51 protein-coding genes (1 of these 51 only partly in view) are annotated in these 57379 nt (G+C 64.2%); 25 read left to right on the forward strand and 26 right to left on the reverse strand.

The features are described from left to right. The first annotated feature begins 161 nt into the window (after positions 1-161). Complete coding sequence (gene oxlT, locus ASD45_RS11395) at positions 162-1421, forward strand: oxalate/formate MFS antiporter (RefSeq protein WP_056912730.1); 1260 nt, start codon at positions 162-164, stop codon at positions 1419-1421. Positions 1422-1497: 76 nt separating this feature from the next. Here the strand turns inward: oxlT and ASD45_RS11400 are convergent, their stop codons facing one another. Together ASD45_RS11400 and ASD45_RS11405 are read right to left on the reverse strand one after the other, a co-directional pair. Continuing rightward, on the reverse strand, positions 1498-2217 hold the full coding sequence (locus ASD45_RS11400) for a phosphatidylserine decarboxylase (protein WP_280136402.1): 720 nt from the start codon (positions 2215-2217) through the stop codon (positions 1498-1500). A gap of 165 nt (positions 2218-2382) precedes the next feature. Continuing rightward, positions 2383-4353, reverse strand: a complete 1971-nt coding sequence (locus tag ASD45_RS11405; protein WP_056911587.1) for an ABC transporter ATP-binding protein/permease — start codon at positions 4351-4353, stop codon at positions 2383-2385. Between the two features lie 133 nt (positions 4354-4486). Here ASD45_RS11405 and ASD45_RS11410 point away from each other — a divergent pair, with 133 nt between their 5' ends. After that, positions 4487-5110 (forward strand): TIGR00730 family Rossman fold protein, encoded by a 624-nt coding sequence (locus ASD45_RS11410; protein WP_056911588.1) that lies wholly within the window; start codon positions 4487-4489, stop codon positions 5108-5110. Position 5111: 1 nt separating this feature from the next. Here ASD45_RS11410 and ASD45_RS11415 read toward each other — a convergent pair whose 3' ends face one another. From ASD45_RS11415 to cysS, 6 genes are all read right to left on the reverse strand, one after another. Beyond that, positions 5112-5489, reverse strand: coding sequence for a VOC family protein (locus tag ASD45_RS11415; RefSeq protein ID WP_056911589.1), 378 nt, complete (start codon positions 5487-5489; stop codon positions 5112-5114). A 44-nt stretch (positions 5490-5533) separates the two neighbouring features. After that, entirely contained in the window at positions 5534-6310 is a 777-nt protein-coding gene (locus tag ASD45_RS11420) for an SDR family oxidoreductase (protein ID WP_244485309.1), read from the reverse strand. Between the two features lie 79 nt (positions 6311-6389). Next, the gene (cimA, locus tag ASD45_RS11425) at positions 6390-7985 is read right to left on the reverse strand and encodes a citramalate synthase (protein ID WP_056911590.1); all 1596 of its coding nucleotides are present in this window, start codon (positions 7983-7985) and stop codon (positions 6390-6392) included. Between the two features lie 129 nt (positions 7986-8114). Beyond that, positions 8115-8627, reverse strand: a complete 513-nt coding sequence (locus tag ASD45_RS11430) for a GNAT family N-acetyltransferase (RefSeq protein ID WP_056912732.1) — start codon at positions 8625-8627, stop codon at positions 8115-8117. Further along, complete coding sequence (locus tag ASD45_RS11435) at positions 8627-9091, reverse strand: GFA family protein (RefSeq protein WP_056911591.1); 465 nt, start codon at positions 9089-9091, stop codon at positions 8627-8629. Before ASD45_RS11435 ends, ASD45_RS11430 begins: the two co-directional genes overlap by 1 nt. Next, entirely contained in the window at positions 9088-10452 is a 1365-nt protein-coding gene (cysS, locus tag ASD45_RS11440) for a cysteine--tRNA ligase (protein ID WP_056911592.1), read from the reverse strand. The genes ASD45_RS11435 and cysS overlap by 4 nt, the downstream gene beginning before the upstream one ends. Positions 10453-10751: 299 nt before the next feature. Here cysS and ASD45_RS11445 point away from each other — a divergent pair, with 299 nt between their 5' ends. Next, the gene (locus ASD45_RS11445) at positions 10752-11063 is read left to right on the forward strand and encodes a hypothetical protein (protein WP_056911593.1); all 312 of its coding nucleotides are present in this window, start codon (positions 10752-10754) and stop codon (positions 11061-11063) included. Positions 11064-11195: 132 nt separating this feature from the next. Further along, complete coding sequence (locus ASD45_RS11450; protein WP_056911594.1) at positions 11196-13412, forward strand: hybrid sensor histidine kinase/response regulator; 2217 nt, start codon at positions 11196-11198, stop codon at positions 13410-13412. Here ASD45_RS11450 and ASD45_RS11455 read toward each other — a convergent pair. Beyond that, on the reverse strand, positions 13409-13852 hold the full coding sequence (locus ASD45_RS11455; protein WP_056911595.1) for a DoxX family protein: 444 nt from the start codon (positions 13850-13852) through the stop codon (positions 13409-13411). The two genes, ASD45_RS11450 and ASD45_RS11455, sit on opposite strands and share 4 nt — an antisense overlap. 179 nt (positions 13853-14031) lie before the next feature. Here ASD45_RS11455 and ASD45_RS11460 point away from each other — a divergent pair, with 179 nt between their 5' ends. From ASD45_RS11460 to ASD45_RS11475, 4 genes are all read left to right on the forward strand, one after another. Beyond that, positions 14032-14553 carry a MarR family transcriptional regulator gene (locus ASD45_RS11460; RefSeq protein ID WP_056911596.1) on the forward strand — a complete coding sequence of 174 codons (522 nt, stop codon included), beginning with the start codon at positions 14032-14034 and terminating at the stop codon, positions 14551-14553. A 44-nt stretch (positions 14554-14597) separates the two neighbouring features. After that, positions 14598-15245 (forward strand): maleylacetoacetate isomerase, encoded by a 648-nt coding sequence (maiA, locus tag ASD45_RS11465; protein ID WP_056911597.1) that lies wholly within the window; start codon positions 14598-14600, stop codon positions 15243-15245. 65 nt (positions 15246-15310) lie between these two features. Further along, positions 15311-16198, forward strand: a complete 888-nt coding sequence (locus ASD45_RS11470; protein ID WP_056911598.1) for a DMT family transporter — start codon at positions 15311-15313, stop codon at positions 16196-16198. Between the two features lie 54 nt (positions 16199-16252). Continuing rightward, positions 16253-17326 (forward strand): DUF2865 domain-containing protein, encoded by a 1074-nt coding sequence (locus ASD45_RS11475; RefSeq protein ID WP_056911599.1) that lies wholly within the window; start codon positions 16253-16255, stop codon positions 17324-17326. A gap of 105 nt (positions 17327-17431) precedes the next feature. On the opposite strand, the gene ASD45_RS11480 is transcribed toward ASD45_RS11475, so the two are convergent. The 5 genes from ASD45_RS11480 to rpiA form a co-directional block, all read right to left on the reverse strand. After that, positions 17432-19174 (reverse strand): NAD+ synthase, encoded by a 1743-nt coding sequence (locus tag ASD45_RS11480; protein WP_056911600.1) that lies wholly within the window; start codon positions 19172-19174, stop codon positions 17432-17434. Between the two features lie 96 nt (positions 19175-19270). Then, a complete protein-coding gene (locus ASD45_RS11485; protein ID WP_056911601.1) occupies positions 19271-20653 on the reverse strand; it encodes a 3-deoxy-7-phosphoheptulonate synthase class II in 1383 nt (460 codons plus the stop codon). Positions 20654-20745: 92 nt separating this feature from the next. Further along, positions 20746-22167: a glutathione-disulfide reductase gene (gor, locus tag ASD45_RS11490; RefSeq protein WP_056911602.1), complete on the reverse strand. Its 1422-nt coding sequence runs from the start codon at positions 22165-22167 to the stop codon at positions 20746-20748. A gap of 54 nt (positions 22168-22221) precedes the next feature. Further along, complete coding sequence (locus ASD45_RS11495; RefSeq protein ID WP_082540789.1) at positions 22222-22731, reverse strand: DUF2059 domain-containing protein; 510 nt, start codon at positions 22729-22731, stop codon at positions 22222-22224. 21 nt (positions 22732-22752) lie between these two features. After that, positions 22753-23454 carry a ribose-5-phosphate isomerase RpiA gene (gene rpiA / locus ASD45_RS11500; RefSeq protein ID WP_056911604.1) on the reverse strand — a complete coding sequence of 234 codons (702 nt, stop codon included), beginning with the start codon at positions 23452-23454 and terminating at the stop codon, positions 22753-22755. A gap of 185 nt (positions 23455-23639) precedes the next feature. Here rpiA and gph point away from each other — a divergent pair, with 185 nt between their 5' ends. From gph to ASD45_RS11525, 5 genes are all read left to right on the forward strand, one after another. Continuing rightward, complete coding sequence (gene gph / locus ASD45_RS11505; protein WP_056911605.1) at positions 23640-24314, forward strand: phosphoglycolate phosphatase; 675 nt, start codon at positions 23640-23642, stop codon at positions 24312-24314. Between the two features lie 144 nt (positions 24315-24458). Further along, positions 24459-24968, forward strand: a complete 510-nt coding sequence (locus ASD45_RS11510; protein ID WP_082540790.1) for a PEGA domain-containing protein — start codon at positions 24459-24461, stop codon at positions 24966-24968. A gap of 197 nt (positions 24969-25165) precedes the next feature. Next, positions 25166-26212, forward strand: a complete 1047-nt coding sequence (moaA, locus tag ASD45_RS11515) for a GTP 3',8-cyclase MoaA (protein WP_056911607.1) — start codon at positions 25166-25168, stop codon at positions 26210-26212. 279 nt (positions 26213-26491) lie between these two features. Then, a complete protein-coding gene (locus ASD45_RS11520) occupies positions 26492-27034 on the forward strand; it encodes a TRAP transporter small permease subunit (protein WP_056912733.1) in 543 nt (180 codons plus the stop codon). A gap of 27 nt (positions 27035-27061) precedes the next feature. Continuing rightward, on the forward strand, positions 27062-28882 hold the full coding sequence (locus ASD45_RS11525; protein WP_056911608.1) for a TRAP transporter large permease subunit: 1821 nt from the start codon (positions 27062-27064) through the stop codon (positions 28880-28882). An 84-nt stretch (positions 28883-28966) separates the two neighbouring features. On the opposite strand, the gene ASD45_RS11530 is transcribed toward ASD45_RS11525, so the two are convergent. The 3 genes from ASD45_RS11530 to ASD45_RS11540 form a co-directional block, all read right to left on the reverse strand. Then, positions 28967-30052, reverse strand: a complete 1086-nt coding sequence (locus ASD45_RS11530; RefSeq protein ID WP_056911609.1) for a TRAP transporter substrate-binding protein — start codon at positions 30050-30052, stop codon at positions 28967-28969. A gap of 241 nt (positions 30053-30293) precedes the next feature. Further along, the gene (locus ASD45_RS11535; RefSeq protein WP_056911610.1) at positions 30294-31379 is read right to left on the reverse strand and encodes a TRAP transporter substrate-binding protein; all 1086 of its coding nucleotides are present in this window, start codon (positions 31377-31379) and stop codon (positions 30294-30296) included. A gap of 211 nt (positions 31380-31590) precedes the next feature. Next, entirely contained in the window at positions 31591-32751 is a 1161-nt protein-coding gene (locus ASD45_RS11540; protein ID WP_056911611.1) for an Mrp/NBP35 family ATP-binding protein, read from the reverse strand. A gap of 230 nt (positions 32752-32981) precedes the next feature. Between ASD45_RS11540 and ASD45_RS11545 the strand changes: the two genes are divergently transcribed. Beyond that, positions 32982-33854 carry an NAD(P)-dependent oxidoreductase gene (locus ASD45_RS11545; protein WP_056911612.1) on the forward strand — a complete coding sequence of 291 codons (873 nt, stop codon included), beginning with the start codon at positions 32982-32984 and terminating at the stop codon, positions 33852-33854. Between the two features lie 555 nt (positions 33855-34409). Continuing rightward, positions 34410-34625 (forward strand): hypothetical protein, encoded by a 216-nt coding sequence (locus ASD45_RS11550; protein WP_156380806.1) that lies wholly within the window; start codon positions 34410-34412, stop codon positions 34623-34625. Between the two features lie 14 nt (positions 34626-34639). Here ASD45_RS11550 and ASD45_RS11555 read toward each other — a convergent pair whose 3' ends face one another. Further along, a complete protein-coding gene (locus ASD45_RS11555; RefSeq protein WP_056911614.1) occupies positions 34640-35383 on the reverse strand; it encodes an MBL fold metallo-hydrolase in 744 nt (247 codons plus the stop codon). A 122-nt stretch (positions 35384-35505) separates the two neighbouring features. Then, on the reverse strand, positions 35506-36117 hold the full coding sequence (locus ASD45_RS11560) for a glutathione S-transferase (protein ID WP_056911615.1): 612 nt from the start codon (positions 36115-36117) through the stop codon (positions 35506-35508). Positions 36118-36301: 184 nt separating this feature from the next. Between ASD45_RS11560 and ASD45_RS11565 the strand changes: the two genes are divergently transcribed. The 3 genes from ASD45_RS11565 (at position 36302) to ASD45_RS11575 (ending at position 38914) form a co-directional block, all read left to right on the forward strand. Further along, the gene (locus ASD45_RS11565) at positions 36302-37894 is read left to right on the forward strand and encodes a HAMP domain-containing sensor histidine kinase (RefSeq protein ID WP_056911616.1); all 1593 of its coding nucleotides are present in this window, start codon (positions 36302-36304) and stop codon (positions 37892-37894) included. Positions 37895-38013: 119 nt separating this feature from the next. Then, positions 38014-38205 (forward strand): DUF1289 domain-containing protein, encoded by a 192-nt coding sequence (locus ASD45_RS11570; protein ID WP_244485311.1) that lies wholly within the window; start codon positions 38014-38016, stop codon positions 38203-38205. A gap of 7 nt (positions 38206-38212) precedes the next feature. Beyond that, positions 38213-38914, forward strand: coding sequence for a TIGR02281 family clan AA aspartic protease (locus ASD45_RS11575; RefSeq protein WP_244485313.1), 702 nt, complete (start codon positions 38213-38215; stop codon positions 38912-38914). Between the two features lie 52 nt (positions 38915-38966). On the opposite strand, the gene ASD45_RS11580 is transcribed toward ASD45_RS11575, so the two are convergent. The 5 genes from ASD45_RS11580 to ASD45_RS11600 all read right to left on the reverse strand — a co-directional run bounded on the left by ASD45_RS11580 (position 38967) and on the right by ASD45_RS11600 (position 44477). Then, positions 38967-39797, reverse strand: coding sequence for a sulfite exporter TauE/SafE family protein (locus ASD45_RS11580; RefSeq protein WP_244485315.1), 831 nt, complete (start codon positions 39795-39797; stop codon positions 38967-38969). Positions 39798-39829: 32 nt separating this feature from the next. Next, positions 39830-40822, reverse strand: coding sequence for a tRNA dihydrouridine(20/20a) synthase DusA (gene dusA / locus ASD45_RS11585; protein WP_056911617.1), 993 nt, complete (start codon positions 40820-40822; stop codon positions 39830-39832). A 163-nt stretch (positions 40823-40985) separates the two neighbouring features. Beyond that, a complete protein-coding gene (locus ASD45_RS11590) occupies positions 40986-41789 on the reverse strand; it encodes a CHASE domain-containing protein (RefSeq protein ID WP_056911618.1) in 804 nt (267 codons plus the stop codon). 561 nt (positions 41790-42350) lie between these two features. Continuing rightward, a complete protein-coding gene (argE, locus tag ASD45_RS11595; RefSeq protein WP_056911619.1) occupies positions 42351-43517 on the reverse strand; it encodes an acetylornithine deacetylase in 1167 nt (388 codons plus the stop codon). A gap of 33 nt (positions 43518-43550) precedes the next feature. Next, entirely contained in the window at positions 43551-44477 is a 927-nt protein-coding gene (locus ASD45_RS11600; RefSeq protein ID WP_162249411.1) for a LysR substrate-binding domain-containing protein, read from the reverse strand. Positions 44478-44615: 138 nt separating this feature from the next. Between ASD45_RS11600 and ASD45_RS11605 the strand changes: the two genes are divergently transcribed. The 7 genes from ASD45_RS11605 to ASD45_RS11635 all read left to right on the forward strand — a co-directional run bounded on the left by ASD45_RS11605 (position 44616) and on the right by ASD45_RS11635 (position 54038). Further along, positions 44616-46226, forward strand: a complete 1611-nt coding sequence (locus tag ASD45_RS11605; protein WP_200949662.1) for an ABC transporter substrate-binding protein — start codon at positions 44616-44618, stop codon at positions 46224-46226. A 70-nt stretch (positions 46227-46296) separates the two neighbouring features. Beyond that, positions 46297-47274, forward strand: a complete 978-nt coding sequence (locus ASD45_RS11610) for an ABC transporter permease (protein WP_056912738.1) — start codon at positions 46297-46299, stop codon at positions 47272-47274. Next, positions 47271-48206 (forward strand): ABC transporter permease, encoded by a 936-nt coding sequence (locus ASD45_RS11615; RefSeq protein WP_056911621.1) that lies wholly within the window; start codon positions 47271-47273, stop codon positions 48204-48206. The genes ASD45_RS11610 and ASD45_RS11615 overlap by 4 nt, the downstream gene beginning before the upstream one ends. Further along, on the forward strand, positions 48203-49231 hold the full coding sequence (locus tag ASD45_RS11620) for an ABC transporter ATP-binding protein (protein WP_056911622.1): 1029 nt from the start codon (positions 48203-48205) through the stop codon (positions 49229-49231). Before ASD45_RS11615 ends, ASD45_RS11620 begins: the two co-directional genes overlap by 4 nt. After that, entirely contained in the window at positions 49228-50226 is a 999-nt protein-coding gene (locus tag ASD45_RS11625; RefSeq protein WP_056911623.1) for an ABC transporter ATP-binding protein, read from the forward strand. Before ASD45_RS11620 ends, ASD45_RS11625 begins: the two co-directional genes overlap by 4 nt. 32 nt (positions 50227-50258) lie before the next feature. Continuing rightward, positions 50259-51692, forward strand: a complete 1434-nt coding sequence (locus ASD45_RS11630; RefSeq protein WP_056911624.1) for a M20 family metallopeptidase — start codon at positions 50259-50261, stop codon at positions 51690-51692. A gap of 642 nt (positions 51693-52334) precedes the next feature. Then, positions 52335-54038 (forward strand): ABC transporter ATP-binding protein/permease, encoded by a 1704-nt coding sequence (locus ASD45_RS11635; RefSeq protein ID WP_244485458.1) that lies wholly within the window; start codon positions 52335-52337, stop codon positions 54036-54038. Between the two features lie 167 nt (positions 54039-54205). Here the strand turns inward: ASD45_RS11635 and ASD45_RS11640 are convergent, their stop codons facing one another. Together ASD45_RS11640 and ASD45_RS11645 are read right to left on the reverse strand one after the other, a co-directional pair. Continuing rightward, positions 54206-55255: a helix-turn-helix domain-containing protein gene (locus ASD45_RS11640; RefSeq protein ID WP_056911626.1), complete on the reverse strand. Its 1050-nt coding sequence runs from the start codon at positions 55253-55255 to the stop codon at positions 54206-54208. Between the two features lie 495 nt (positions 55256-55750). Next, positions 55751-57379 carry the 3' portion of a fused MFS/spermidine synthase gene (locus tag ASD45_RS11645; protein WP_056911627.1) on the reverse strand. It continues 618 nt past the right edge of the window, so only the last 1629 of its 2247 coding nucleotides appear in the window; its start codon lies beyond the right edge, outside the window; it ends in the stop codon at positions 55751-55753.

Here is a 57379-nt window from a genome sequence, read left to right on the forward strand (position 1 = left end):
GGACGGATAGTATATAGTCCCAACATGGGAATCTTGTCAACAGCCTCACTTGCCGCCCTTTCGAGGCACGGCCGACGGGCCCTTAGCCCTTCGTCGCAGCCCGTGCTGGTACGCGATTTGCTTCAAATCCGGCGCCGGTCTGCAAGATGGAGTGTTTCGCCATGTCTGTATCGTCGATGTCCGCACCGGCTACATCGTCCGTATCGACCACCCGCTGGACCCAGCTCGGGCTGGGCCTGATCGCCATGATGTCGATCTCCAGCCCGCAATATGTCTGGACCCTTTTCACCAAGCCGCTGACCGATACGCTGCATGCGCCGCTGTCCGCAATCCAGCTGACGCTGACGATCCTGATCGTGTTGCAGACGTGGCTGTCGCCGGCGCAAGGCTATCTCGTCGACAAGTTCGGTCCCAAGTTGCTGATTGCCTGCGGTTGCCTCCTGTCCGGCCTCGGCTGGGTGACGGCGGCCTATGCCACCAGCCTGACCAGCCTCTATCTCACGTACGGTCTGTTGTGCGGCGCCGGCACCGGCATCGTCTATATCGGCATCGTCGGCCTGATGGTGCGCTGGTTCCCGGACCGTCGCGGCTTCGCCACCGGCATGGTGGCCGCCGGCTACGGCTTCGGCGCCATCGCAACCACTTTCCCGATCGACGCCATGCTCAAGTCGGCCGGCTACCAGCACACGCTCGTCGTGTTCGGCATCATCCTCGGGCTCGTCGGCGCGCTGGCCGCGCTGCTGATGCGCTCGCCGCGCAGCGACGACGTGCTGCCGCCGCCGGCGGTCGCGACATCGCTCCGGGATGTTGCGCCGAAGGACATGCTCAAGACCAAGGTGTTCTGGCTGATGTTCGTCATGATGACCATGATGTCGACCGGCGGCCTCATGGTGATCTCGCAGTTCGCCACCTTCTCGCGCGCCTTCGGCGTCGCCGATTTCATGGTCTGGGGTCTCGCCGCGCTGCCATTGGCGCTGACCGTGGACCGCATCACCAACGGCCTGACGCGGCCGTTCTTCGGCTGGGTCTCCGATCAGATCGGCCGCGAGAACACGATGGCGATCGCCTTCCTGTTCGAAGCCCTCGGCGTCGCCGCGATGGTGTATTTCCGCAGCGACGCGCTGCTGTTCGTCATCCTGTCGGCCGTGGTGTTCTTCGGCTGGGGCGAGATCTTCTCGCTGTTCCCCTCGACGCTGACCGATACCTTCGGCACCAAGAATGCGACGACAAATTACGGCTTCCTCTATATGGCGCAGGGCGTCGGTTCGGTGCTCGGCGCGCCGGTCGCCGCGTATATCGCGGAGAAGACCGGGAGCTGGCTGCCGGTGTTCACGATCATCATCTGCATGGATGTGATCACCGGACTGCTGGCGCTGTTCGTGCTCAAGCCGATGCGCAAGGCTTACACCAGCGCGGCGTAAGGACACACCACACTGTCATTCCGGGACGGCCGCCAGGCCGGACCCGGAATCCAGATACGTTCGCGCTGGTTTATCGTCAGCCGACGCGGAAACCGCGGGTCTCATCCACGGCGCGCATGTCGGCGAGAATGGTCTCGCCGGCGAGCGCGGTCTGTCCGACGGCGACCATCGGCTGCGTGCCTTCCGGCAGATAGACGTCGAGCCGCGAGCCGAAGCGGATCATGCCGAAGCGCTCGCCGGCGCCGACCGGTTGGCCTTCCTTGACGTAGCAGACGATGCGCCGGGCAATCAGGCCGGCGATCTGCACCACCGCAATGCGCGTGCCGCCGGTGGCGATGACCAGCGAATTGCGCTCGTTATCGACCGAGGCCTTGTCGAGATCGGCATTCACGAACTTGCCGGGCTGATACAGGATCTTGTCGACACGGCCGGCAACCGGCGAGCGGTTCACGTGGCAGTCGAACACGCTCATGAATACCGAAATGCGCAGCATCGGCTTCGGCCCGAGGCCGAGTTCATGCGGCGGCGGCGCCGTGGTCACCTGGCTGACGCGCCCGTCGGCCGGCGACACGATCAGGCCGTCCCGCACCGGGGTGACGCGCGGCGGATCGCGGAAGAAATAGATGCACCACAATGTCAGCACGGTGCCGACCCAGCCGAGCGGCGTCCACAGCCAGAACAGGATCAGGCTGACGAAAGCGAAAGCGCCGATGAAGGGGTAGCCTTCCGGCGTGATCGGGACCAGTTGCTTGCGGATCGAGTCGTAAATGGACATGGCGTTCTTACTTGTTCTCAACCGTTGCCGTGGTCGCGATTTACCCTCGTCCCTTGGGGGAGAAGGTGGCGCGCAAAGCGCGCCTCGCCAGCGTCATAGCAAGCCCCATGGCGGCTGCAAGCCCACCGGTCGGGACCGGTCAGTCCGGGAGATCCGCCGGGAACGTCCGGAATGGGCGAAAGCAGCCTACTCCGCCGCGTCCACCACCGCCGGCAGGGGGCTGGCGGCCTGCGCCAGCGCCGGGTCCTCGACCGGCGGCGGATTGCGGTTCGGCATCGCATCCTCGTCGGCGGCGCGGGCGAGCCGCTCGCGGGCCTCCTCGGCCTCGCGCTGCCTGTTCCACATGCTGGCATAGAGCCCGTTCTGCGCCAGCAGGACGTGATGGCTGCCGCGTTCGACGATCTCGCCCTTGTCGAGCACGATGATCTCGTCGGCGCCAACGATGGTCGAGAGCCGGTGGGCGATCACCAATGTGGTGCGGCCCTTCGACACGCGTTCCAGCGCGTCCTGGATTTCCTTTTCGGTGTGGCTGTCGAGCGCCGAGGTGGCTTCATCGAGCACCAGGATCGGCGGGCCTTTCAGGATGGTGCGGGCGATGGCGACGCGCTGCTTCTCGCCGCCGGACAGCTTCAGCCCGCGCTCGCCGACCTCGGCCTCGTAACCCTTCGGCGCCAGACGGATGAAGCCGTCGATCTGCGCGAGCGAAGCGGCCTCCTCCACCTCGGCGTCGCTGGCTTCCCAGCGGCCGTAGCGGATGTTGTAGCGGATGGTGTCGTTGAACAGCACGGTGTCCTGCGGCACCATGCCGATGGCCCTCCGCAGCGACTTCTGCGTCACCTTGGCGATGTCCTGGCCGTCGATGGTGATGGCACCGCCGGACAGATCGTAGAACCGGTACAGCAGCCGCGACAGGGTCGACTTGCCGGCACCCGACGGCCCGACCACGGCGACGGTCTTGCCTGCCGGCACCGTGAAGCTGATGCCCTTGAGGATCGGCCGCGCCGCCTCATAGGCGAACACGACATTGTCGAAGCGGATATCGCCGGCGGTCACAGTGAGCGGCTTGGCGCCCGGCACGTCGATGATTTCCGGCGGCCGGCCGAGGATCGAGAACATGAGCTCGATGTCGGTGATTGCCTGCTTGATCTCGCGATAGACCATGCCCATGAAATTCAGCGGCTGATAGAGCTGGATCATCATGGCGTTGATCAGCACGAAATCGCCGACGGTCTTCGAGCCGCCGCGGATCTCGTAAGCGCACATCACCATCGCGGCGGCGAGGCCGAACGTGAAGATGATGGCCTGACCGGCGTTGAGCACCGCGAGCGAAGTGTAGGCGCTGGTCGAAGCCTTCTCGTAACGCGCCATGGCGCGGTCGTAGCGTTCGGCCTCGCGCTCCTCGGCGGAGAAGTATTTGACGGTCTCGTAATTCAAGAGCGAGTCGATCGCCTTCACGTTGGCGTCGGTGTCGCTGTCGTTCATCTTGCGGCGGATGCCGATGCGCCACTCGGTGGCGAAATAGGTGTACACGAGATAGCAGGTCACCGTGACCAGGATGACGGCGACGTAACGCCAGTCGAACTGCCACATCAGCACGCCGCAGATCAGCGCCAGTTCGATGATGGTCGGCGCCAGTTGCAGGATGACCATGCGCACGATGGTCTCGATGCCGTTGCGGCCGCGCTCGAGCACGCGGGTCAGGCCGCCGGTCTTGCGCTCAAGATGGAAGCGCAGGGACAATTCGTGCATGTGGACGAAGGTGCGGAAGGCGAGCCGCCGCACGGCATGCATCGCCACCTTGGCGAAGACGCCATCGCGTAATTGCGTCGTCACGGCCATGACGATGCGCATGGCGCCGTAGGCCAGCGTCATCACGATCGGGGCGGCGATTGCCCAGGCCAGCCAGTCGTCGGCGCCGACCGGGGCGCTGCCCTTGCCGGCGAGCGCGTCGGTCGCCCATTTGAAGGTGAACGGCGTGACGATGGTGGCGAGCTTGGCGAGCAGCAGCAGAACAGCGGCGCCGAGCACGCGCAGCTTGAGGTCGCGCCGGTCTGACGGCCAGATATAGGGCCAGAGATGGACGATGGTGGCCGTCAGCGCTCCGCGGTCGGCGGACACGGCGGATGGCTGGTCGGCAGGTGTGTGAGCTGCGGTCATTCGGAACCCGGAAGCGGCTGGAGCACTTTCATATAAGTCCAAACTGGCCGCCGATCACCCTTCCCGCCTGTATTTCCTATGGATTTTTCGCCGCCATCTTGACGGTAAGCCGGCCGGTGGGCACATCCAGACCATGAACGCTCCTCAAAAGACCGCCACCATCGGCAAGATCTGCGTCTATTGCGGCTCCGGCCCGGGCACCGACCCGGCTTTCGTCGAGGCCGCCACGGCGCTCGGCACGGCCATGGCCAAGGCCGGTATCGGGCTGGTCTATGGCGGTGGCGACATGGGCATGATGGGCGCGGTGGCCGAGGCCGTGCGTCGCAACGGCGGCGCCGTGACCGGCATCATCCCGGAGTTCCTGCTGAACAAGGAACGCGCCGGCTTCAACGGCGACGGCCTGATCGTCACCCGCGACATGCACGAGCGCAAACGCAAGATGTTCGAGATGGCCGACGCCTTCGTCGCCATGCCCGGCGGCATCGGCACGCTCGAGGAGATCGTCGAGCAGATGACCTGGGCGCAGCTCGGCCGCCACAAGAAGCCGATCCTGCTCGCCAACATCAAGGGCTTCTGGGACCCGCTGTCCGCCCTGCTCAACCACATGAAGGCGCTCGCCTTCATCCGCGACGGCATGGAGTTCGAGATGCTGGTCGCCGACAAGGTGGACGACATCATCCCGCAGCTGCAACGCGCCGCGCAGAGCGTGCCGGCAGCCGCCAAGGACATGCCGGCCGCGGTGGCGGAGAAGCTGTAACCTATTTCGTGAACGTGACCGCCTCGATGCGGTTGCCATCCGGATCGCGGATGAAGGCGGCATAGTAGCCGCCGTCGCCGTCATGCGGCCGCAGGCCGGGCGCGCCGTCGCTTGAGCCGCCGGCTTGGAGCGCCGCGGCGTGGAAGGCATCGACCATCTTGGTCGAGCGGGCACGGAAGCAGATATGCGCGCCGCTGCCGGCTTCGATTGGCGCCATGTCGGCACGCAAATTGATCCAGAACTCCGAATACTGCTTGCCGAAGCCGACGGTCGCGGCGCGGACGTCGATCGCCTTCATGCCGATGGCGCCGAGCACGGCCCCGTAAAAGCGCGTCGATGCGGCTAGATCGCAGACGGCGATGGAGACGTGGTCGATCATGAGGCAATTCTACCCAACGCCGCCACCGCTTCAATATCGGCGCCTCAGGTCCGGTTGATCGAAACGCCGCCGTCGGCCAGCATGGCACTGCCGGTGACGAAACTCGCCGCATCGGATGCAAGGAACAGCGCCGCTTGCGCCTGCTCCTGCGGCGTGGCGACGCGCTTGAGCGCAAAGAGATTACGCACGAACGCCTTGCTTTGCTCATCCGGCGCGAACACGTCTGCCATCTCGGTCTGCGTGCCACCGGGCAACAAGGCGTTGACGCGCAATCCCTGCGGGCCGAATTCGACCGCCAGCGATTTCATCAGACCAATCAATCCTGCCTTACTCGCCGCATAGGCGGCAATACCGGGCATGGCCACCGTATAGCCGACGAAGGAAGCGACGAAGATCAACGAACCGGCGCCGCGCGCCAACATCGCCGGCACCTGGTATTTGGCGGCGAGAAAGCCACTGGTCAGGTTCGTGGCAAGCGTTGCATTCCAGTCGCTGATTGCTATGCCCGGGGTTGCCCCCATCGGCCCCATCGCTGCGGCATTGTTGATGGCAATGTCGAGGCCGCCAAACCGGCGCTCCGCTTCGGCAACCAGCGCCCGTGCGTGATTTTCATCGCCGACATCGCCCGCGAGGGCGACAACATCGGCACCCGTCGCCGCGATGCTTTCCGCCACCGCATCGAGGCGCGATTCACCGCGCGCGGTAATTACAAGCTTTGCGCCCTCGGCCGCAAACAGCTCGGCAATTGCGCGGCCGATGCCTGCGCTGGCCCCGGTTACGATCGCTACTTTATCGGACAATACGCCGCGCGGCATGGTCATGCTTGATCTCCCTTATTTGAGACAAGCATTTCGGCCGTCACGCGATCCTCAGCCCACCCGATTTCTGCGCACGCCGCGGCTAAACCGGCGCGCCGGACTTCACCAGCTTGTAGATGATAGAGTCCATCAGCGCCTGGAACGAGGCGTCGATGATGTTCGGCGACACGCCGATCGTGGTCCAGTGCTCGCCGTTCTCGTCCGCGCTCTCGATCAGAACGCGGGTCACGGCCTCGGTGCCGCCATTGAGGATACGCACGCGATAGTCGGTGAGCTTGAGGCCCTTGATGTAGTCCTGATACTTGCCGAGATCCTTGCGCAGCGCGTGGTCGAGCGCGTTCACCGGACCATTGCCTTCCGCCGCGGAGATCAGGCTCTCGTTGCCGACCTTGACCTTGACCACCGCCATAGTGACGGTGACGCGCTGACCGAGCGCGTTGTCGCGCTGCTCGACATTGACGTCGAACTGCGACACGTCGAAATAATCCGGCACGGTGCCGAGGGTGCGCCGCGCCAACAGTTCGAACGAAGCGTCGGCGGCGTCATAGGCATAGCCGATCGCCTCACGCTCCTTGACGATCTCGAGCAGGCGCCCGATGCGGCGGTCGTCCTTGTCGACCTTGAGGCCGATGCGATCGAGCTCGGCGAGCACGTTGGACTTGCCGGCCTGCTCCGACACCAGCACCTTGCGCTTGTTGCCGACCGCGTCCGGGTTGACGTGCTCGTAGGTCTCCGGTGCCTTCATGATCGCCGAGGCATGAATGCCGGCCTTGGTGGCGAAGGCGTTCTCGCCGACATAAGGCGCGTAGCGGAATGACGGCCGGTTGAGCCGCTCGTCGAGCGCGCGCGACACCTTGCCCAGCGTCTTGAGCGCCGCGTCGGTGACGCCGATGTCGAATTTGTCGGCGAACTCCGCCTTCAGCTTCAGCGTCGGGATGATCGACACCAGATTGGCGTTGCCGCAACGCTCGCCGAGGCCGTTGAGCGTGCCCTGGATCTGCCGCGCGCCGGCGCGCACCGCCGCCAGCGAATTGGCGACCGCCTGCTCGGTGTCATTGTGCGCATGGATGCCGACGTGTTCGCCGGGGATCACCTTGACCACCTCGCCGACGATGCGCTCGATCTCGTTGGGCAGCGTGCCGCCATTGGTGTCGCACAGCACGACCCAGCGCGCGCCCGCCTCGTAGGCCGCCTTGGCGCATTCAACAGCGAATTGCGGATTGGCCTTGTAACCGTCGAAGAAATGCTCGCAGTCGAGCAGCACCTCCTTGCCGCTCTCCTTCGCCGCCTTCACGCTGTCGCGGATCGAGGCGAGGTTCTCCTCCGGCGTCGTCTCCAGCGCCACCCTGACGTGATAGTCCCAGGACTTGGCGACGAAGCAGATGGCGTCCGCCTGCGCGCCGATGAGCGCGGCGATGCCGGGATCGTTCGACGCCGAACGGCCGGGCCGGCGCGTCATGCCGAAGGCAGTGAACTTGCCGCGCAGCTTTCGGCGTTCGCTGAAGAATTCCGTGTCGGTGGCATTGGCGCCGGGATATCCGCCTTCGACATAGTCGATGCCGAGTTCGTCGAGCATCGCGGCAATGGCAATCTTGTCGGCGAGCGTGAAATCGACGCCGTTGGTCTGCGCACCGTCGCGCAGTGTTGTGTCGAACAGATAAAGGCGCTCTTTACTCATGACGCGCAGCCTTCTCGCACTACCACAATCCGAAAAACTTGGTCGCCAGCGCCACCGCCGCGGCGATCACCACGACCTTGAGGACGATGTAATACAGCCAGTGCCGCGGGAACGGCGTGTCGGGCTTCTTCATGAAAGTTTCGACGCCTCCGGTTTGGCCACAAGCGCTTTGGACAAGGTGGTGTTGGCCAGCCATTCGTCGCCGACCGAGATCGAATTGCGCTGCTGCGCGGTGTAACCGCGCTTCTCGAAGAAACCGCGCGCGGTGTCGCTGGCGTCCACCGTGAGCTTCTCGGCGCCGCGCGCGCCGGCGAGCTTCTCCAGCGCATCGACGAGCAGCGCCGCCGCGCCCTGCCCGGCCGCCGCCGGATGCACGAACAGCATATCGATTTTCGTATTGCCGGCGAGCGAGGCGAAGGCAACCGGCGAGCCCTCCAGCGTCGCGATCAAGGTGAGCTGTTTGCCAAGACGGCCGGCAAAGACCTCCAGATCGTCGACGCGAGAAATCCACGCCTGCTGCTGCGCTTCACTGTAGTCATCGGCGGTCAATTCAAGGACGCTTTCGCGGAAGATCTCCGCCAGCAGCGGCGCGTCCGTGGGCAGAAACGGCCGCAGCGCCAGCTTCGGTGTCGCTGTCGCCATCAGCGCCTCCCCGGCCATTCGGCCGTGTCGTGATCGGGATGTTGATGACTGACGATCGAAGCCTTGAAGGCTTCCTGTTGCGGCTCGGCGCCGGGCGCGCGTGTCGGCAGACTGCACAGACCATCGAAGAACGGCTGCTTGCTCTCGGGATTGACCTGGATGGTCGGCGGCGCAACGGACGGATCGTCAAAGGTGCAGACCGCGATCTCGGTCGGGCCGCCATACTCGTAGGTCAGCGGCGTGCCGCAATCGGCGCAGAAGCCGCGCTCGACTTTGTTCGACGAGCGGAAGCGCTTGGGTTCGCCGCGCGTCCATTCGAGATCGTGCACCGTGACCAAAAGCGCGAACGGCGAGCCGAACGCCTTCTGGCACATGCGGCAATGGCAGATCGACGAGCGGCCGAACTTCGAGCCGCGATAGCGCACCGCGCCGCACTGGCAGCCGCCGGAGTGCATCTGGCTCATCGCGCGATCTCCCAGGTGGTACCGTCCTTGGAGTCCTTGAGCACGACGCCCATGGCAGCGAGTTCGTCACGGATGCGATCGGATTCGGCGAAGTTCTTCGCCTGGCGCGCCGCCTTGCGTGCCGCGATCAGGCTTTCCACCTTCGCGGCGTCGACATCGCTGCCGGCCTGACGGCGGCCCGCCCATTCCTTGGCGGTCTCGCGCAGAAAGCCGAGCGCGCGCAAGGTGCCGGCGAATTCACCGCGCAACTTGTCATCGCCGGCCTGGATGCGGTTGCGCAGGCTGTGCAAGGCCGTGATGACCTGATGGGTATTGAGATCGTCGGCCAGCGCTTCAAGCACCGGTGCCGAGATCGTCTCGCCCGGCGCATCGTTGGCGATCCAGTACCAGTCGTCGAGCGTCTTCCAGGCCTCTTCCAGACCCTTCACGGTCCAGTCGATCGGCTGGCGATAATGCGTCTTCAGCATGTTGAAGCGCGCCACCTCGCCCGGCCAGTCCTTCAGCACATCGCGAATGGTGATGAAGTTGCCGAGGCTCTTCGACATCTTCTCGCCTTCCACCTGCAGGAAGCCGTTGTGCATCCAGTAATTGGCCATCACGTTCTGATGGAAGGCGCAGCGCGATTGCGCGATTTCGTTTTCGTGATGCGGAAACACAAGATCGATGCCGCCGCCGTGAATGTCGAAGGTCTCGCCGAGATGTTTCCACGACATCGCCGAGCACTCGATGTGCCAGCCGGGACGGCCCGGCGTCTTGATGCCACCTGGGGACGGCCAGCCCGGCTCGCCCGGCTTCGACGGCTTCCACAGCACGAAGTCCTGCGCGTCCTTCTTGTAGGGCGCGACCTCGACGCGGGCGCCGGCGATCATCTCGTCCATCGGCCGCTTGGAAAGCTGGCCGTAGTCCGTCATCGACGGCACGTTGAACAGCACATTGTCTTCGGCGACGTAAGCGTGGCCGGAGGCAATGAGGCGCTCGATGATCGCCTTCATCTCCTCGATGTGCTCGGTCGCGCGCGGCTCCACCGTCGGCGGCAGGCAGCCGAGCGCAGCGACGTCTTCCTTGAAATTCCGGTAGGTCTCTTCGGTGAGCTCACGAATGTCGATGCCGCGCTCGGCGGCGCGCGCATTGATCTTGTCATCGACGTCCGTGATGTTGCGGACGTATTTGACGTGGCCCTCGCCGTAGATGTGGCGCAACAGGCGAAACAACACGTCGAAGACGATGACCGGCCGCGCATTGCCGATGTGGGCGAAGTCGTAGACCGTCGGCCCGCACACATACATGCGCACATTCGCCGGATCGATCGGCGTGAACACGCGCTTGTCGCGCGACAGCGTATCGTAAAGCCGTAATTCCATAAGGGTCACCAATAGCCGGCGCTTCCGCTGGCCGGAGGTCCCTTTGTATCTCGATTCGAGAAAAGACGGCCTCAGCCAGCGTTGTGGACGCTAGCTAATAATCTTGCGGCAAATGCCGCGAATGAGGGTCGGGCCAGTCATGGGGCCACCATGCGCGAATTCCGGGCTGAGCGTCAAGCTCGCCGCCCTATCCGGTTAAGCGGCTCTTAAAGAAATCAAAGCATTATAGCCGTCTGTCTTCATCAGACGGCCTCATTGAACCCGCGCGGGGGTCGCCCCGCCTGAAAACGGACGTGTCCATGCGCAGCCTCGTGGCCGGCGTCGGCCTCCTCGCCAGTCTCCTCGTCGTCCTGCCGGCCAAGGCGGAGAGGAAAATGTTCATCATCGGCGCCGATGCCAACGGCTATGGCGTCGACCGTTGCCTGGTCAGCGGCGCGCCGTGCGGCGCCGCGGCGGCAGCCGCCTATTGCCACACCCAGAACTTCGCCAGCGCGATGTCGTATCGCAAGGTCGATCGTGACGACATCACCGGGGCCATCCCGGCCGGCGGCGCCGGCGGCTGCAAAGGCTCGGCCTGCGACGATGTCGTGGCCATCGTCTGCAATCGCTGACGCAGTCATCCACAGAAGTTCCCCAGTAATGCTCCGCGCACTGATCGGGGCGCTGTTATATGCGGCGCCGCGGTTGAGTTATCGCCGCCGTCCCGGTACGTAGGAACTCCGGTTCCTCCACGGCACGGGCGTATGGTCAAGGCACGCGAAATCCCGATCCCTACCGCCGCCGAGCGCGCCGCCAGCCGTGCCGAACGGCCGTTGAAACTGCTGATCGCGGCGTCGATCATCCTGCCGCTGACAATTTTCGCGATCGCATCGTGGATTTCCTACGACCAGCACATGAGCGAAGCGTCGGACCGTCTGCAACGGACGGTCGGCACGATGCAGGAACACGCCATCAAGGTGTTCGAAACGTTCGCCATCAGCGAGCGCTATCTCGAGGAACTGTTCAACGGCGTGCCCGACGCCACCATCCGCGCCGACGAGCGCGGCTATAGCGAGCGTCTTCGCAATTACACCAAGACGCTCCCGCAACTGCGCGATCTTTGGGTGATCGCCCGGGACGGCAAGCCCCTGGTGTCGGGTACCATCTATCCGTTGCCGCCCGATCTCGATCTATCGGACCGCACCTATTTCGCGGTCCACACCGCAGGCAAGGTCGACACCTACATCAGTGAAGTCGTCAAGGCGCGCGCCGCCGACACCGACTTCTTCGCCATCACGCGCAAACGAGAGGACGCCACAGGCAGGTTCGACGGCGTCTACCTGGTCTCGATAGCTCCCGAGTATTTTACGCGTTATTATTCGCAACTGCCGCAATCGGACGTCAGCGTCGCGGGCCTGGTCCGCGCCGACGGCGTGACGCTGGCTCGCTATCCGGCAGTGACGCCGGGGGTACTGCCATCGACGACGCCAATGATGAAGGCGATCGCCATGCAGCCGATCGCCGGCTTCACTTACGGCACCTCGGCGCTCGACGGCGCACAGCGCATCATCGCCTACCGCAAGCTGCCCGATTACGACGTTTATGTTTACGCCGCGCTGAACACGGCCACGGTGCGCTCCGAATGGATGAGCGATATGTCGGCGCATCTCGTCTTCGGCATCCCGGCGACGCTCGCCATGGTCGGCCTCGGCATCCTCACCTTGCGCCATACCCGGCGCGAGGCCGAGGCGATGACGCTGCTGCGCGAGGAAGCGGCGCGGCGGCAATCGACGGAGCTCGCGCTCCGCCAGGCGCAGAAGATGGAAGCCGTCGGCCGCCTGACCGGCGGCATCGCCCATGACTTCAACAACCTGCTCACCGCCATCATCGGCAATGTCGAGCTGGCGCTGCGGCGCAACACCTCGGAAGACGGCCGCGTCGCCAATTCGCTCAATGCCATCCGCCAGGCCTCGATGCGCGCCGCGACGTTGGTGCAGCGGCTGCTGACCTTCTCGCGCCAGCATCCGCAGGAAGTGAAGGTCGTCGACGTCAACCGGCTGGTCAACGACATGTCGGAGTTGCTGCATCGCTCGATCGGCGAGACGGTGCGCGTGGAAACCGTGCTCGCCGGCGGCCTGTGGAAGGCCGCGGTCGATCCCAATCAGCTCGAAAGCGCGATCCTCAACCTCGCGGTCAATGCCCGTGACTCCATGACGAGTGGCGGACGGCTCACCATCGAGACTTCGAACGCTTATCTCGACGAGACGTACATCAAACAATCGGGCGCCGAGGTCGAATCCGGACAGTTCGTGCTGATTGCGGTCAGCGACACCGGCGGCGGCATGACGCCGGAAGTCCGCGACCGCGCCTTCGATCCGTTCTTCACCACCAAGCCGGCCGGGGTCGGCTCGGGGCTCGGCCTCAGCATGGTCTACGGCTTCGTCAAACAGTCGCACGGCCATATCCAGATCTACAGCGAGATCGGCCAGGGCACGTCGATCAAGATGTACTTCCCGCGGCTCACCGATCCGTCGGCCTATCCGGCGTGGGAAGCGGTTGCCGAACTCTCGCCGTCGCGTCACGGCAAGCATTCCGAGACCATCCTGCTCGTGGAAGACGACCACGACGTCAGCCGCTTCGTCATCGATGCCCTGAGCGACATCGGCTATAACGTCATCCACGCCGACAATGCTGCCGACGCCCTCGAGAAGCTGAAGGCGGAGCCGTCGATCGCGCTGCTGTTTACCGATGTGGTGCTGCCGGGCGGCATGAACGGCCGCGAACTGGCGAACGAGGTGAAGAAGCTGCGGCCCGAACTGCCCGTGGTCTTCGCCACCGGCTATACCCGCAACGCCATCATCCATCACGGCCGGCTCGACACCGACGTCGATCTACTGACCAAGCCGTTCACGACCGACGCCCTGGCCAAGAAGCTGCGGCAGGTGCTCGACGGCGGCGCGCGCAAGAAAGCGCGCGGCTAGACTTCCCTGCCGATCGCGCGGTCGATCGACCAGCGTCCGCCGCCGCGCACCAGGAAGTGAAACACCACGATCGCCCAGAACAGCGGATATTCGAAGCCGAGATAATTCCAGAAGAAGCCGTTGCCGGCGTGGAATTTGATCGCCACCAACAGAAAGACCAGCACCGGTACGGCGGCGAGCCGGGTCAGCAGGCCGGCGGCAAGGCACAGACCACCGAAGAATTGCGTCGCGCCGGTCACGACGGTCCAGAAGGCCGCGGGGTGAAAACCGGCCTGCTCGAAGAAGGCGATGTTGGCCTCGCGGGCGCCGAACAGGATGACGTAGCCATGCGCGGCCATCGACAGCCCGGCGCATAGCCGCATGAGCGGTTCGGTCACCGGCGCCAGGCGGTTGTAGAGGCCGCCCAAGGCCGGGATCAGAAGACGCGGTTCGTCGGTCATGATCGCCCTCTCCCGTCAGCGACATGATAGGCCCGGCGGGCTAGATGGGACCAGATCCCAGTAGCTTAGAACTTTTCCAAACAGGTTGCGCGGGCGAGACCAATCGGCCAAATTCACGGCCGCGCGCTGGATGAAATCGGTCGACACCCCTTTCCGGCGCTGGAGTACGGCAGCCGGCGATGAACGACAGAACGGGTCAACGTTTTTCCGCGCGCACCGGCGCCGAGGGCGATCCGCCGCTCACGCTGGAGGGCTTTCTGCCCCATCGCCTGCTGGTTTGCGCGCAATTCGTCTCGGCGGCGCTGGCGAAGGTTCATGCCGGGCGTCACGAGATCGGCGTTCCGGAGTGGCGTGTCCTCGTCGTGCTCGCCGAATTCGGCAGCATGACCGCGAAGGCCATCGGCCAGCGCAGCCATATGCACAAGACCAAGGTCTCGCGGGCGGTCGCCGTGCTCGAGGAACTGGAATTAGTGACGCGGCGCAGCAACACCGCCGACCTGCGCGAGGCCTTCCTGTCGCTGACGCCGGCAGGCCGCGCCATCTACGACCAGTTGGCGCCAGGGGCTCTGGAATTCGCCGACCGCCTGATCGCCGCCATCGATCCGGCGGACCGCGAAGCGCTCGACCGCATCCTCGACCGTCTCATGCAAAGCTCGGCGGAAATCGCCGCCGATATCGCCAACGGGCCGCGAGCCCGCTAAGTTCGTCCGGCGACCAAACGTCCATTCTGCCGGGGGACCGTTTCGTGAAGTTGTACAGTTATTTCCGTTCGTCCGCCGCTTATCGCGTGCGGATCGCGCTCAATCTGAAGAATTTGCCCTACGAGATGGCGGCCGTTCACCTCACCAAGGATGGCGGCCAGCAGTTCAAGGACGACTTCCGCGCCATCAATCCGCAGGCCCGCGTCCCGGCGCTGCAATTGTCGGGCGGCGAAGTGCTGACGCAGTCGCTCGCCATCATCGACTATCTCGACGAGGTCTATCCCGATCCGCCGCTATTGCCGGTCGATGCGCTCGACCGCGCCCGCGTGCGCGCCGCGGCGCAGGTCGTCGCCTGCGATATTCACCCGCTCAACAATCTGTGTGCGCTGCGCTACCTCAAGCGCGAGCTCAAGCAGGAGCAGCCTGCGATCGATGCCTGGTACCATCACTGGGTAATCGAGGGCTTCACGGCGCTGGAAAAGATGATCGCGCAAGCGGGCGTATCAGGGCCGTACAGCTTCGGCTCGCATGTGACGCTCGCCGATGTGTGCCTGGTGCCGCAGGTGTTCAATGCGCGGCGGCTCAAGGTGCCGCTCGATGCCTTCCCCAGGATCGTCGCGGTCGAAGCCGCGTGTCTCAAGCTCTCCGCCTTCGACAAAGCCCGGCCGGAAAAACAGCCCGACGCCGAGTAGTCACCGCCGCGGTCGTGCCCCCCCCCAAGACCGCGCGCCACATCCCTCTTCCAGCGATCGCGATCATGCCCGTGTCTGGCTCCAATCTTGCTCGCGTCGTCTTCTGGATGATCGGCGCCCTGCTGTCGTTCTCGGCGATGGCGATTTCGATCCGCCAGTTGTCGCATGGCGGCCTGAGCATTTTTGAAATCCTTGCCATCCGCAGCGGTTTGGCGCTCGTCATTCTGCTGCTGCTGATGCTGGCCAAGCCGGAACTGCGGCATCTGGCGCAGCCCATGAACATGCGGCTCAACCTGTTCCGCAACACGATTCACTACGCCGCGCAATTCGCCTGGGCGGTCAGCCTGACCATGCTGCCGCTCGCCACGGTGTTCGCGCTGGAATTCACCACGCCGGCCTGGACGGCGCTGTTCGCGGTCTGGTTTCTCGGCGAGCGCATGACTGTGAGCCGCGCCGGCGTCGTCGTGCTCGGTCTCGTCGGCGTACTGGTCATTCTGCGGCCCGGCATCGCCAGCTTCAACCCGGCGGCCGGCCTCGTGCTCATGGCGGCGGTCGGCTACGGCACCATGATGACCGTGACCAAGAAGCTGACCGCGACACAATCGACGTTCGGCATCATTTTCTGGATGGCCGTCATCCAGTTTCCGCTGTCGCTGCTGGGCAGCAATCTGTCGGTCTACCTGGATTCGAGTCTCTACGATCTGCGCCACATTTTGCCCGCAATTGCCGTCGGTATTGCCGGCCTGACCTCGCACCTCTGCCTGACCAACGCCTTTCGCGCCGGCGACGCCACGCTGGTGGTGCCGCTCGATTTCATGCGGATTCCGCTCATCGCCGTGGTGGGCTGGGCGTTCTACGGCGAAGCGCTCGATGTCTGGGTGCTGGTCGGCGCGCTGATCATCATCGCCGGCGTACTCTGGAACCTGCAATCCGAGCGCAGGCCGCGTCCGTGAAAGCGTTTCGTATCGTCCTCGCAAGGCCATGTTTTTCCGATTAGAGTGCGCCGCATGAGAAGTTTTCTGACGCCCGCCTTTGCCGCTCTTGCCGCGCTCGCCCTCATCGTCCCCGCCCAGGCACAACAAGGCAGCCCGACCTGTCAGCGCCTCGAGACGCAACTGACGGCGCTCGATCGCGGCAACGCCGATCCGGCGCAGGCCGACCGCATCCGCAAGGCCGAGGACGCCGTCAATCGGCAGCAATATGAAGTGGATCGCCTGGTCTCGCAGAGCCGGCAGACCGGCTGCGAAAGCTCCGGATTCTTTTCGATCTTCTCCAACCCGCCACCGCAATGCGGCGCCCTCACCCGTCAGATCGGTGCGCAGCGCACCCAGCTCGAGCGGATGCAAGTGCAGCTCGAGCAGCTCTCGGGCGGCACCACGGAGCGCGCCGCGCAGCGCCAATCATTGCTGATCGCGCTCGGCGACAACAATTGCGGCCCGCAATATCGCTCCGCCGCGATTCAGGGTCAGCAAGGCGGCTTCTTCGATCGCTTGTTCGGCGGCGGTAACGGTGGCCCCGGGCCCAGCGGCGACAACGGTATTTATTCGACGCCGCAGGGCCAGATGGGCGGCACCTTCCGCACCATCTGCGTGCGAACCTGCGACGGCTATTATTTCCCGATTTCCTACCAGACCTCGCCGGATCACTTTCAGCAGGACGCTCAAGCGTGCCAGCGCGCCTGCCCGGCGGCGCCGGTCCAGCTTTACACCTATCACAACCCCGGCGAGGACGTGGCGCAGGCCGTGTCCCTCGACGGCCAGCCTTACACCGCGCTGCCCGCGGCGTTTGCATATCGCAAGGCGCTCGATAAATCCTGCGCCTGTCGCCGGCCGGGCGAGAGCTGGGCGGAAGCCCTCAAGGCGCTGGGCAACGACGAGACGCTGGCGCCCGGCGACGTGGTCGTGACGCCGGAGAACGCAAAGAAGCTGTCGCAGCCGCCGCGCGCGCCCGCGCCCAAGCAAGGCCCTGCTACCGCACCGCGCAGCGATGCCTCGCCCGTTCCCGGCACGCAGCCGCAGCAGGCGGCCAGCGGCGAGATGCGCAGCGTCGGGCCGACTTTCCTGCCCGCAAGGCAGCAGTAGGCGGACAATGACTCGTTCGTCCCCGCGAAAGCGGGGACCCAGAAGGAAATGGATTCCCGCTTTTGTGGGAATGAACGGAGGATGAGGCGCCGCCGCCGCCGAGCTTCAAAAATCAATCGCTTCCGTCTTCACCGGCTGGCCGGTGAGCAATGAGGTATCCGGCTTCAGCAGAGGCTCGCCGGAATCGCGGAAGCGATTGGTGATCGGATAGCGCCGGTCGCGGCCGAAATTCTTCAGCGTCACCTTCACGCCGGGCGCCGCCTGCCGGCGCTTGTATTCGGCGATGTGCAAGAGCCGTTCGACGCGCACCACAGTGGCGCGGTCGAAGCCGTCGCCGATGATGGTGGAGATCGGCTCCTCGCGCTCGACCAGCCGCTCCAGGATGGCATCCAGCACGTGGTACGGCGGCAGCGAATCTTCGTCCTTCTGGTTCTCGCGCAACTCCGCGGTCGGCGGCCGGGTAATGATGTTGTCAGGGATCACAAGGCCATCAGGACCGAGCGCACCGTCCGGCTTCCATGAATTACGCAGCCGGCTGAGTCGAAACACCTCGGTCTTGTAGAGATCCTTCACCGGATTGAAGCCGCCGTTCATGTCGCCGTAGAGCGTGGCGTAGCCGACCGACATCTCCGACTTGTTGCCGGTGGTGACGACCATCAGATTGAATTTGTTGGAGATCGCCATCAGGATCGTGCCGCGCGCACGGGCCTGCAGATTCTCCTCGGTAACGTCGCTCGGCAGTTTGTCGAAGGCCGGCTTCAGCGCGGCCAGGAAGCCCTCGACCGCCGACGCGATCGGCAGAATCTCGTAACGCACGCCGAGCGCCTTGGCGCAGGCGGCGGCATCGCTGAGCGACTCCTGCGACGTATAGCGGTACGGCAGCATGACGCAGCGCACGCGATCCGGCCCGAGCGCATCGACCGCCATCGCCGCGACCAGCGCGGAGTCGATGCCGCCCGACAAACCGATGACGACGCCGGGAAAACCGTTCTTGTTGACGTAGTCGCGCAGGCCCAGAACGCAGGCGGCGTAGTCGGCCGTATCGTCCTCGATCGCGCCGACCATCGGTCCGTTCTCGCAGATCCAGGTGCCGCCGTGGCGCACCCATTGCGTGGTGACGATCGCTTCCTCGAAGGCGCCGAGTTGGAACGCCAGCGAGCAATCGGCGTGCAGGCCGAACGACACGCCGTCGAAGATCAATTCATCCTGGCCGCCGACCTGGTTGACATAAACCATCGGCAGCCCCTGCTCGGTAACGCGCGCGACCGCGATATTGAGGCGCACGTCGCTCTTCTGACGCCAGTATGGCGAGCCGTTCGGCACCAGCAGGATTTCAGCGCCGGTTTCGGCGAGGCATTCGACGATGTCGGCGCCCCAGATATCCTCGCAGACCGGCACGCCAAGCCGCACGCCCTTGAAGTTGATGGGACCCGGCAAAGGACCCGCGGCAAAGACGCGCTTCTCGTCGAACACGCCGTAGTTCGGCAGATCGACCTTAAAGCGCAGCGCCGCGATGCGGCCGGCCTCGAGCAGCGCCACCGCGTTATACAGCTTGCCGTCGTCGAGCCACGGGGTTCCGACCAGCAGCGCCGGACCGCCGGCAGCGGTCTCGCGCGCCAGCTTCTCGATCTCGGCGCGGCAGGCCGCCTGAAACGCCGGCTTCAGCACCAGGTCCTCAGGTGGATAGCCGGCAATGAACAGTTCGGGGAAGACGACGATGTCGGCGCCCTGGCGGGCCGCCTCGTCGCGGGCACGCCGCACCTTCTCCCCGTTGCCGGCGACGTCGCCGACAGTCGGATTGAGTTGGGCGCAGGCAATCGCCAGTCGATCGGCCGGACGAATGTTCATGAGGATGATCTATCGCCTGCGCTCACCGATCACAATCAGGACGCCCGCATATCTCCCCTCCCGCCGGGCACGCTGGCCCGTGGCGGGAGGAAGAAATCAGAGTCCCGCCACCGCCGACAGCGGCCGGTCCGCCCGCTCCTTGCGCAGCCGGTCGGCCAGCAGGAACGACAGGTCGATCGCCTGCTCGGCATTGAGCCGCGGATCGCACACGGTGTGATAGCGGTCGTTGAGATCGGAATCCGAAATCGCGCGCGCGCCACCGGTGCATTCGGTGACGTTCTGCCCGGTCATCTCCAGATGCACGCCGCCGGCATGGGTGCCTTCGGCGGCATGGACGTCGAAGAACGAGCGCACTTCCTTCAGGATCAGATCGAACGGCCGGGTCTTGTAGCCCGACGCCGAAGTGATCGTGTTGCCGTGCATCGGATCGCACGACCACACCACCGAGCGGCCTTCGCGCTTCAGCGCACGAACCAGAGCCGGCAGATGCTCGCCGACCTTCTCGGCGCCGAAGCGGCCGATCAGCGTCAGACGACCCGGCTCGTTGTCGGGATTGAGGATGTCGGTCAGGCGCAGCAGATCGTCGGCCTTGAGCGACGGACCGCACTTGAGGCCAAGCGGGTTCTTGATGCCGCGCGCGTATTCGATGTGCGCGTGATCGTGCTGGCGCGTGCGATCGCCAATCCAGATCATGTGGCCAGAGGTCGCGTACCAGTCGCCTGTGGTCGAGTCGATGCGGGTCAGCGCCTGTTCGTAACCGAGCAGCAGCGCTTCGTGGCTGGTGTAGAAATCGGTGGTGCCCAATGCGCTGTCGACGGCGAAGGTCAGGCCGCAGGCGCGCATGAAATCGAGCGCGCCGGAGACGCGATCGGCGAGATCGGCATAGGCCTTCGACTGCGGCGAATCCGATACCGACTGGATCATCCAGCGATGCACGTTTTCAACGCTGGCGTAACCGCCCTTGGCGAAAGCGCGCAGCAGGTTCAGCGTCGCCGCCGACTGGCGATAAGCATCCATCTGGCGGCGCGGATCGGGTGTGCGCGCTTCCGGAGTGAAGGCGATGTCGTTGATGATGTCGCCGCGATAGCTCGGCAGCTCGATGCCGTCCTTCTTCTCGGTCGGCGACGAACGCGGCTTGGCGAACTGCCCGGCAATGCGGCCGACCTTCACCACCGGCGAGGCGCCGGCGTAGGTCAGCACGATCGCCATCTGCAGGAAGACGCGGAAGAAGTCGCGGATGTTGTTGGCGCCGTGCTCGGCGAAGCTCTCGGCGCAGTCGCCGCCCTGGAGCAGGAAAGCTTCGCCCTTGGCGACGCGGCCGAGCGCGGCCTTGAGGTTGCGCGCCTCGCCGGCAAACACCAGCGGCGGGAACGTCGCCAGCTGCTTCTCGGTGTCGGCCAAAAGCTGCTGGTCCGGGTAATCCGGCACCTGCAGGGCGGGTTTGTTGCGCCAGCTATCGGGCGCCCAACGCTCGGGCATTGCATTTACTCCAACGATTTGGCGGGGTTATACACGAAAGCGGCCAGCCGAGGCCAGCCAATAGCGCGGGCAGCCCAAACCGGGCTCCGGGCCTATTCGGCAGCCTTATCAGCGCCTTCGCCGGCGGTTTTCCGGCTATAGCTGGCCGCCTTTTCGCGCATCGTCACCAGTTCCTCGGCCATGGTCGGGTGCACCGCCATGGTGGCGTCGAAGTCAGCTTTGGTGGCCCCCATCTTCACGGCGATGCCGATGAGCTGGATCAACTCGCCGGCGTCCGGCCCGGCGATGTGGCAACCGACCACCTTCCCGGTCTCGCCATCGACCAGGAGTTTCATGAATACCCGGGTCGCCCGGCCCGACAGGGTCGCCTTCATCGGCCGGAAGGTGCTCTTGTAGACGTCGACGATATCGAACCGCTCGCGGGCCTGCGCCTCGGTCAGGCCGATGACGCCGAGCTCCGGCTCGGAAAACACCGCCGTCGGCACCTGAACGTGATCGACCCGCGTCGGCTTGCCGCCAAAGACCGTGTCGGCGAAGGCATGGCCCTCGCGGATCGCCACCGGCGTCAGATTAACGCGGTTGGTGACATCACCGACGGCATAGATGTTCGCCACCGAGGTGCGCGAATATTCGTCGACTTCGATCCCACCATGCTCGTGGCAGCGGATGCCGAGCTTCTCCATGCCGATGCCCATGCAATTCGGACGCCGGCCGATGGCGAACAGTACCTTGTCGCAGGCGATCGCCTGGCCGTCCGACAGGCGTGAAACGAACTCATCGCCCGACTTGTCGATCGCCGTTACGGTGTGGCCGCACAGCACCTTGATGCCGCGCGTTTGCATCTCGTTGCGTAGATGTTCGCGAATGTCGTCGTCGAAGCCGCGCAGGATGTTGCCGCCGCGGTAGACCAGCGTCACCTCGCTGCCCATGCCGGCGAAGATGCAGGCGAACTCGACGGCGATATAGCCGCCGCCCTGGATCACGATGCGCTTCGGCAGCTCGGGCAGATGCAACGCTTCGTTGGACGAGATGGCGTGCTCGATGCCGGGGATGTGCGGGCCCATATGCGGCCAGCCGCCGGTGGCGATCAGGATGTTGTCCGTGGTGACCGTGTCGCCATTGGCCAGACGAACGGTGTGCGGGTCCTCGATCACAGCGCGGCTGCGCACGATCTTGACCTTGGAGCGCTCGAGGTTGGCGACATAGGCGGCCTCGAGCCGGTCGATCTCGCGATCCTTGTTGGCGATCAAGGTCGGCCACGAGAAGGTCGCCTCCGGCACGGTCCAGCCGAAGCCGGCGGCATCCTCGAAGTCGTGGGAAAAACGCGAGGCGTAGACCAGAAGCTTTTTCGGCACGCAGCCGCGGATCACGCAGGTGCCGCCGACACGGAATTCCTCGGCGACCACGACCCGGGCGCCGTAATTCGCGGCGATGCGAGCGGCGCGCACGCCGCCGGACCCAGCGCCAATGACGAAAAGATCGACGTCGTATTGCGATTTGGAAGTCTGAGCCATCGGCTTTGCCTCACCCACCGTCACAACGCGGCAGGCGTCAGGCGGCCCGGCTTATTAAAGCTTGTGGCCTTTCTTCTTCAAGCCCTCGCGCATCTTGCCGATGACCTCGTCCGACAAGGTCGCAGCCCATTCCTGCGCGAATTTGAGGCTTTCATCGACGACCTTCGGCTGCTCGGCCAGAAGCTTCTTGCCGGCCGGCGAGCTGTAGAAGGCGAGAATGTCCTTCAATTCCTGCTCGGTGAAGTGCGCGGCATAGATCTCGACGACCTTGCCGTAGACCTCCTGAAGCCGCGACTCGTAGTCCTTGCGCAACTGGTTGGCGACCTCGGTGGCGTCGTTCGTCAACGTCGGGTCCTGCTGCACGAAGAACAACCGCGCCTGCTCGATGACGCCGGGGATGAGCGGCGAGAACAGTTCGTTGGCGCCGGTGAGCTTGGTGATCTCGGCAGCCGTCTTCAGCGCGGTCTGCGAGGGCTGCTGCGCCATCGCCTGGCCGGACAGGACCAGCGCGGCCGCGACCATCGTCAAGCGAACGCCACGCCAGGAAGCTTGAAGGAAAGACATCGTGATAACTCCGTTTTCGACCTACCGGTCCCGCTCGACGGTTTTCACTCCGTCCGGTCCGGCAACAATCACAATCGACGCAAGATCAACAAACAGGCCGTGCTCCATGACACCGGGCACAGCCGCCAGCGCGCACGCCATCGCCTTCGGGTCTTCGATCCGGGCCAGCGCGGCATCAACGATCCAGTGCCCGCCATCCGTGACGAAAGGATGGCCGTCACGGCCCTGCCGCAGCTTCAGCGGACCGCCGCGTTGCACGCCGGCGATTACCTTCTCCACCGCCTTCAGCGTGGCGCCAAAGCCGAAAGGCGTTACTTCGATCGGCAGCGCGAAGGCGCCGAGCTTGTCGACGCATTTGCTGGCATCGACGATGACGAGCATGCGATCGGAGGCCGAGGCCACGATCTTCTCGCGCAGCAGTGCGCCGCCGCCGCCCTTGATCATGCTGAAATCGCGCGCCACTTCGTCGGCGCCGTCGATCGTCAGATCGAGCTCGGGGGTCTCGTCGAGGGTCGTCAGCGGAATGCCGCAGGCTTGCGCTTGGGCGCGCGTCGCTTCCGAGGTCGGCACGCCAATGACCTTGAGGCCGGCGCGCACACGCTCGCCGAGCAGATCGACGAAATGTTTGGCCGTCGAGCCGGTGCCGAGACCCAGCCGCATGCCCGATTGCACGAAGTCAATCGCGCGGGCGGCGGCGGCCCGTTTTTGAGCGTCGGCATCCATGGCGGCGTTTCTCGATGAGGGTCCCGGAGCAGGCCCCGAAGATCGGGGTCGGGCGTTTTCTAGCGCCTAATGGCAGGCCTGAATAGCCGGAAATGCCGATTCCAACGGCGGAATTCGCGCTTGCATCGTCCCTGCCCGGCGGCTAGCGAACGGCTCGAACAATCGTCATCACATCAGGCCGCGCAATGTCCCGCCCCCTCATCGTTTTCGATCTCGACGGTACTCTGGTCGATACGGCCCCCGATCTGGTGGCGACGCTCAACCTGATCTTCGAGCGCGAAGGCTTGCCGCCGGTGCCCTATGACGAGGCGCGCAGACTGATCGGCGGCGGCGCCCGTGCCATGATCGTCCGCGGCCTTGAGGCGGATCGTCGCACCGTGACGCCGGAGCGTCTCGACCAGTTGTTCAAAGATTTCGTCGACCACTACACCGCGCATGTCGCCGACTTTTCGCGCCCCTTTCCCGGCGTCACCGATGCGCTCGACGCGCTGGATGCGAGCGGCCTTCAGTTGGCGGTGTGCACCAACAAATTCGAACGGCAGTCGTTGATGCTGCTCGAGGCTTTGAAACTGAGCGATCGCTTCAAGGCGATCTGCGGCCAGGATACCTTCGGCGTCGCCAAGCCCGATCCCGAAATGCTTCGCCGCACGATTCTCGCCGCCGGCGGCGACCCGGCGCGCGCGATCATGATCGGCGATTCAGAAACGGACATCCTGACGGCCCGCGCAGCCGGCCTACCTGTCATCGCCGTCGACTTCGGCTACAGCGAACAGCCCGTCGCGGACTACGCACCCGACCGGCTCATCAGCCACTTTTCGCAGTTGCCTCAGGAGATTGCTGCGCTGCTTGATGAGGCATAACGCATTGCTGCCACAGTTATGGTTAACGCGTTAGGGTTAATGGACGGCGAATAGTTGCTAGGCCTTGGTGTGCCTCGTAATGTGATTGATAATGTGATTAACGGGCGAGTGAGTTTCGTCGCTCATGTGGACCGGGATCAAACAATGTACCGAGTCATTGCGATTAGTGTTGGCGCTCTTCTGCTCGCCGGTTGTTCGTCGTCGTCGAGTTTCCTCGACGGCCTGAAGCCTGGGCCGAGCGTGGACAACGTGCGATTTGAATCAGAGCCGCCGGGCGCCGACGTGAAGGCGCCCAACGGCCAGACGTGCAAGACGCCCTGCGCGCTTTCGCTTCCGACCGACGGACCGATGACCGTTACCTTCTCGCTCAACGGTTATCAGCCCGAGCAGGAAACCATCGAACCGGTCGATCAGGCCGGCTCGCCGCCGCAGTTCCGGCCGAACCCGGTGATGGTCGAACTGACTGCGGCCCCGCCGGCGCCGAAGCCGAAGGCCAAGCCGCGCCGTCCGGCGGCCAAGAAGCCGGCAGCGGCCAAGCCGGCAGCCGCGAAGCCCGCAGCCGCCGCTCCGGCAGCGGCCGCGGCCCCTGCGGCCACCCCGGCCCCTGCCCAGCAACCGGCGGGCGCTTCGCCCTGGCCGGCTCCGAAGCAGTAAGCCGCTTCCCTACCCCGATCTTCGAAAAACGGCGCGGATGACGCGCCGTTTTTGCTTTTCGGCCCTTTTGCACGGGTTCCCGGACCGCTTCCACGCAGGGGCCCGCTATAGTCATTCCCGCCGGATTTCCTATATGCGATAAAGATGATAGCGCGGCTCAGCTACGCCGCCGCGCTCCAATCGCTGGGATCCTCCGAATGGCCCCGATCACGCCCGCCAGCTCTCTCGACCTCGCCGGAACCCGCCCGGCGCCGCTGATCGACCCGTTCGCGCGCGCGATCACCTATCTGCGTGTTTCGGTCACGGACCGCTGCGACTTCCGCTGCGTCTACTGCATGTCGGAACACATGAGCTTCCTGCCCAAGGCCGATCTGCTCAGCCTGGAAGAACTCGACCGCCTGTGCAGCGCCTTCGTCGCCAAGGGCGTCAACAAGCTGCGCCTCACCGGCGGTGAACCTTTGGTGCGTCGCGGGATCATGACGCTGTTCGCTTCGCTGTCGCGCCATCTCGACAGCGGCGCGCTCAAGGAATTGACGCTCACCACCAACGGCTCGCAGCTCGAGAAATACGCCGCCGAACTCAAGGGCTATGGCGTCGAGCGCATCAACGTGTCCCTGGACACGCTCGACCCGGACAAATTCCGCGCCATTACCCGTTGGGGCGACCTGGACAAGGTGCTGGCGGGTATCGACGCCGCGCAGGCCGCCGGCCTGAAGGTAAAGATCAACGCCGTGGCGCTCAAGGGCGTCAACGAGGACGAAATCAACGACATGATCGCCTGGGCGCATGGCCGCGGCATGGACATGACGCTGATCGAAGTCATGCCGCTCGGCGAAGTCGGCGAAACCCGGCTCGACCAGTACGTGCCATTGTCCTTGCTGCGCGCCCGTCTCGCGGAGCGTCTGACGCTCGAGGACATCGACTACCAGACCGGGGGCCCTGCCCGTTACGTGAGGGTCAAGGAGACCGGCGGCCGCCTCGGCTTCATCACGCCGCTGACCCACAACTTCTGCGAATCCTGCAACCGCGTGCGCATCACGTGCACCGGCACCCTGTACATGTGCCTCGGCCAGGAAGATGCCGCAGACCTCCGGGCGCCGCTGCGCGCCTCGGAAGGCGACGAGCCGTTGCACCGCGCCATCGATGCCGCAATTTTGCGCAAGCCGAAGGGCCACGACTTCGTCATCGATCGCCGCCAGCAGCGCCCGGCGCTGGCTCGCCACATGAGTGTGACCGGCGGCTAGGCAGCCGCCTCACGCCCACCCCCGCCTATTCGGCACTGCGCCACCGCCTTAGCCGAATGTCCAGCGGACACCGCCACCGCGCCGCCATTTTCACCATTGACGGGCGATGCTGGCTACGGCTTAACAAGGCCGTGGCCTCGGGCCGCACGCGTGTGGGGCGCGTAAAGTCGATATAAATAGCGATGGCCGGGCGAAGCCCGCAGAGGGGGGACTTCTATAGTGAGCGCTCTCGACGCATGCCTTAAGGCGCTGCTGCCTGTCAGCCGGGCCATCGACGCCATGAACGCCTGGCTCGGCCGCTACCTCGCGTGGCTCATCCTTGGCGCGGTGCTGGTGTCATCGGTCAATGCCACCATCCGCAAGCTCTTCGACATCTCATCGAATTCCTGGCTCGAATTGCAGTGGGTGCTGTTCGGCGTGGTTTTCCTGCTGTGCTCGCCGTGGACGCTGATGTCCAACGAACACATCCGCATCGACATCGTGAACCAGCTCTTGCCCAAGGCGCTGCGCAACTGGATCGACATCATCGGCCACGCATTCTTCCTGCTGCCCTGGTGCATTATCATGGTCATCACGGCGGGGCCCTTCTTTTGGCGCTCCGCGATGATCAATGAGCAGTCCGGCAACGCCGGCGGCCTGCCGGTCTGGCCGTCAAAGGCGCTGGTGCTCATCGGCTTCGCCCTCCTCCTGATCCAGGCCCTGTCGGAACTGGTCAAACGCGCTTCGGTGATGCGCGACCTCATTCCCGATCCTTACGCGTCCTCAACCAGCGCCATCGAGGCGGAAGTTGAACGGACTGTCGAAGCGATCGAAAAGCGCTAAGCGCTGCTGACGGATTTGGAGCAAACAATGATTGCCTTCATCATCGAGAACATGGCGCCGATCATGTTCGCGTCGCTGGTGGTGTTTCTGCTGCTCGGTTATCCGGCAGCGTTCTCACTCGCCGCCGTCGGCCTGATCTACGCCCTCGCCGGTATCGAGCTCGGCCAGTTTCACCCGGACTTCCTGCAGGCGCTGCCCGAGCGCGTCTACGGTGTCATGAACAATGACACCCTGCTCGCCATTCCCTTCTTCACCTTCATGGGCCTGATCCTCGAACGATCCGGCATGGCGGAAGACCTGCTCGACACCATCGGCCAGTTGTTCGGCACCGTGCGCGGCGGCCTCGCGTATGCGGTGATCTTCGTCGGCGCCCTGCTCGCCGCGACCACCGGCGTCGTCGCGGCCTCCGTCATTTCGATGGGCCTGATCTCGCTGCCGATCATGCTGCGCTACGGTTACGACCGCCGCGTCGCTTCCGGCGTCATCGCCGCCTCCGGCACTCTGGCGCAGATCATCCCGCCGTCGCTGGTGCTGATCGTGATGGCCGACCAGCTCGGCCGTTCGGTCGGCGATATGTACGAAGGCGCCTTCATCCCCGGCCTCGTGTTGTCGGGCCTGTACGCCTTCTACATCTTCCTCGTCAGCGTCATCTATCCGAAGGCGACGCCGGGCCTGCCCGCGGAGGCCATCGGTTTCCGTGAGGCGAGCGGCGCGCGCGGCGTCTGGCAGCTCGGCATCCTCGTCGTGTTCTCGGGTTTCGTCGGCTATATGCTGATGAGCCAGACCAAGGTGAATGGCGGCGCCGATTTCGTCATTCTGACCATGTCGGTCGGCGTGACCGTGTCGTTCCTCTGTGCGGTGTTCAACCGCATCTTCGGCACACGCTTCTGGTATCTCAGCGTCATCTCGTTCGCCGTTCTCGCCGCAGCCTGGTATTACTTCAACCATCACGGCCATGAAAACTGGGCGCTGCTGCTGGCGGCGCTTTCGGCCGGTGCGTTCTATGCCGTGGTCGCGGCGCTGATCGAGAAGGTGACCGGCTTCCGTCTGGTCACGCTGATGGCGGAGCAGACCACCTTCGTCATGGTGCCGCCGCTCCTGCTGATCTTCCTTGTGCTCGGCACCATCTTTATCGGCGTCGCGACGCCGACCGAAGGCGGCGCGATGGGCGCGGTCGGCGCGCTCATCCTTGGTGGAATGAAGCGGCGACTGAGCTTTGATTTGATCCGGCAGGCCGTCGAGTCGACCGCGAAGCTGTCGGCCTTCGTCGTCTTCATCCTGCTGGGGGCCCGCGTGTTCTCGCTGACCTTCTACGGTGTCAGCGGCCACATCTGGGTCGAGCACATGCTCACTTCGCTGCCCGGCGGCCAGATCGGCTTCCTCATCTTCGTCAACGCCTTCGTCTTCGTGCTGGCGTTCTTCCTCGACTTCTTCGAGCTGGCCTTCATCATCATCCCGCTGCTCGGACCGGCCGCGGAGAAACTCGGCATCGACCTGATCTGGTTCGGCGTCATCCTCGGCGTCAACATGCAGACCTCGTTCATGCATCCGCCATTCGGCTTCGCCCTGTTCTACCTGCGCTCGGTGGCGCCGAAGGAAAGCTTTATCGACCGCCTCACCGGTCAGCGCACCGACCCGGTCACCACCGGACAAATCTACTGGGGCGCGGTGCCGTTCGTCGTGATCCAGGTCATCATGGTGGCGCTGGTCATCACCTTCCCGGGGATGGTGATGCACTACAAGAAAGGCATGTCGACCGTCGATCCGAACAAGGTGAAGATCGAGGTGCCTGCGCTCGACAATCTGCCGCCGGTCGACTTCAACGCGGCGCCGCCAACGTTCAAGTAATCGGTCGCCGCACATCGCCCGCCAATAAAAAACCCCGGAGCCTGCGCTCCGGGGTTTCTCTTTTTACCGCAATATGTCGAGCGATCAGGCGCTCATCGCGCGCATCATGAACTGATCGTAGGTGTTCTCGGCCAGACGGAACCACTGATAGGTGTTCTTGGTGAACGCCATCATGGATTCGTTGACCTTCTTGAAGCTCTCGTTTTCCTTCGAGACTTCCGCGTGCAACTCCATGGTCGCCTTGTAGGAGGCGTCCATGATCGCCGGCGAGAACACGTGCAGCTTGGTGCCACCGGCGATCAGCCGGCGCAGCGCCTGCGGGTTCACGGCGTCGTACTTCGCCATCATCGAGGTGTTTGCGACGTGGCCGGCCGCTTCCAGCACCGCCTGATAGTGCTTCGGCAGCGCGTTCCACTTGTCGAGGTTGACGAAGGCGAACAGCATCGAGCCGCCTTCCCACCAGCCCGGCGCATAGTAGTGCGGGGCCACCTTGTAGAAGCCGAGCTTCTCATCGTCATACGGACCGATCCACTCGGCTGCGTCGATGGTGCCCTTCTCCAGCGCCGGATAGATGTCGCCACCGGCGATCTGCTGCGGCACCGCACCGAGCTTCTGGAGCACCTTGCCGGCCCAGCCGCCGATACGCATCTTGACGCCCTTGAGGTCGTCGACGCTGTTGATTTCCTTGCGGAACCAACCGCCCATCTGACAGCCGGTATTGCCGGCGAGGATGCCGCGGATGTTGTACTTCTTGTAGAACTCGTTCAGCACGGTGTCGCCGCCGCCCTGCGTCCACCAGCCCTGGTTGATGCGGGCGTTGGGGCCGAACGGGACCGAGGTGCCGAAGCCGAAGGTCGGGTCCTTGCCGAAGTAATAGTACGACGCAGTGTGGCCGATTTCGACGGTGCCATTCTGCACGGCATCGACGATGGCCAGGCCCGGGACAATTTCACCGGCCGCGAACGGCTGGATCTGGAACTTGCCGTCGGTCATATCCGAAACCGTCTTGCACATGGTTTCGACGCCGCCGTAGATGGTATCCAGCGACTTCGGCCAGCTCGCCGGCATGCGCCATTTGATTTCAGGGCTCGACTGCGCAATCGCGGGCGCCGCGATTGCGGCACCGGCGACGCCAAGGCCGGCCGCCTGAATAAATTGACGACGTTTCATCAGCTATTTCCTCCCATGAGATTTTAGACGCGGGGACCCCCGAGGCTAAACCCGCTAGCACCCACTTCTCGGGGGCTTATGCGAACCATGACGGAGAGCCGGGTTTAAATCCAGTACAGAATTTGCGCTGCCGGACGGGGTTTTTAAAATTTTGGGCTGGCATCGGCCCCGAATCGACAAAAAATAACCCCCGCCCGGTCGTCCCGGGCGGGGGCTTTAATCTAAGGTCTAATAAACAGCCTTAGCCGCGCACCGCGCGCACCATGAAGGCATCGAAGCCGAGCTCGGCCACCTGCCACCACTGATACTCGCTGCCGCGATAAGCCAGCATGCTATCCACGGCCTTCTTGAAGTCCGCATTCTTGGCCGACGTTTCCGCATAGGTCTGCATCGTCGCCTTGTACGAGGCGGCCATCACTTCGGCCGGGAACGGACGCAGCTCGGCGCCCGCCGCCACCAGACGCCGGATCGCGCCTGGGTTCTCGTTGTCGTACTTCGCGATCATCCAGTCGTTGGCCAGCGCCGAGGCACTGCGGACGATCTGCTGATAGTTCTTCGGCAGCGACGCCCACTTATCGAGATTGATGAAGTTGTGCAGCATGGCGCCGCCTTCCCACCAACCCGGATAGTAGTAGTACTTCGCGACCTTCACGAAGCCGAGCTTCTCGTCGTCATACGGACCGACCCACTCGGCCGCGTCGATGGTGCCCTTCTCCAGCGCCGGATAGATGTCGCCGCCGGCGAGCTGCTGGGGGATGACGCCCAGCTTCGAGAAGATCTGGCCGGCGTAACCGGCGATGCGGAATTTCAGACCCTTGAGATCGTCGACGGTCTTGATCTCCTTGCGGAACCAGCCGCCCATCTGACAGGTCGTGTTGCCGCACGGAATGGCGAGGAAGTTGTACTTCTTGAAGAAGTCGTTGGCGATCTGCTCGCCGCCGCCGAACGCCATCCACGCCGCCTGCATGCGGGTGTTCAGGCCGAAGGGCTGCGCCGTGTAGAGCGCGAAGGTCGGGTCCTTGCCGACGTAGTAATAAGACGCGGTGTGCGCCATTTCGACGGTGCCGTTCTGCACCGCGTCCGCGGCCTGCAGGCCGGGGACGATTTCGCCCGCGGCGAAAGTCTGGATCTGGAACTTGTTATCGGTCGCTTCGGCCACCGCCTTGGCGAACACTTCGGCGGCGCCGTACAGGGTGTCGAGCGACTTCGGGAAGCTCGAGGTCAGGCGCCACTTCACTTCGGGGCTCGTCTGCGCGATGGCCGGTGCGGCGACCGCGGTCGCAGCCAGGCCCACGCCTGCTGCGCCCAGGAATTGTCGGCGTTTCATTCCAATCACTCCATTTTCTTGTCGACGTTTCATTTGTTCGTTTCACCGCCGTGCATCGGCGATTACTTGCCGGCCAGCTACACCGTTCGGGTAGCCCAGCACCAGCGTCATGGCTGCATTGCACGCATGCAGAGCGCGTAAAATCGCCTGAAACTGGGCCCGGACGACGGCCTGCGGCGGTAAAAGCCGCGGCGGGCTAAGCGGTGCGGCGTTACGCCTCGATCACGATCTTCGGGGCGCTGCGCGAGGGGCCGCCCTTGATCTGTTCGAGCACCCGCGCGGCGATGTCACGGTAGATCTTGGCGTGCGGACCATCCGGATCCGTCGCCACCACCGGGAGGCCGGCGTCGGATTTCTCGCGGATCGTCATGTGCAGTGGCACTTCACCGAGGAACGGCACGCCCTGCCGCTCGGCTTCGTGGCGGGCGCCGCCATGGCCGAACAGATCGGAGCGCGTGTTGCATTCCGGGCAGACGAAGTAGCTCATGTTCTCGACGACGCCGAGCACCGGCACGTTGACGCGCTTGAACATGGCGACACCGCGCCGCGCATCGATCAGCGCCAGATCCTGCGGCGTCGATACGATCACCGCACCCTTGAGCGGCACCTGCTGCGCCATGGTGAGTTGGGCGTCGCCGGTGCCCGGCGGCATGTCCACCACCATGACATCGAGCTTGCCCCACTCGACCTCGCGCAGCATCTGAGTCAGCGCCGACATCACCATCGGACCGCGCCAGATCATCGGCGTTTCTTCGTCGATCAGAAAACCGATCGACATCACCTTGAGGCCGTACTTCTCGATCGGCTTCAGGCGGGTGCCGCCGATGGTCTCCGGCTTTTCCTTGATGGCGAGCAGCTTCGGAATCGACGGGCCGTAGATGTCGGCATCAAGCAGGCCGACCTTGAGGCCGATCGCGCTCAGGCCGAGGGCGAGGTTGACCGCGGTGGTCGATTTGCCGACGCCGCCTTTGCCGGAGGCGACGGCGATGATCGACTCGACGCCGGGAATGCCGGTTTGCGCCCGCTCGCCCGGCTGACCGTGGCTGTGGCCGTGACTGTGGGGCTGCGGCCGTGCCGCCGGGGTGGCCGCCTGATGCGCCGGCTGGGGACCCCGGCCCGCGCCGGCGGCGCGTTCCGCCGTGAGCGCAACCAGCGCCGAGGTGACGCCAGGCATCGCCTTGACCGCGGCTTCCGCCTGCGCCCGGACCGGCTCCCAGGCCTTTACCGCGGCGGCGTCCACGGTGATCGAGAAGAACACCTTGCCGTCGGTGACGACGATATCGGACAGCACCTTCTCGCCGGTCAGCGGCGCGCCATTGGGCGAACGGACCTTCGCCAGAGCGTTCAAGACCTCGTCCTTGCCCACCGCCATGATCCTTCGTCCTCTAACCCGGAAACGCCGCATCGGCTGCGCGGCTCCCCGCCATTTGGCCGCTTGCGTGGCCGGACGCAAGAGTGGCTGTGCGCGGCTTGCGGCGGACCTAGACGGTTGACGCCCCGGCCTCACAATGACCTATTGCCCCCGAGCCGGCCGCGTGCGTCGCGGCTGCAACGACGATTCCGGCCCGGAACTCCGGGCCCAATCCGATGGGAGGACTTGCGATGGCGAAGGTTGCGTTTCTGGGCCTTGGGGTCATGGGCTACCCGATGGCCGGGCACCTCAAGAACAAGGGCGGCCACGACGTCACCGTCTATAACCGCACCACCGCCAAGGCCGAGAAATGGGCCGCGCAGTTCGGCGGCAAGGTGGCCAAGACTCCGGCCGAGGCCGCCAAGGGCCAGGACTTCGTCATGGCCTGCGTCGGCAACGACAACGACCTCCACGAAGTGACGCTCGGCAAGGACGGCGCCTTCCCGGCCATGGGCAAGGGCACGATCTTCGTCGATCACACCACCGCCTCGGCCGAGATCGCGCGCGAACTCTACGCCGCGGCGAAGAAGGCCGGCTTCGACTTCCTCGACGGCCCGGTGTCGGGCGGCCAGGCCGGAGCCGAGAACGGCGTCCTCACCGTGATGTGCGGCGGCGACCAGCCGATCTTCGACAAGGCCAAGCCGGTGATCGATGCCTATGCCCGCGCCTGCAACCTGATGGGCGCGCCGGGATCGGGTCAGCTTGCCAAGATGTGCAACCAGATCTGCATCGCCGGCGTGGTCCAGGGTCTTTCCGAAGCGCTGCACTTCGCCAAGAAGGCCGATCTCGACATCGAAAAACTCATCGCGACCATCTCCAAGGGCGCGGCGCAGTCCTGGCAGATGGAAAACCGTTACAAGACCATGGCCGCCGGAAAGTTCGATCATGGCTTCGCGGTGGACTGGATGCGCAAGGATCTGAGCATCTGTCTCGAGGAGGCGCGCAAGAACGGCGCGAGCCTGCCGGTCACCGCGCTGGTCGATCAGTTCTACGCCGAAGTCCAGAAGATGGGCGGCAAGCGCTGGGACACCTCGGCGCTGCTGGCGCGGCTGGAGCGAGAGTAGCTCTTCTTTTCACCCTCCCCTGCAAGGGGGAGGGTGAACGCCAACCGCCCCGCGTACTTTCCCGTATTCAATTTTTTCAAACAGCCGGGAAGACTTGCAGCCAACGCTGCGCCGGCCCTGTTGTTTGTCCGGCGCGGGTCACGCCGCCTTCCCCTTCCACCCTCGAACACGTCGAGGGGATGGAGCGCCGCGAGGCGCTCTTATGGATCGCACCTTGCGGTGCGCGGCTCTCCTTGACGCGGAGAACCTGCGCCCCGCGGCGCTCCATCGCGGTGTCTTTACGGCGCCGGGCCGCGCTTTTGGCGGCTGATCCATCTTTCGATGGGTAGCGCTCACCATCANTCGAGGTGCGTTTCGCCAGGCCCGCGGGCACCGCATCCGATCCCATCGATCCAGACGCCTCTAGATGACGCCCCCGGCAGGACCGGACGGCCAAGGCTACAGTTCTCTAGGAATAATAGTCAAGGACTAAAATCAAGTCCGTCGTTTTGAGCGTGCGTGCCGGGACACTGACCCAAGGTCCTTGCCAGAACGGATCGCAGCCGATAGGCAGCGATGTCCCCCTTCTTCGAGATCCCTGTCGCGCCTATGTCCTTCATCTATTCGGTCGTCACTTTCGCCGAAATTCTCGCCCTGTTCGCCTCGTTCGTCGCCGTCGTGTTTTTCGTCGGGCGCGCGATCGTGAGAGCGATCGTGGCGCCGAAGGAGCCGCCGCCGAAGCCGGAAGACCTGCGCCACCTCAAGCGCGCCGGGCAGTCCGGGTTTTATTGAGGCGGGCCCGCGCCCTAAAACGCCATCTTCAATCCGTCTTCGGCGATCAGCACGCCGCCTGCCCTCACCTCGTCGAGACGCGACAGCATGGTCGGGTTCATGTGCGTGACCATGGTCTGCTTGGCACCGAGATCGCCGATGCGCGGCCTGAGCACGTCCCAGCTCAGGTGGCCGCTGAACTTGCCCTCGAAGCCGTAGCATTCGCAAATGAACAGATCGGCGCCCTTGGCGACCGGCAGCAATGCGTCGGTCCATTCGGTATCACCGGAATAAGCGAAGGTCTTGTCGCCGTCGGTCAGGCGCAGCGCCGTCGATGGTGCGCCCGACTGGTGGATGACTTCGGCGGTGACGATCGAATGGCCGAGCAGGTCGGTCGGCACGCCGACCGGGATTTCCTGCACCGACCACGGGAATTTCCACTTCATCGTATTCGACTTCGGAAAGAACACTTCCATGGCCGCGTCGATGCGCGCCTTGGAGCCCGGCGGACCGGCGATCAGCAGCGGCTTCTCGCGGCGCGACAGGAACTGGGCATCGAGAATGAAGAACGGCAGGCCGCCGAAGTGATCGCCGTGCAGATGCGACAGCACGATACCATCGATCGTATTGCGATCGACGGTCTGAGCATTGAGCGCCGGCATGGCGGAGGCACCGCAATCGACGAGCAGCGTCGCCTTGGCGGTCTTCAGCATGAAACAGGTGTTGTAGCGCCCGCCGGAGCCGAAAGCGTCGCCGCAGCCGATGATGGTGAGATGCATGGATTATGTCCGTATGTTCATTCCGCCCTGATCCCGAAGAGCATCACGTTAGTGATGCGTCTCGAAGATGGGGCGGCTCGATGGTTCGAGACGGGCCTTCGGCTCTCCTCACAGGAGGCCGATCAAGCCTTCGCACTCGGGCGCGCCGACACCGCGGCGTGCCAGCGCTTCACGTTGGTCAACTCCTCCGGCACCACGAGCTTCGGCACGCGCATGAAGTCGACGGTGACCTGGGCGGTGATGTCGGCGACCGAAAAGCGCTCGCCGGCGATGAATTCGTGTTCGGCGAGCTGGCGGTCGAGCACCTCGAGGAAATTGAAAACGCGCGGCCGGTTGGCTTCGGCCCAGGCCGGCACCTGCGGCACTTCCAGTTCCTTCATCGCCGGGTGCAGGTGGCGGAAAACCTGCGCCACCGGGGCAAACAGATTGTTCTCGACGCGCCGGCTCCACATCTCGACCAGACCGATTTCCAGCGGCCCCTTGCCGAACAGCGGCGGCTCCGGCCGCAGCGCCTCGAAATAACGGCAGATGGCCAGCGATTCACACAGGACCGTGCCGTCATCCAGCACCAGCGCCGGAATGCGCTGCAGCGGGTTGATGGCCGTGAATTCCGGCGACTTGTGCTGCTTGGCGTTGATATCGACCTGCTCGGTCGGTACCTCGATGCCCTTCTCGGCCAGAAATATACGGGTGCGGCGCGGATTTGGCGCGCCCTTGGCGTCATAAAGCTTCATGGAGGACGGTTTCCGCCTGGATGGTCTGTTTTTGACGCGCAAACCCGAACACAGAGAGGCACGGCTGTCAAAGCCAGGTTAACGAGCGTTAACGGATTGCCCTGTGGCCAGCTTAAGCATGGCTTTAAGGATTTTAGGCGACGGTGCGCCTTTCGAAGTACCGGGTAACGTGGCGTCGTAATTCATGATTCCGGGCGAACAGCCAGACTTGACCGCGCTGCCACCGGAAAGCTCGCCGGTGCGGCGTCGCCTCGCCGCGCAATATGTGCGCGACGCGCGCGACCGGCTGACCTCGACCTCGGGCACGCGGCCGGCTTTCGACTTCGAGTTGCTGCGCCAGTACGCGCAGAACCGCCTCTCCGCCTCGCTCGTCATCCTGCTGCTGGTGGCAACGATCGGCTTCCTGTCGAGTCTGTGGACCGGCGCGATCGCGGCCGGCGCCTGGACGGCGGCCGTCCTCGTCATCCACGCCGTCATCGTGACCAAGTGCCGCCAGTTCCTCGAACTGCCGATGGCCGCGGTCGATGCCAAGTCCTGGCGCTTCCGCTTCATCCTGCTCGACCTGTTCTACGGTCTGGCCTGGATGTTCATCCTCATTCATCCGGTCGGCGCCGACGAGTCCTCCGGCACCTTCATGCTGTTCGTGATGCTGCTGGTGGTCGCAGTGTCGAGCATGCTGGCCTCGAGCCTGCCGATCGCCGCCTTTGCCGCGACCTTCCCGGTCACCGCGGCGATCGCGCTGAACTTCATGCTGCTCGGCTCGCTGCGCAACTATATCCTCGCGCTCATGGCGGTGACGGCGCAGGGCTACTTCGCCATGCTGGCCTACCGGCTCTATTCGACGACGCTCGCGACCATCGAGGCGCGCGCCGAAAAGGACGCGCTGATCGGCGAACTCGAGCAGGCCAAAGCGATCTCGGACGAGGCACGCCAGCGCGCCGAAGCCGCCAACATTTCCAAGTCGCGGTTCCTGGCGCAGATGAGCCACGAGTTGCGCACGCCGCTCAACGCCATTCTCGGCTTCTCTGAAGTCATGAAGTCCGAGGTGTTCGGCGAGCACGCCGTGGCGGCCTACAAGGAATATTCATCCGACATCCACGCCTCGGGCGTGCATCTGCTCGGCCTGATCAACGAGATCCTCGATCTGTCGCGCATCGAGGCCGGCCGCTACGAACTCAACGAAGAGTCGGTGTCGCTGACCGCCATCGTCGAGGACTGCCATCACCTGTTGAAGCTGCGCGCCACCAACCGCGGCATCAACCTTCACGAGGTCTACGAGCAGGATCTGCCGCGGCTGTGGGCCGACGAGCGCGCCATCCGCCAGATCTGTCTCAACCTGTTGTCGAACGCGATCAAGTTCACGCCGCAGGGCGGCGACATCTGGCTCAAGGTCGGCTGGACCGCATCCGGCGGCCAGTACATGAGCTGCAAGGACACCGGCGCCGGCATTCCGGAAGAAGAAATTCCGATCGTGCTGGCATCGTTCGGCCAGGGCTCGAACTCGATCAAGTCGGCCGAACAGGGCGCCGGCCTCGGCCTGCCGATCGCCAAGAGCCTGGTCGATCTGCATGGCGGCACGTTCTCGCTGAAATCCAAGCTGCGCATCGGCACCGAGGTGATCGTCACGTTCCCGCCGGAACGCGTGGTCGCGGCGATGGCGCCGATGGCCGACGAGGCCCCGCTGGCGCCGCAGGCGCAGCCGCCGGGCGAGCCGATCCTCAGCGACGAGGAACGGCGCCGCCTGCGCCGCCGGCCGCTGTTCCGCGCCGGCACCTGACGGTTCGAACCATTTGTCACCTGCGAGCGGCAAATCGACGATTGCGTTCGCGCCAAGGCGATCTATGTTCGCCCCGACGCGCCGCTTCGCCGGCCGAGCCTTCGACGGTCGAAAACCCAGTGATCGAAACGCCTTGTGTGAAAATCTGCACGCTCGACGCCGCGCAGCGCCAGTGCCTGGGCTGCGGTCGCACGGTCGTGGAAATCGCGCAGTGGGCGGCCATGAGCGCGGGCGAACGCCGCCGCATCATGGAAGCGCTGCCCGAGCGCATCGCCGCCCTGACGACACCCACGAAACGCGCCGCGGGATAAGCACATCGTGAGCCGCCGTATCACCTGGGCCTTCGTTTTCGGCGCGGCGCTGTCGCTCGCGATCCTGATCGCAACCCAGGACGCGGACCCGATCACCACGCTGCTGCGCCACGACATAGGCTCGGTGGTGGTCAAGATCGCGCTGCTCGTCTTCGTCGGCGGCCTGGTGCTGGTGACGTTCCGCGAAAGGCTGGGCAAGGCGCTCGAGGCCTTGGCGTTCTGGGGCGTGATCGGCCTGGTGCTGGTGATCGGCTACACCTATCGCTTCGAACTGCGCGACGTGGTCGAACGCGTGGTCGCCGAACTGGTGCCGGGCTATGTCGCGCGCCACGGCCAGGACGCCGAAGTCGTGCGCGGCCGCGACGGCGACTTCTCGCTCGCCGCCCATATCAACGGCGCGCGCATTGCCATGGTGCTCGACACCGGCGCAAGCTCGGTGGTGCTGACCCAGGAAGCGGCGAAAGCAGCCGGTCTGCCGCTCGAGGTTCTCAATTACTCGGTGAATGTCGATACCGCCAACGGCCGTACGCGCGCCGCGCCGGTAACGCTGGAACGTGTGGTCATCGGCGGGCTGATCGAGCGCGCGGTGCCGGCGCTGGTGGCGCAGGAAGGCCAGCTCAAGCATTCGCTGCTCGGCATGAGCTTTCTCAACCGCCTCGACAGCTGGGAGGTGCGCGGCAACAAGCTGCGCATGCGCGCCGCGCCTTAACGAGCAATTCCAGGAAAAGTGGAAGCCGGTTTTCCGTCCGGAATTGCGATCATTAGACAAGCGTCAGAACAAACCGCGCCGAGACGGCCAGCAGGAAGAGGCCGAAGCCGATCTCCAGATAGCGGCGCGGCAGCGCGTGCGCGAGACGCACGCCGTAGGTCGCGGTGTAGCTCGACACCGGCGCCATCAGGACGAAGCCGATCACGGAGATGAAGCCCAGCGACAGCGGCGGCAACTGCGCCAGATGCGGCCAGCCGGCAATGGCATAGCCAATGGCGCCGACCACGGTGATCGGCACGCCGATACCCGCCGAAGTGGCCACCGCGCGCTGCATCGGCTGGCCGTGCAGCGTCAGCATGGCGTTGGAAACGGCGCCGCCGGATACGCCGACCAGCGACGACACCAGGCCCATGATGAAGCCGTACAGCGCCACCAGCGCCGGGCCGGGCAGCCGGTTGCTGACGTTCCAGCGGTCGCCGATGAACAGCATCTTGATGCTGATGAAGATGGTGAAGACCACGAACGCCACCTTGAACACGGCGCCGGGTGCGAACGAGGCGATCCACGAGCCGATGACGACCGCGATCACCGCGAACACCGACCAGAGCCGCATCACTTCGGGGATGACGGCGCCTTTCTTCTTGTGCGCCAGATAGGAGCGGATCGTGGTCGGCACGATGACGGCGAGCGAGGTGCCGATGCAGAGCTGCATGCGCAGATCGTCCGGCACGTGGATGAGGCCGAACACCTCGTACAGCACCGGGACGATGATGCCGCCGCCGCCGATGCCGAACAGGCCGGCCAGGACGCCGGTGACGGCGCCGCCGGCAATGATCAGCAACGCCAGCCAGGCGAGTTCTGAGGCGGGGTAGCCCATCAGCATGGGAAAGTCCGGCAGGGGCAACGGGCGGGATGTCAGGCGGCGATGTGCGACATATCGGCCTCTGAGTCCACCACCCGCGCCAGCGCATCAGCCATGACCGAGGCCGAGGCACCGGGCTTGACCGCCTCGACCGACAAGTGGCGGCGAAAGGCCCGGGCGCCCGGCACGGCGCGGAACAGGCCGAGCACGTGACGGGTGATGGAATTGAGCCGGACGCCGCCGGCCATCTCACGTTCGATATACGGGATCATCGCCGCGGCCGCGGCCTTGGCCGAGGCGACCGGCGCGGCTTCGCCGTAAAACATCGGATCGACGCCGATGAGGCGCCACGGTTCCTGATAAGCGGCGCGGCCGAGCATGACGCCGTCGAGATTGCCGAGATTGTCGCGCGCCTGTTCGAGGCTGGCGAGCCCGCCATTGAGTACGATCGGCCAATCCGTATGCACGTCCTTGAGGCGATGGACGATGGCGTAGTCGAGCGGCGGAACCTCGCGGTTTTCTTTCGGCGACAGCCCCTTCAGCCAGGCCTTGCGCGCATGGACGATGAGGGCGTCGGCACCGGCCGCCCTGACCTCCGCGGCGAATGCGAAAAGCACCTCCTCCGGATCCTGATCGTCGACGCCGATGCGGCACTTCACCGTCACCGGCACGCGCACCGCGGCCTTCATCGCCGCGACGCTGTCGGCGACCAGCTTCGGCTCCAGCATCAGACAGGCGCCGAAGCGGCCTTCCTGCACGCGATCGGACGGGCAGCCGACATTGAGGTTGATCTCGTCGTAGCCGAAGCCCTCGCCAATCCGCGCGCTCTCGGCGAGCGCCGCCGGATCGCTGCCGCCGAGTTGCAGGGCGATCGGATGCTCCGCCGCAGCAAAGCCAAGCAGCCGCTGGCGATCGCCGTGGATCACGGCGCCGGTGGTCACCATCTCGGTATAGAGCAGCGCCCGGCGCGTCATGAGGCGATGGAAGAACCGGCAGTGCCGGTCGGTCCAGTCCATCATCGGGGCAATGGCGAAGCGGCGGTCCATCTATCCTGGTGCTTTTCCGAGATTTATCATCGGCTTAAGCCACATTTTCGCGCTTCCGACAAGCTGTCGATTTGCGCTCACTTCCCACCGTTTCCGCTCCTTTTCGTCGCCGAGAACGAGTTTTCGGTAGGCATCCGCAATGTCGTACAGGCGTCAGGCCGCCTTAAGACCGCCGCCGCGCGCGGAAGACGCCGATCGCAAAGCCGAGGAGAGCGGCCCGTCGCTCCTCGATGGTGGTTAGAGGCACCGCCTCCGCGTAGACCGGCCACGCGATAAGGGTGCCCCACTCCAGCTTGCGATCTGGCAGAAACAACTGATGGGCGGGTGTCGCGGCCGGCCGGCCTGTGTCTCGCGCCCGATCGAGCGTCCGCCGTCGGACCGGATCTGCGCCTTCATCGAAGCCTAGCGCCGCTTGTTCGTCGCGGGCCTGCTTGTTACCAACGACGGGGAAATACTCGTCACGATCGCCAGCCGGTATCCAGCGGCCATCCTGCGTGCGTTCGGTGATGCGGTAGCCGGGCAATACGGACTGGCTTGTATGGGCCTCGAATTCCGCCCGCGCGGCCGCAGTGACCCGGGGAGCCCAGACCAGCGCCTGGACGCCATCGTATTGCTTCAACAGGCCAGCGGCGAGATCGTTGAACTTGGCGGTTCCCGGGAAGCCGCCGGCACCCGCCAAATAGGTGCGCAATGCGAACACGACGTCCTCGTAGCGCCCCAACCCCACTTGCATGGTTCGTACGCGGGCTTCGACTTCGGTCTGCAATTCAGCGCGCACATCCCTGGCGTTCTTCTGCTGCAGCAGCACGGTGGTGAACAACACTAACGCAACGCCGAGGCCGAAAATGACCACCACCGGCCAGACGCGCCGGAGATCGCCAGCCTCCACTTGCGCGCTCGATGCTGAAGTGGCGACCGCCTCGCCCTTCGCACGAATGGTCCGGCTGTTCGGGTCGCCCACGGCCATCGGAACGCCTCGTTAGGCGACGTCGCCAACGTCAACATCGCCACTCGCCATACGAGTGCCATGAATAGACGGCTGGGCGTTGACGTGCGTCAATTATACTTGGTCTGACGGTAACAACGCCCCGGCATCCATGTATCGTTGGTAGAACTCTACCTGTGGCAACGAGGTAAATACTTCAGATTTTCAGCATCACCATCACCTCAACCTCGGCTTGGTCGCAGCCAAGGCGGCACCCGACGCCCCTCGTCGAGGCCCAGTGCATTGCAGGAGGAAGTTGAGGCGTTCGCCCAACGCGTGCAGAGTATGGCGCCAGAAACATCGACAACTTTGGTGCGGTGATGACAGCGATAACTAGGCTGCGCCCTGTCCACCTTCTGGCCCCTCGTCGACATGAAGAGAAGACCGAGATGATCTCCATCTTCATAACGAAGTCCTGAATCCAATCGAAATATACACGGATACAAAAGGCTCGGACCTTCTTTTCGAGGCTAAAGGAAAAGGGAGGTCATTTCATTTATGTGCGACGAACGACGACGCTAGTCTTCCGCGCGTTGCGCGCTCTCAGCGCGCGAGCGCCGCCCAATCGATCAGGCTGGCGAGAAAGGCGTCGCAGCGTTTGAGTTGCGCGACCTCGATATATTCGTCGGGCCGGTGCGCCTCGGCGATGCGGCCGGGCCCGCAGATGACGGTTTCGATGCCGAGCATCTCCTTGAAGCGGCCCGCCTCCGTGCCGTAGGCAACCTTGGCGTAGCCGTTGCTGCCGGCAAAGCGCTGCACGAGATGCGTGAGTTCGCCATCCGGCGCTGTCTCGATCCCCGGCACGGCAGCGAAAACCTCGAACGCGATCCCGGTCTCCGGCGCGATGGTCCGCATCTCCGGCTCCAGCGTGTCGCGCGCGTAGGAGATGATTTCCTCGACCAGCGCGTCGGGGTCCTCGCCCGGCATAACGCGAAATTCAAACTCGAAGCGGCATCGGTCCGGCACGATGTTGAGGGCCGTTCCGCCGGCGATCTTGCCCGTATGGGCGGTGGTGACCGGAACGTCGTAAGTTTCGTCGCGCTTGCCCTGGCTCGCCAGACGCGCGCCGATGCTTCGCAGCTTTGCAATCAGGAGCGCGGCATATTCGACGGCGTTGACGCCCTGTGGCGCCAGCGAAGAGTGGCAGGCGCGGCCGGTCACCGTCGCCCGAACCGAGCGCTTGGCCTTATGACCAACGACGACCTCCATCGAGGTCGGTTCGCCGACGATGCAGTACCGCGGCCGGTTCGGACGCGCCTTCAGCGCATCGAGCAGCCGCATGACGCCGATGCACCCGACCTCCTCGTCATAGGAAAAGGCAAGATGAATGGGGCGCGCGAGATCGCGCGACAGCGCCGACGGCACGGCGGCGAGAACGCAGGCCAGGAAGCCCTTCATGTCGCACGCGCCGCGACCGTAGAGACGCCCGTCCCGTTCCGTCAGATCGAAGGGATCGCTTTGCCACTCCTGGCCGTCGACCGGCACCACATCGGTGTGGCCGGACAGGATGATGCCCGGAACGTCGGCCGGCCCGATCGTCGCCCACAGATTGGCCTTCTCGCCGGTCGCGTCATAGACGCGCTCGCTCACAACACCCAGATTACCGAGATAACCTTCGACGAACTCGATGAGGGCGAGGTTGGAGCCGCGACTGGTCGTGTCGAAGCCGACAAGGCGGCGCAGGATTTCAAGACTGGACGGCGAAGGCATCGATGAACTCCGGGAAACGTATCGCACGCGCGATCATGAAAGCCTCTTGCGCACCATCGCGATAAAATCCGCTGCGGCGAGCGACGGCGGCCGGCTGGCGGGCGTCAGAAAGCAGGTCCGGTAAGGGATGGCGGTGGCAAACGGCCGTACGACGATGCCGTTGCCGAGCTGGTGGACGATCGGGAACGGATTGAGCAGCGCGACGCCCAGTCCTTCGCGCACGAACTCCGCCGCCGAAACCGCCGTCGCGGTTTCGATCACGATATGGCGGCGCACGCCGGCCTTGTCGAAGAGCCGGTCGGTCAGCGTGCGGCCGGAATGGCGGCGTGTCAGCGCGACGAAAGCCTGCCCTTCCAGATCCTGCAGCCGGATGGTCTCGCGCCGCGCCAGCGGATGACGGCTCGGCAGCGCGCAGATCGCCTCCGTCGCGAGCAACAGGTCGTTGCGCACGCTGTCATGCGAAACGGCGGTATCGGTCAAACCGACGTCGTGGCGGTCTTCGGCGATATTCGTGACGAGCGCGTCGCTGGAAAGCACCTCGAAGACCACTTCCAACTGCGGGTTGGCGTTGGTGAAGGCCGCGACGATCGGCGGCAGGAAGCGATGCGCGATCGTCGGCGGCGCGGCAATACGGAGCGTTCCGGTATGGGAGCCGGTGCCGGCGGCTGAGCGATTGGCAATCCGCGTCAGCGCGGAGAAGATTGGTCCGAGTTCGTCGTTGACGGCGAGCGCTTCGGGATTTGGCACAAGCCGCCCCCCCACCCGATCGAACAGCTGGCGGCCGAGCGTTGCCTCCAGTTCCGCCAGCGCACGACTGACGGCCGGCTGCGACAACCCGAGGCGCTGGCCTGCAACGGTCGTCTTGCCGGTTTCGACCAGCGCGCGCAGCACTTCGAGTTCACGCAGCGTGAAGCCGGCGCGCCGCTGTTCCTGTTTGGCGCTTGATGACTTTTCGGGCATATGTATGCAGATTTTGTATATCTTTTTCGCTTTGAAATTCATTTACTGCATAATAACGTTGCTGCCAAGAGCCGGAATGGCGCCGGTTGAAAAGCAGAAGCTGCGCTCCCGAACCCGTCGAAACGTCGAGGAGATTCAATGATGAAGAAATCCGCCCTTCTTGCCTGCCTTCTCGCCGGCGCAACTATGTGCAGTTCCGCAGGAGCTGCGGACCTTGCGATCGGTCTGAAGTCGGAAGCGACGTCGATGGACCCGCAATTTCATCAACTTTCCACCAATACCCAGGTACTGCTCAATATCTTCGAGCCGCTGACCAAGCAGGATCCGTTTCAGAAAGTAACGCCCGGTCTGGCGACGAAGTGGGAATCCGTCAACGACACGACATGGCGCTTCACGTTGCGCGGCGGCGTCAAGTTTCAGAACGGCAGCGCCCTGTCACCCCGCGACGTGATCTACACCTATTGCCGCGTGCCACTGGTCGTGAACTCCCCCTCCTCCTTTACGATCTATACGGCGGCCATCCTCGACGTGACGGCCGACGGCAAGAACGCCGTGCTGATCAAGACGGACGGCGCCAATCCGCTTCTGCCAACGGACCTTTCCAATCTGCCGATCCTCTCGGCCGACGCGGCCGGCGCCGACGCGACTGTCACCTACAAGCCGGGCGGTAAGTGCGAGGGCATGGGCAAGGTGCCACAGTCGGTCGATTTCAATTCTCCCGCTGTCGCCGTCGGCACCGGACCCTACAAGCTCGACAGGTTCGTGCGCGGCAGCGAAATGGTGCTGACGCGCTATGACGGTTACTGGGGGACCAAGCCGGACTGGGACAAAGTGACCATGCGCCCGATCACCAGCGACGGTCCACGTATCGCCGCGCTGCTGTCGGGTGACGTCGACATGATCGAATCCCCGCCGATCCAGGACCTGAAGCGGGTCAAAGACGCCGGCTTCAAGGTCATCGATGCGCTGTCCAACCGTATCATCTATCTGGCGCTGTTCCAGGACAGCAAGGCGACCGCTCCGAACATCAACGGAACCAACGGCAAGAACCCGCTCCTCGACAAGCGAGTGCGCGAGGCGATCTCGCTGGCAATCAACCGCGAGGCCATCGTCGCGCGCATCATGGGCGGCTATGCAAAAGTCGCCGGAGAGCTGCTGCCGCCACCGATGTTCGGCACCAATGGCCGCGCCGTCGACAAATACGATCCGAAGAAGGCCAAGGAGCTCCTGACCGCGGCCGGCTATCCCGATGGTTTCGAAATCACACTCGGAACGCCGAACGACCGCTACATCAACGACTCGCAGGTCGCCCAGGCCGTCGCCCAGATGCTGGTGCGCATCGGCATCAAGACCAAGGTCGACGCGCAGACCGCGAGCCAGTTCTTCTCCCGGCGCAATAAGCTGGAGTTCCCGATGTACCTGGCCGGCTGGGGCGCCTCATCGGGCGAAATGTCGTCACCGCTGAAGTCGCTGGTCGCAACCTACGACAAGAAGACGGGGATGGGCCCGACCAATGCCGGGCGCTATTCCAACCCCGAGATGGACAAACTGCTGACAGCGGCGATGTCGACCATCGACGATGCCAAGCGGGAAGTCATGCTGGGCAAAGCCGAAAAGATGGTGCTCGACGACTACGGCATCATCCCGCTGCACTATGAGCAGACGGTTTGGGCCATGAAGAAAGGCTTGAGTTACGCGGCACGCGTCGATCAGTATACGATCGCGTCAGACGTCCACGCGGCAAAATAGCCGCCCGCCCAGCCGGGGCCGCGCGCCCGATACCTTGGGAACGCGCGGCCTATTCCCTGCGGAGGCGATGATGATCGTCTATATCTTGCGGCGTATCGGGCAAAGCCTCTTCGCCCTTGCGGCGATGGCCATCCTGGTCTTCATCGGCGTCTTTGCCATCGGCAACCCCGTCGACATTCTGGTCAACCCGGAAGCAAACCAAGCCGAGATCGCCGCGACGACAGCGCGCCTCGGCCTCGACAAGCCGCTATGGGAACAGTTTGCCCGCTTCGTCGGGCATCTGTTTCAAGGCGACCTCGGCACATCCTTCGTCTACGGGCGCCCGGCGATGGAAATCATTCTCCAGCGCCTGCCGGCAACGATGGAACTGGCGGTGACGGCGCTCATCCTGGCGGTCGTCATCGGCGTGCCGCTCGGCGTCTATGCCGGACTGAAGCCCGACAGTATCGGCGGGCGCTCGGTGATGGCCGGCTCGATTCTCGGATTTTCGCTGCCGAACTTCTGGCAGGGCCTGCTGCTGATCCTGATCTTTGCAGTTCTGCTGGGCTGGCTGCCCGCGGGCGGACGCGGCGAGACCGTCGAGGTTCTCGGCATCCGCGTCAGTTTCCTGACCCTGGACGGACTGCGGCACATGATTCTGCCGGCGTTGAACCTCGCGCTGTTCAAGATGTCGCTGGTGATCCGGTTGACGCGGGCCAATACCCGCGAGGTCTGCCTGCAGGAATATATCAAGTTCGCGCGGGCGAAGGGCCTCTCTTCGACCCGCATCGTTCTCGTCCACATCCTCAAGAACATCATGATCCCGGTCGTGACCATCCTGGGCCTTGAACTCGGTTCGATGATCGCCTTCGCCGTCGTCACGGAAACCGTGTTCGCCTGGCCGGGCATGGGCAAGCTCCTGATCGATTCGATCAACCTGCTCGACCGACCCGTCATCGTCGCCTACCTTATGCTGACCGTGGTGATCATCGTCACGATCAACCTCATCGTCGATCTGCTCTATTCCGCTCTCGACCCCCGGGTTCGCCTTTCGCAGGTGAAGGCATGAGCGACGACGCCCTCACAGCCGGCCTCGCGCCGACCGCCACGGCAGAGCCCCTCGCCGCCGACAGCCCGTTCAAGCGCCTCCTCCATACCTTTCTCGAAGACAAGCTGGCGGTGATCGGCCTTGTTCTTTTCACCCTCGTCGTTCTGCTTGCGATCTTCGCCCCGCTGATCGCGCCGCAAAATCCCTATGACCTCGCCCAGCTCGACGTCCTCGACGGCGGCCTGCCGCCCGGATCGGCGAGCATGTCTACCGGCGGCATCTACTATCTCGGCACCGACGAACAGGGCCGCGACATGCTGTCGGCGATCCTTTACGGCTTACGCATCAGCCTGCTGGTCGCGACGGTGTCACTCGCCTTCGCCATCGCCATCGGCGTCACCGCCGGCACGATGGCCGCCTATTTCGGCGGCAAGATCGACAGCCTCATCATGAGGATGGTCGATCTGCAACTGTCCTTCCCGGCCATCCTCATCGCCCTGATCCTGCTCGCCCTCTGGGGCCGCGGCGTCGATAAGGTCATTATTGCCCTCGTCATCGTGCAGTGGGCTTACTATGCCCGCACCGTACGGTCCTCGGCCATCGTCGAAGCGCGCAAGGATTACATCGAAGCCGCGCATTGTCTGGCGCTGTCGCACAGCCGAATCATGTTCCATCATTTGCTGCCGAACTGCCTGCCACCGCTGATCGTGGTCGCCACGGTCCAGATCGCGCAGGCGATCGCACTCGAGGCGACGTTGTCGTTTCTCGGCGCCGGCGTGCCGATCACCGAGCCATCGCTCGGCCTCCTCATCGCCAACGGATACAACTACCTTCTGTCCGGCCGCTACTGGGTCAGTCTGTTTCCCGGCATCGCGCTCGTCCTGACGATCGTGGCGATTAACCTCGTCGGCGACCGGCTGCGCGACGTGTTCAATCCGAGGCTGCAGAAATGACCGCGCTTCTCAGCATCGAGGATCTGAAGACCCACTTCTTCACCCGCGATGGCGTGGTCAAGGCCGTCGACGGCGTCAGCTTCAGTCTGATGCGCGGACAGATTCTCGGCCTGGTCGGTGAATCGGGCTCCGGCAAGTCGGTGACCGGCTTCTCGCTGCTCGGGCTTGTCGATCCGCCAGGCCGCATTGTCGACGGCTCGATTCGGTTCGACGGTGAGGATCTGGTGAAAGGCGGCGAGCCGATGCTGCGCACCTTGCGCGGCAAGCGCATCGCCATGATCTTCCAGGATCCGATGATGACGCTGAACCCGGTCCTGCGCATCGACACGCAGATGATCGAGACCGTGCTCGCGCACGAGAATGTTTCGCGCGCCGAGGCACTGAAACGCGCACGCGACGCGCTTGTCATGGTCGGCATCTCGTCGCCGGACGAGCGGATGCAGAGCTATCCGCATCAGTTCTCCGGCGGCATGCGCCAGCGCGTCGCCATCGCCATTGCGATGCTGCACAAACCGGACCTGATCATTGCCGACGAACCGACCACCGCGCTCGACGTGACGATCCAGGCGCAGATTCTCGCCGAGATGCAGAAGCTGTGCGCCGAGACCGGAACCGCGCTGATCTGGATCACGCACGATCTTGCCATTGTCTCCGGCCTCGCCGACCGGTTGGCGGTGATGTACGCCGGCCGCGTCGTCGAAGAGGGCGAGACGGCCCGCGTCATCGAACGGCCGCTGCACCCCTACACCAAGGGCCTGATCGCTTCCGTGCCGCAGGGCAAGACGCGCGGCGCGCGGCTGCAGCAGATCAGCGGCATGCCGCCGTCGCTGCGCAGCTTGCCGAAAGGCTGTGCTTTCCGGCCGCGTTGCGCGCGGGCCGACGAGGCCTGTCTGGAAGAGCCGGCGCTGGAGGAGAAGCTACACGGTCGCAAGGCGCGCTGCTTCCACCCCTGGTCGCTCGACGAGGCCGCCGATGCGCGCCGGCAGGCGCCGTCCAGGGACGGGATGGCGGAGACGGCGACATGAGCGAGCCGATCATCGAGATCGACGGCGTCTCCAAGCGCTTCGTCAAGTCGCTCGATCTGGCCGAGCGGACGGCGCGCCTGCTCGGCGCCAGCGTTCGCCAATTGACGGTGAACGCGGTCGACGGCGTCGACCTGTCAATTCGCAAGGGCGAGGTCATGGGCCTGGTCGGCGAGTCCGGCTGCGGCAAGTCCACACTCGGCCGGATCGTCGCCGGATTGTACGCACCAAGCGCAGGCGCCATTCGCTTTCGCGGCCGCGACGTCGCTGCTCTCAAGGGCAAGGACGCCAAGGAAGCGGCGCTCAAGGTGCAGATGGTCTTCCAGGACCCCATGTCGTCGCTCAATCCGCGGCTTCGCGTCGACCAGATCATCGGCGAGGCGCCGCGCGTCCACGGCCTTGCCGGTCGTGGCGAAATCGACGCCTATGTCGAGGCGGCGCTACAGCGCGTCGGCCTCGATCCGGCGATGCGCAAGCGCTATCCGCACCAGTTCTCCGGCGGGCAGCGGGCGCGGATCGGCATCGCCCGGGCGCTCGCCGTGCAGCCGGACTTCATCGTCTGCGATGAATCCGTCGCCGCGCTCGACGTGTCGATCCAGGCCCAGATCCTCAATTTGTTTATGGATCTGCGCGAGGAGCTTGACCTCACTTACCTGTTCATCAGCCACGATCTCGGTGTCGTCGAGCACATCTCGGACCGGGTCGCCATCATGTATCTCGGGCGCGTGGTGGAACTGGGCGCCAGCGAGGAGATCTTTGCGTCACCCAATCATCCCTATACCCAGGCGCTGCTCGCCGAGATTCCGACGTTCGAGGCGAAGAAGAAGACCTATTCGGTGATCAAGGGCGAGATCCCCTCGCCGATCGATCCGCCCAGCGGCTGCCACTTCCATCCGCGCTGCCCGCATGCCTTCGCGCGCTGCCGGACCGAGCGGCCGGCGCTCAAGGAAACCGCGCCGAACCGCTATTCCGCCTGCCATCTCAATGACGCGAGTTGACAACGGCCTTTGCCGCAAGACGAGAGGACGACATGACGATTACCAACGCCGAGAGCATCTGGAATCTCGTCGACGCCCGCCGCGAGGATTACGAGGCGCTGAGCGACCGGATCTGGGGCATGCCGGAGATCGCCTATACCGAGTTCAGGTCCAGCGCCGAGCACACCAAGATGCTACGCAACGAGGGCTTTGCGGTCACCGAGGGGCCGGCGGGCATTCCCACCGCGGTGATCGGCGAAGCCGGCCAGGGCGGCCCGGTCATTGCCTTCCTCGGCGAATACGACGCTCTGCCCGGCCTCAGCCAGGAGGCCAACATCGCCGAGCCGCGGCCGCTCGAAGGTAATGGCTACGGCCACGGTTGCGGTCACAACATGCTCGGCTCGGCCGCGCTTCTGGCGGCGACCGCGCTCAAGAACTTTCTGGCCGAGAACAAGCTGCCGGGCACGGTGCGTTACTACGGGTGCCCCGCCGAGGAAGGCGGCGCCGCCAAGGCTTTCATGGTTCGCGACGGCCTGTTCGACGACGTCGACGCCGCGATCACCTGGCATCCGGCCGCGCTGACGCGGGTCGACGAGGCCAAATCGCTCGCCAACACGCGTATCGATTTCACCTTCAAGGGCCGAGCCTCGCACGCGGCCGCGGCGCCGCATCTCGGCCGTTCGGCTCTCGATGCGGTCGAACTGATGAATGTCGGCGTCAACTATCTGCGTGAACACGTGCCGGCGGATTCGCGCATCCACTACGCCATGATTGACGGCGGCGGTATCGCGCCGAACGTTGTGCAGGCACGCGCCAAAGTCCGCTATGCGGTGCGCTCGCGCGATATTCACGCCATGAAGGCGCTAAACGAAAGGGTGATCGACGTCGCCAGGGGCGCCGCGATGATGACCGGCACCGAGGTCGAGATCAGCATTCTGAGCGCCGTTTCCAATCTCCTGCCGAATACGGCGATGGAAGAGGCCATGCACGCCAACCTCGAGCGCCTTGGCCCGGTCCCTTTCGACGCCCACGACCGCACATTCGCCGCTCAAATCCAGGCGACGCTCAGCGAGGAAGACATCGCCAGTGACTATCTGCGCTGCGGCGTCGAGGCCCGCGCCGATACGCCGCTTTGTGACTTCATCGTACCGATGGATTCGGTCGGCGAGCCAATGATCGGTTCGACGGATGTCGGCGACGTCTCATGGGCCGTGCCGACCGTACAAGCCCGCGTCGCCACGCACGCCATCGGTTCGCCTGGGCATTCCTGGCAGATCACGGCCCAGGGCAAGGCGCCCGCGGCCAAGAAGGGCATGGTCTATGCCGCCAAGGCGATGGCGGGAACGGCCGTCGACCTGCTCAACGATCCGAACCTGCTGGCGCGAGCCAAGGCCGACCATCAGGCGCGTCTCGCCAGAACGCCCTACGCCTCGCCGATCCCGGCTGACGTCAAGCCGCCGATCCAGCCGCGGCCGCAAGCCAAGTAGACGAACTCGAAGACCAGGACTAGGCGATGACGACCACCCGACCGGCGATCAAGCTCACCGACGAACGCGCGCGTCTCCTGCTCGATGCGGGGATCGAGCATGCGAACAAAGTGGGCGTGCCGCAGTGCATCGCAACTCGTTGACGAGGGCCGCAATCTCGTGGCCGGATCGCGCGAGACCTCGCTGATAGTCCATTTCTACGCCTCCCTCCGAGCTGCGGTTCATTAGTCGCATGGCAGGAACTCGGCTACTTTGACGCAAGTCAATTCTTCATGAGCGAACCTGCGCCCGTGGTGGGTGCCCGCGCGCCGGACCGTTGATTTTGGTCAACGCGTCTTCTTCGTCCCACGTCACACTTTTTCGAAGTATTCGGCGAATACTCAGGACCAGGCTTGTGCGCCGCAAATGACGACTGACCCCGCGTCACCCGCTCCTATTTCGGTCCCGCACGTTTCAGCGAAGGAAGCGGCGGGAGCGTCACGAGTTATACCGCCCATCATACCAATTATCCCCGTCGCAACCCCCAAGCCCGCATTTGCCGACGAGGTTCCGGCTAAGCCCGTACAAGGCTTCGATCTTCTGCGCGATCTGAGCTTGTTCGCGCGGGTGTTGCGGCGGGCTCCGGGCGGACGAATTGTCTTGGTGATCTTCGCCGCGTCTATCGTCGTCACGATTGCCAACATGGTCGGGCAAGTGAGACTAAATCAGTGGAATGGAGATTTCTTCGACGCGGTCGGCCGCAAGAACCTCTCGGCCTTCGTCCATCTTCTTTGGACGTTTGTTGTCATCATCGCCGTGTTGCTTGCCCTTACGGTCGCGCAAACTTTTCTCCAGGAACGCCTGAAGTATCGACTGCGCGAGTGGATATCGCTGCACCTTCTGGCCGAGTGGCTCAAGCCGATGCGCGTTTATCAGTTGAGCTTCGCGGGACTGTATGGCCACAACCCCGACCAGAGAATACAGGAGGACACGCGCCTGCTCGGCGACTACACCGCCGATCTGGGCTCCGGGATTGTCTATTCTCTGCTCCAGATCGTGGCCTTCGTCGGCGTGCTGTGGGCGTTGTCGGCCCAGGTTACGTTCCAGGTCGCAGGCTATGATATCGCCATCCCGGGTTACATGGTGTGGTGCGCCCTCGCCTACGCCTTGATTGGTTCAATTCTGACTTGGCTGGTGGGTCGGCCACTCATTGCCCTGAATGGCGAGCGATATGCGCGCGAGGCGGAGTTTCGCTTCGCCCTCGTCCGGGTCAACGAGTCCGGCGAAAGCATCGCCCTGCACGGAGGGGAAAACGACGAAAAGCGGCATCTCGAAACGGCGCTCGCCGCTGTCGTCGATACCATGCGGCGATTATCCACCTCCCTTGCGCAACTGACCTGGATCACGTCAGGCACCGGATGGTTATCGCTGGTCGTCCCGATCCTGGTCGCAGCGCCGGCCTATTTCGGCGGTGCCTTGACCCTTGGCGGCCTGATCATGGTCGCTGGTGCATTCGCCCAGGTGCAGGGCGCGATGCGATGGTTCGTCGACAATTTCTCGCGCCTCGCCGATTGGCGTGCGGCGATCCACCGGGTCGCGCGTTTCCGTGAAGTTTTGGACAACCTGCCGGCGATCGAAAGCGGCTCTCCGGAAATAAAGCACGCACTGCATCCGGAAGGTCATCTCACTTTCGACGGCGTCCGTATACTCCTGCCGGATGGCCATATTGTCATCGAGGACGCCAGCGTCAGCGTCCAGCCGGGCGAACGCGTTCTGATTACCGGCGAAACCGGCGCCGGGAAATCGACGCTGTTTCGCGCCGTGGCGGGCCTCTGGCCGTGGGGCTCCGGGACCATCCTCACGCCGCCGCTCGAAGCCATGGCATTTCTGCCGCAGCGGCCGTATCTGCCCCTCGGCACCTTGCGCAATGCCTTGACCTATCCGGGCGCGTCCGACGCCTTCCCCGATGCCACCGTCCGACGAGCACTCGAACGTTGCGATCTCGGCGACTTGATTGCCAAACTCGATCAAGTCGACCGCTGGGACAGAGAGCTTTCGCTCGGCGAGCAGGAGCGCCTCGCCTTCGCACGGTTGCTTCTACACAAACCGAGCTGGGTTTTTCTCGACGAAGCGACAGCCGCGCTCGACGAAGACAGCCAGCGTCACATGATGAGCCTGTTCGATGACGAATTAAAGAATACGACAGTGCTGAGCATCGGCCATCGCCCGGATCTCGCCGCCTACCATACCCGGACACTTCAGCTCGTACATGGTCGAGATGGTGACCGGCTCAGGATCAAGCCGCCGGTCGCGCCGCCGCCACCGCGGCATTGGCTGCATCGGCTGGTAGATTGGATCACGGTCTGATCGATGTGGTGGGGCTCAGGCGATCCCCCGGCCATTTCGCCTTTGGTTGTTCGACCAATGCCGCCGATTCTTGGATATCCTGATGCCGCGTCGATGATGGAGTTCGACGCCGACACTATGACGCCGGAAAGCGGATCGCATTCCCCTGCTTCGTGAAGCAGGAACGATCAGGCCGGCACTCGGGCTGTCGGCAATCGCAGGCGATTGATCCACTGAACCAGGACCCTTTCGTCCTTGGCGATGCCGCCGGGCTCGCCGAGCACCCGTGCTGAGAAAGTCGCAGCCTCGCGCGCTTCGCGCGGCGCATAGCCATAGGCTTGCCGGAAGGCGCGGCTGAACGATGTGTCGTTCGGAAAACCGCAGGCCAGCGCAATGTCACCCACGGTCCGCCGCTCGTTGAGATCGGCCAGCATGATATGGGCGCGGGCCAGCCTTCGCTGGCGAATGCATTCGGCGACGCCACCGTAAGGCTCGAACACACGATAGAGCGTCGAGCGAGACAGCCGCAGTTCGGCCGCCAGATGCTGTGCGCCCCAAGCCCGCTCATGCAGGTGCGCGTCGATTTGTTTCTTGGCTCGCTGCAGCAGCACGCCGTCGATCTGGCTCTGCGCGCGCGCCGCGGCATCGCGCGACGGCGACAGACACGCCGCCAGCATATGCCGGATCGCCTGCGCCAGATGCGGCGCATCCGGACCGTTGGTCTGCCCGACGCGCGGCGGCAGCGACAACAGGAAATCATAGAGCAAGCTGCCGCGCACGCCATCGAGCGACAGACAGTGCATGTCGAACGGCGGCAGCACCTCGTCGAGGAAATCGCGCGGCAGCGTCAAGGTGATGCTGTCATTGTCGGCCACCTCGCTCAGGATCGGCCGGGCGAAGTCGATCGAGCAGATGCGGCCCGGCCCGCTCTCGATCTGGCGTTCGCCGTCATTGGCGACCCATTGCCCGCGCCGGTGTAGCAGGAACGTGTAGTGGTCGAAGCCGTCGCTGCGCGCCCGGCGCAGGGTGCGCAGCAGACGATCGCCGCTGAACTCACCGCTGGTCAGGATCAGGCCGTTGATATTCCAGATGTTGATGTTGGCGGCAAAGACTTCCGCCGCGCTCTGGTCCTGCAGATCGTAGAACCGGCTCTGGCTCTGCTGCCAGATCTCGCGGCCCTTGCCTGCGGGCAGCGCTGCCGTGTAGAGGACCATCAACGGGATCGGGTCGACAGGCATCCGGAATTCCAAAGTTCCAGTTTTGCGTCAGTGGGTTACGGCTATAGCCAGCGTGCAACTATAAAGGGATCGGGATAACGGGGCAAGAATTGGGACGCCCTGTACGTGACCTCGACGGGCAAGTCTCTAAACATTCTATGCGGCGGCGGCTTTGCCATCGCCTGGGATCGAGTGGGGGTTCGGCACACGCGCAACCGCAAATTATAGCGTTGCTTTGGGGAGCTATACCCTGGCTTCAGGGCTGCCGACGCCCACTGGTCACGTACAATACGGTGCGAATACGATCGGTTCGCTCAGTTGCATGGCGGAGACTCCGACGCAACCGCCAAAAGTCGCCCCGCCGCCGGTGAAATCACGATAGTGGATCAGCATTTTCGCGCTTCCGACAAGCTGTCGATCTCCTCTCATTTGCTTTGGGGATGGTCGTGGGTCCGATCGCGGATCCCGCACCAGGGAAGATTGACGCGCTCAGCGGGAACGGCCAGCGCCGCGCCCTCACCAGCCCGCCTGCCTGCGGAGCAATGCGCCGAAGATGTCGGAGTAGTCGTCGGTCCAAGGCGCCACCGACGCATCAACAAGAAGCGGCGCCCATCCGGGCACGCGTTCGAAATTTCGTAACGTATCGGAAGACCGCGCCAGGACGACGACCTGTGCGTCGGTCCGATAATTCCACGGGACGCTTGGAGCGCGTACGTCAAGCTTGCCTTTCGCGACAAGACCTTCGCCCGCGGCGATGGCCGCGACCACATTTGCCAGTTCAAGATAGCGATTTGAGATGTGCAGCACGAGCGCGCCTTGCGGAGCGAGACGCGACAGGTAGCCCTCGATGGCCTCCCACGTCAGCAGATGCGTCGGAATGACGTCGGAGGAGAAGGCATCCAGCACGATGAGGTCATGGGTCTCATGAGATTGCGCAAGCGTAAGCCGCGCGTCGCCGAGCACGACGCGAGCGTCGGGCGCGCAAGAACTCATGAAATTGAACAATTGTGGATTTCTGGCGATTTGCACGACCGACGGATCGATTTCGTAAAATGTCCAGTGTTCGTCACCGCGGCGCAGGCATGACAGTGTCCCAGTGCCGAGGCCGACCACAGCCACGCGGCGCAACAGCCCGCCTTGCGCGCCGCGGATCGCCTCGATGGCCTGCCCGATAGCGCCATCGGGAAAATAGTAAGTGAGCGGTTTTGGCCTGTCGCCACCGATATCCGCGATGCTTTCGGCACCGTGCAATGTAGTGCCGTTATAGAGCAGCCGATATTTGCCATCGGCGGTGTCGATAACCTGATGCACGCCGAAGAAGCTGCGCACGGCATGCACACGGTTGAGTCCGGGCTGCCAGAGCGCCGTGACGAAAAAAGCGAAAACCGCGAGCGCGGCGAAGCGCGCCGGCCGCTTGCGTTGGAACAACATCAGGGTGGCTACTGCGATCAGCACAATCTGGAAGGCAAGCTCGGCTTGGGCCGGCAAGTCGAGGTCAAACACCAGGCGCGCTATGACCGCGGCACCGGACAATACCAGAGGCGGAGCAATTTCGCGGGCAAGCTTGTATCGGCCCTCGACATACATACCCGGCATAGCCATGAGAGCGAGCACGATCAGAATTGGATATTCGTAGGGCATCGAAAATAAATGCGGCGCGGCAAGCGCCGCGAATAGTCCGCCAACGACCCCGCCTACAGACATCCAAAGATAGAACTCCGTGAGCTTGGCCGGCGCCGGCCGGCGCCGGTAGAGTTCGGCGTGACAGAGCAGAGTCAGTAGTACGAATGCCGCCAGGTTGACGACGATCATCGCAAACATGTAGCGCTTTGTGCCGCCGAGCAGACCGATCGCCAATGGCGCTACGACGATCGGCACCAGCATCACGACGGTAGAGGTCGACAGCCACGGCCGGTCGCGAAACACGGCGACAAAAGTCAGGAGATAAAGCGCGAGGGGTATCACCCAGAGAAAGGGCGCAGACGCGATGTCCGAGGTGATATAGGTCGTCACCGATATGGTGAGGCCGACAGGGATCGCGGCCAGCGCCATCCAGCGCAGGCGCGCCGGCCACGGCGTCGGCGCCGCTTCCGCCGCCGCTTCGGGCGCACGGGCACCGGATTGATGGCGCGAGGCAAGCACCGC

The organism is Pseudolabrys sp. Root1462, assembly GCF_001426945.1.
GTDB lineage: Bacteria > Pseudomonadota > Alphaproteobacteria > Rhizobiales > Xanthobacteraceae > Pseudolabrys.

Coding starts and splice junctions, on each gene's coding strand:
- moaA (WP_056911607.1), top strand. CDS start 25,166: ATGGCCCCGATCACGCCCGCCAGCTCTCTCGACCTCGCCGGAACCCGC.
- rpiA (WP_056911604.1), bottom strand. CDS start 23,454: ATGGATGCCGACGCTCAAAAACGGGCCGCCGCCGCCCGCGCGATTGAC.
- ASD45_RS11495 (WP_082540789.1), bottom strand. CDS start 22,731: ATGTCTTTCCTTCAAGCTTCCTGGCGTGGCGTTCGCTTGACGATGGTC.
- ASD45_RS11540 (WP_056911611.1), bottom strand. CDS start 32,751: ATGGCGGTGGGCAAGGACGAGGTCTTGAACGCTCTGGCGAAGGTCCGT.
- ASD45_RS11580 (WP_244485315.1), bottom strand. CDS start 39,797: ATGCTGATGGGCTACCCCGCCTCAGAACTCGCCTGGCTGGCGTTGCTG.
- oxlT (WP_056912730.1), top strand. CDS start 162: ATGTCTGTATCGTCGATGTCCGCACCGGCTACATCGTCCGTATCGACC.
- ASD45_RS11615 (WP_056911621.1), top strand. CDS start 47,271: ATGAGCGACGACGCCCTCACAGCCGGCCTCGCGCCGACCGCCACGGCA.
- ASD45_RS11630 (WP_056911624.1), top strand. CDS start 50,259: ATGACGATTACCAACGCCGAGAGCATCTGGAATCTCGTCGACGCCCGC.
- ASD45_RS11590 (WP_056911618.1), bottom strand. CDS start 41,789: ATGGCCGTGGGCGACCCGAACAGCCGGACCATTCGTGCGAAGGGCGAG.
- ASD45_RS11625 (WP_056911623.1), top strand. CDS start 49,228: ATGAGCGAGCCGATCATCGAGATCGACGGCGTCTCCAAGCGCTTCGTC.
- gph (WP_056911605.1), top strand. CDS start 23,640: ATGTCCCGCCCCCTCATCGTTTTCGATCTCGACGGTACTCTGGTCGAT.
- ASD45_RS11410 (WP_056911588.1), top strand. CDS start 4,487: ATGAACGCTCCTCAAAAGACCGCCACCATCGGCAAGATCTGCGTCTAT.
- dusA (WP_056911617.1), bottom strand. CDS start 40,822: ATGGACCGCCGCTTCGCCATTGCCCCGATGATGGACTGGACCGACCGG.
- ASD45_RS11525 (WP_056911608.1), top strand. CDS start 27,062: ATGATTGCCTTCATCATCGAGAACATGGCGCCGATCATGTTCGCGTCG.
- ASD45_RS11435 (WP_056911591.1), bottom strand. CDS start 9,091: ATGAGCCAGATGCACTCCGGCGGCTGCCAGTGCGGCGCGGTGCGCTAT.
- ASD45_RS11565 (WP_056911616.1), top strand. CDS start 36,302: ATGATTCCGGGCGAACAGCCAGACTTGACCGCGCTGCCACCGGAAAGC.
- ASD45_RS11510 (WP_082540790.1), top strand. CDS start 24,459: ATGTACCGAGTCATTGCGATTAGTGTTGGCGCTCTTCTGCTCGCCGGT.
- argE (WP_056911619.1), bottom strand. CDS start 43,517: ATGCCTTCGCCGTCCAGTCTTGAAATCCTGCGCCGCCTTGTCGGCTTC.
- ASD45_RS11485 (WP_056911601.1), bottom strand. CDS start 20,653: ATGCCCGAGCGTTGGGCGCCCGATAGCTGGCGCAACAAACCCGCCCTG.
- ASD45_RS11640 (WP_056911626.1), bottom strand. CDS start 55,255: ATGCCTGTCGACCCGATCCCGTTGATGGTCCTCTACACGGCAGCGCTG.
- ASD45_RS11430 (WP_056912732.1), bottom strand. CDS start 8,627: ATGGCGACAGCGACACCGAAGCTGGCGCTGCGGCCGTTTCTGCCCACG.
- ASD45_RS11600 (WP_162249411.1), bottom strand. CDS start 44,477: ATGCCCGAAAAGTCATCAAGCGCCAAACAGGAACAGCGGCGCGCCGGC.
- ASD45_RS11475 (WP_056911599.1), top strand. CDS start 16,253: ATGAGAAGTTTTCTGACGCCCGCCTTTGCCGCTCTTGCCGCGCTCGCC.
- gor (WP_056911602.1), bottom strand. CDS start 22,167: ATGGCTCAGACTTCCAAATCGCAATACGACGTCGATCTTTTCGTCATT.
- cimA (WP_056911590.1), bottom strand. CDS start 7,985: ATGAGTAAAGAGCGCCTTTATCTGTTCGACACAACACTGCGCGACGGT.
- ASD45_RS11450 (WP_056911594.1), top strand. CDS start 11,196: ATGGTCAAGGCACGCGAAATCCCGATCCCTACCGCCGCCGAGCGCGCC.
- ASD45_RS11555 (WP_056911614.1), bottom strand. CDS start 35,383: ATGCATCTCACCATCATCGGCTGCGGCGACGCTTTCGGCTCCGGCGGG.
- ASD45_RS11545 (WP_056911612.1), top strand. CDS start 32,982: ATGGCGAAGGTTGCGTTTCTGGGCCTTGGGGTCATGGGCTACCCGATG.
- cysS (WP_056911592.1), bottom strand. CDS start 10,452: ATGGAATTACGGCTTTACGATACGCTGTCGCGCGACAAGCGCGTGTTC.
- ASD45_RS11530 (WP_056911609.1), bottom strand. CDS start 30,052: ATGAAACGTCGTCAATTTATTCAGGCGGCCGGCCTTGGCGTCGCCGGT.
- ASD45_RS11405 (WP_056911587.1), bottom strand. CDS start 4,353: ATGACCGCAGCTCACACACCTGCCGACCAGCCATCCGCCGTGTCCGCC.
- ASD45_RS11415 (WP_056911589.1), bottom strand. CDS start 5,489: ATGATCGACCACGTCTCCATCGCCGTCTGCGATCTAGCCGCATCGACG.
- ASD45_RS11535 (WP_056911610.1), bottom strand. CDS start 31,379: ATGAAACGCCGACAATTCCTGGGCGCAGCAGGCGTGGGCCTGGCTGCG.
- ASD45_RS11550 (WP_156380806.1), top strand. CDS start 34,410: ATGTCCCCCTTCTTCGAGATCCCTGTCGCGCCTATGTCCTTCATCTAT.
- ASD45_RS11520 (WP_056912733.1), top strand. CDS start 26,492: ATGAACGCCTGGCTCGGCCGCTACCTCGCGTGGCTCATCCTTGGCGCG.
- ASD45_RS11560 (WP_056911615.1), bottom strand. CDS start 36,117: ATGAAGCTTTATGACGCCAAGGGCGCGCCAAATCCGCGCCGCACCCGT.
- ASD45_RS11610 (WP_056912738.1), top strand. CDS start 46,297: ATGATCGTCTATATCTTGCGGCGTATCGGGCAAAGCCTCTTCGCCCTT.
- ASD45_RS11455 (WP_056911595.1), bottom strand. CDS start 13,852: ATGACCGACGAACCGCGTCTTCTGATCCCGGCCTTGGGCGGCCTCTAC.
- ASD45_RS11420 (WP_244485309.1), bottom strand. CDS start 6,310: ATGACCATGCCGCGCGGCGTATTGTCCGATAAAGTAGCGATCGTAACC.
- ASD45_RS11445 (WP_056911593.1), top strand. CDS start 10,752: ATGCGCAGCCTCGTGGCCGGCGTCGGCCTCCTCGCCAGTCTCCTCGTC.
- ASD45_RS11460 (WP_056911596.1), top strand. CDS start 14,032: ATGAACGACAGAACGGGTCAACGTTTTTCCGCGCGCACCGGCGCCGAG.
- ASD45_RS11480 (WP_056911600.1), bottom strand. CDS start 19,174: ATGAACATTCGTCCGGCCGATCGACTGGCGATTGCCTGCGCCCAACTC.
- ASD45_RS11620 (WP_056911622.1), top strand. CDS start 48,203: ATGACCGCGCTTCTCAGCATCGAGGATCTGAAGACCCACTTCTTCACC.
- ASD45_RS11470 (WP_056911598.1), top strand. CDS start 15,311: ATGCCCGTGTCTGGCTCCAATCTTGCTCGCGTCGTCTTCTGGATGATC.
- ASD45_RS11605 (WP_200949662.1), top strand. CDS start 44,616: ATGATGAAGAAATCCGCCCTTCTTGCCTGCCTTCTCGCCGGCGCAACT.